This is a genomic window from Gordonia sp. 11cp (assembly GCF_057767225.1).
This window is the reverse complement of the sequence record NZ_CM173437.1, coordinates 1,146,276-1,203,946: the sequence shown is the minus strand read 5'-3', so window position 1 is coordinate 1,203,946 and position 57,671 is coordinate 1,146,276. Positions and strand designations below refer to the sequence as shown.

The 57,671-nt window shown below is 67.4% G+C and carries 47 protein-coding genes and 2 pseudogenes (2 of these 49 cut by a window edge); 25 read left to right on the top strand and 24 right to left on the bottom strand.

Going from position 1 to position 57,671, the window contains the following annotated elements; translation table 11 throughout:
- From AC3B6C_RS05180 to AC3B6C_RS05165, 4 genes are all read left to right on the top strand, one after another.
- On the top strand, positions 1–466 hold the final stretch of the coding sequence (locus AC3B6C_RS05180) for a phosphoenolpyruvate carboxykinase (GTP) (RefSeq protein WP_488375243.1). Its footprint begins 1,361 nt before the window's first position; 466 of the gene's 1,827 nt are visible here — the last part of the coding sequence; its start codon lies beyond the left edge, outside the window; it ends in the stop codon at positions 464–466.
- A gap of 74 nt (positions 467–540) precedes the next feature.
- The gene (locus AC3B6C_RS05175; RefSeq protein WP_010843328.1) at positions 541–1,548 is read left to right on the top strand and encodes an esterase-like activity of phytase family protein; all 1,008 of its coding nucleotides are present in this window, start codon (positions 541–543) and stop codon (positions 1,546–1,548) included.
- A gap of 83 nt (positions 1,549–1,631) precedes the next feature.
- On the top strand, positions 1,632–2,447 hold the full coding sequence (locus AC3B6C_RS05170) for an ABC transporter ATP-binding protein (protein ID WP_035717671.1): 816 nt from the start codon (positions 1,632–1,634) through the stop codon (positions 2,445–2,447).
- A gap of 21 nt (positions 2,448–2,468) precedes the next feature.
- On the top strand, positions 2,469–5,015 hold the full coding sequence (locus AC3B6C_RS05165; protein ID WP_044508215.1) for an ABC transporter permease: 2,547 nt from the start codon (positions 2,469–2,471) through the stop codon (positions 5,013–5,015).
- A gap of 47 nt (positions 5,016–5,062) precedes the next feature.
- Here AC3B6C_RS05165 and AC3B6C_RS05160 read toward each other — a convergent pair whose 3' ends face one another.
- Together AC3B6C_RS05160 and AC3B6C_RS05155 are read right to left on the bottom strand one after the other, a co-directional pair.
- On the bottom strand, positions 5,063–6,241 hold the full coding sequence (locus AC3B6C_RS05160; protein ID WP_488375242.1) for an epoxide hydrolase family protein: 1,179 nt from the start codon (positions 6,239–6,241) through the stop codon (positions 5,063–5,065).
- An 83-nt stretch (positions 6,242–6,324) separates the two neighbouring features.
- Positions 6,325–7,020 (bottom strand): helix-turn-helix domain-containing protein, encoded by a 696-nt coding sequence (locus tag AC3B6C_RS05155; RefSeq protein WP_488375241.1) that lies wholly within the window; start codon positions 7,018–7,020, stop codon positions 6,325–6,327.
- A 196-nt stretch (positions 7,021–7,216) separates the two neighbouring features.
- On the opposite strand from AC3B6C_RS05155, the gene AC3B6C_RS05150 reads away from it, so the two are divergent.
- Positions 7,217–8,038 (top strand): hypothetical protein, encoded by an 822-nt coding sequence (locus AC3B6C_RS05150; RefSeq protein WP_488375240.1) that lies wholly within the window; start codon positions 7,217–7,219, stop codon positions 8,036–8,038.
- A 64-nt stretch (positions 8,039–8,102) separates the two neighbouring features.
- Here AC3B6C_RS05150 and AC3B6C_RS05145 read toward each other — a convergent pair.
- Both AC3B6C_RS05145 and AC3B6C_RS05140 read right to left on the bottom strand, forming a co-directional pair.
- A pseudogene (locus AC3B6C_RS05145) lies at positions 8,103–8,941 on the bottom strand (endonuclease domain-containing protein).
- Between the two features lie 15 nt (positions 8,942–8,956).
- A complete protein-coding gene (locus tag AC3B6C_RS05140) occupies positions 8,957–9,739 on the bottom strand; it encodes a class I SAM-dependent methyltransferase (RefSeq protein WP_488375239.1) in 783 nt (260 codons plus the stop codon).
- Positions 9,740–9,813: 74 nt separating this feature from the next.
- On the opposite strand from AC3B6C_RS05140, the gene AC3B6C_RS05135 reads away from it, so the two are divergent.
- On the top strand, positions 9,814–10,983 hold the full coding sequence (locus AC3B6C_RS05135; protein ID WP_488375238.1) for a glycosyltransferase family 4 protein: 1,170 nt from the start codon (positions 9,814–9,816) through the stop codon (positions 10,981–10,983).
- Here AC3B6C_RS05135 and AC3B6C_RS05130 read toward each other — a convergent pair.
- Both AC3B6C_RS05130 and AC3B6C_RS05125 read right to left on the bottom strand, forming a co-directional pair.
- Complete coding sequence (locus tag AC3B6C_RS05130; protein WP_488375237.1) at positions 10,940–12,670, bottom strand: MmpA family trehalose lipid delivery protein; 1,731 nt, start codon at positions 12,668–12,670, stop codon at positions 10,940–10,942. The genes AC3B6C_RS05135 and AC3B6C_RS05130 overlap by 44 nt on opposite strands.
- Positions 12,671–12,684: 14 nt before the next feature.
- Positions 12,685–13,623, bottom strand: coding sequence for an HpcH/HpaI aldolase/citrate lyase family protein (locus AC3B6C_RS05125; protein ID WP_488375236.1), 939 nt, complete (start codon positions 13,621–13,623; stop codon positions 12,685–12,687).
- Positions 13,624–13,735: 112 nt separating this feature from the next.
- On the opposite strand from AC3B6C_RS05125, the gene AC3B6C_RS05120 reads away from it, so the two are divergent.
- On the top strand, positions 13,736–14,920 hold the full coding sequence (locus tag AC3B6C_RS05120; RefSeq protein ID WP_488375235.1) for an MATE family efflux transporter: 1,185 nt from the start codon (positions 13,736–13,738) through the stop codon (positions 14,918–14,920).
- Positions 14,921–15,175: 255 nt separating this feature from the next.
- Entirely contained in the window at positions 15,176–15,646 is a 471-nt protein-coding gene (locus AC3B6C_RS05115; RefSeq protein ID WP_488375233.1) for an SRPBCC family protein, read from the top strand.
- A gap of 12 nt (positions 15,647–15,658) precedes the next feature.
- On the opposite strand, the gene pgfA is transcribed toward AC3B6C_RS05115, so the two are convergent.
- The 3 genes from pgfA to AC3B6C_RS05100 form a co-directional block, all read right to left on the bottom strand.
- Complete coding sequence (gene pgfA / locus AC3B6C_RS05110; RefSeq protein WP_488375232.1) at positions 15,659–16,867, bottom strand: cell envelope lipid trafficking protein PgfA; 1,209 nt, start codon at positions 16,865–16,867, stop codon at positions 15,659–15,661.
- A gap of 361 nt (positions 16,868–17,228) precedes the next feature.
- Complete coding sequence (locus tag AC3B6C_RS05105; protein ID WP_488375231.1) at positions 17,229–18,683, bottom strand: PE-PPE domain-containing protein; 1,455 nt, start codon at positions 18,681–18,683, stop codon at positions 17,229–17,231.
- A gap of 364 nt (positions 18,684–19,047) precedes the next feature.
- Positions 19,048–19,587: a nuclear transport factor 2 family protein gene (locus AC3B6C_RS05100; RefSeq protein ID WP_488375230.1), complete on the bottom strand. Its 540-nt coding sequence runs from the start codon at positions 19,585–19,587 to the stop codon at positions 19,048–19,050.
- A 505-nt stretch (positions 19,588–20,092) separates the two neighbouring features.
- Here AC3B6C_RS05100 and AC3B6C_RS05095 point away from each other — a divergent pair.
- The 6 genes from AC3B6C_RS05095 (at position 20,093) to AC3B6C_RS05070 (ending at position 26,350) form a co-directional block, all read left to right on the top strand.
- On the top strand, positions 20,093–20,842 hold the full coding sequence (locus AC3B6C_RS05095; protein WP_488375229.1) for an SDR family NAD(P)-dependent oxidoreductase: 750 nt from the start codon (positions 20,093–20,095) through the stop codon (positions 20,840–20,842).
- 101 nt (positions 20,843–20,943) lie between these two features.
- Complete coding sequence (locus AC3B6C_RS05090; RefSeq protein ID WP_488375227.1) at positions 20,944–23,358, top strand: CaiB/BaiF CoA transferase family protein; 2,415 nt, start codon at positions 20,944–20,946, stop codon at positions 23,356–23,358.
- A 15-nt stretch (positions 23,359–23,373) separates the two neighbouring features.
- The gene (locus tag AC3B6C_RS05085) at positions 23,374–24,189 is read left to right on the top strand and encodes a crotonase/enoyl-CoA hydratase family protein (protein WP_488375226.1); all 816 of its coding nucleotides are present in this window, start codon (positions 23,374–23,376) and stop codon (positions 24,187–24,189) included.
- Entirely contained in the window at positions 24,186–25,355 is a 1,170-nt protein-coding gene (locus AC3B6C_RS05080) for a thiolase family protein (protein WP_488375225.1), read from the top strand. Before AC3B6C_RS05085 ends, AC3B6C_RS05080 begins: the two co-directional genes overlap by 4 nt.
- 37 nt (positions 25,356–25,392) lie before the next feature.
- Positions 25,393–25,824 (top strand): Zn-ribbon domain-containing OB-fold protein, encoded by a 432-nt coding sequence (locus AC3B6C_RS05075; RefSeq protein ID WP_488375224.1) that lies wholly within the window; start codon positions 25,393–25,395, stop codon positions 25,822–25,824.
- Positions 25,825–25,981: 157 nt separating this feature from the next.
- Positions 25,982–26,350 carry an EthD domain-containing protein gene (locus AC3B6C_RS05070; RefSeq protein WP_488375223.1) on the top strand — a complete coding sequence of 123 codons (369 nt, stop codon included), beginning with the start codon at positions 25,982–25,984 and terminating at the stop codon, positions 26,348–26,350.
- Between the two features lie 121 nt (positions 26,351–26,471).
- Here AC3B6C_RS05070 and AC3B6C_RS05065 read toward each other — a convergent pair whose 3' ends face one another.
- From AC3B6C_RS05065 to AC3B6C_RS05035, 7 genes are all read right to left on the bottom strand, one after another.
- Positions 26,472–27,464, bottom strand: a complete 993-nt coding sequence (locus tag AC3B6C_RS05065; protein WP_488376224.1) for a phosphotransferase family protein — start codon at positions 27,462–27,464, stop codon at positions 26,472–26,474.
- A gap of 53 nt (positions 27,465–27,517) precedes the next feature.
- Positions 27,518–28,204, bottom strand: a complete 687-nt coding sequence (locus AC3B6C_RS05060; protein ID WP_488375221.1) for a TetR/AcrR family transcriptional regulator — start codon at positions 28,202–28,204, stop codon at positions 27,518–27,520.
- Positions 28,176–28,934, bottom strand: coding sequence for an SDR family NAD(P)-dependent oxidoreductase (locus AC3B6C_RS05055; RefSeq protein WP_488375220.1), 759 nt, complete (start codon positions 28,932–28,934; stop codon positions 28,176–28,178). Before AC3B6C_RS05055 ends, AC3B6C_RS05060 begins: the two co-directional genes overlap by 29 nt.
- A gap of 144 nt (positions 28,935–29,078) precedes the next feature.
- Complete coding sequence (locus AC3B6C_RS05050; protein WP_488375219.1) at positions 29,079–30,638, bottom strand: acyl-CoA synthetase; 1,560 nt, start codon at positions 30,636–30,638, stop codon at positions 29,079–29,081.
- Positions 30,639–30,681: 43 nt separating this feature from the next.
- The gene (locus AC3B6C_RS05045) at positions 30,682–31,215 is read right to left on the bottom strand and encodes an enoyl-CoA hydratase/isomerase family protein (protein WP_488375218.1); all 534 of its coding nucleotides are present in this window, start codon (positions 31,213–31,215) and stop codon (positions 30,682–30,684) included.
- Between the two features lie 78 nt (positions 31,216–31,293).
- Entirely contained in the window at positions 31,294–32,745 is a 1,452-nt protein-coding gene (locus AC3B6C_RS05040) for an aldehyde dehydrogenase (protein WP_488375217.1), read from the bottom strand.
- Positions 32,746–32,843: 98 nt separating this feature from the next.
- Positions 32,844–34,142, bottom strand: a complete 1,299-nt coding sequence (locus tag AC3B6C_RS05035; RefSeq protein ID WP_488375216.1) for an acyl-CoA dehydrogenase family protein — start codon at positions 34,140–34,142, stop codon at positions 32,844–32,846.
- Between the two features lie 221 nt (positions 34,143–34,363).
- Between AC3B6C_RS05035 and AC3B6C_RS05030 the strand changes: the two genes are divergently transcribed.
- The 5 genes from AC3B6C_RS05030 to AC3B6C_RS05010 all read left to right on the top strand — a co-directional run bounded on the left by AC3B6C_RS05030 (position 34,364) and on the right by AC3B6C_RS05010 (position 41,582).
- The gene (locus AC3B6C_RS05030) at positions 34,364–36,505 is read left to right on the top strand and encodes a hydantoinase/oxoprolinase family protein (RefSeq protein WP_488375215.1); all 2,142 of its coding nucleotides are present in this window, start codon (positions 34,364–34,366) and stop codon (positions 36,503–36,505) included.
- Complete coding sequence (locus AC3B6C_RS05025) at positions 36,505–38,841, top strand: hydantoinase B/oxoprolinase family protein (protein WP_488375214.1); 2,337 nt, start codon at positions 36,505–36,507, stop codon at positions 38,839–38,841. Before AC3B6C_RS05030 ends, AC3B6C_RS05025 begins: the two co-directional genes overlap by 1 nt.
- 118 nt (positions 38,842–38,959) lie before the next feature.
- Positions 38,960–39,769: an SDR family NAD(P)-dependent oxidoreductase gene (locus AC3B6C_RS05020; protein WP_488375213.1), complete on the top strand. Its 810-nt coding sequence runs from the start codon at positions 38,960–38,962 to the stop codon at positions 39,767–39,769.
- 41 nt (positions 39,770–39,810) lie between these two features.
- Positions 39,811–40,560, top strand: a complete 750-nt coding sequence (locus tag AC3B6C_RS05015) for an SDR family NAD(P)-dependent oxidoreductase (protein ID WP_488375212.1) — start codon at positions 39,811–39,813, stop codon at positions 40,558–40,560.
- Between the two features lie 35 nt (positions 40,561–40,595).
- Positions 40,596–41,582: an LLM class flavin-dependent oxidoreductase gene (locus tag AC3B6C_RS05010; RefSeq protein ID WP_488375210.1), complete on the top strand. Its 987-nt coding sequence runs from the start codon at positions 40,596–40,598 to the stop codon at positions 41,580–41,582.
- A 118-nt stretch (positions 41,583–41,700) separates the two neighbouring features.
- Here the strand turns inward: AC3B6C_RS05010 and AC3B6C_RS05005 are convergent, their stop codons facing one another.
- Entirely contained in the window at positions 41,701–42,084 is a 384-nt protein-coding gene (locus AC3B6C_RS05005; protein WP_488375209.1) for a MerR family transcriptional regulator, read from the bottom strand.
- 70 nt (positions 42,085–42,154) lie between these two features.
- Between AC3B6C_RS05005 and AC3B6C_RS05000 the strand changes: the two genes are divergently transcribed.
- The 3 genes from AC3B6C_RS05000 (at position 42,155) to AC3B6C_RS04990 (ending at position 45,488) form a co-directional block, all read left to right on the top strand.
- A complete protein-coding gene (locus AC3B6C_RS05000) occupies positions 42,155–42,646 on the top strand; it encodes a flavin reductase family protein (RefSeq protein ID WP_488375208.1) in 492 nt (163 codons plus the stop codon).
- Between the two features lie 11 nt (positions 42,647–42,657).
- A complete protein-coding gene (locus AC3B6C_RS04995) occupies positions 42,658–43,992 on the top strand; it encodes an NtaA/DmoA family FMN-dependent monooxygenase (protein ID WP_488375207.1) in 1,335 nt (444 codons plus the stop codon).
- A gap of 188 nt (positions 43,993–44,180) precedes the next feature.
- Positions 44,181–45,488, top strand: a complete 1,308-nt coding sequence (locus tag AC3B6C_RS04990) for an acyltransferase family protein (protein WP_488376223.1) — start codon at positions 44,181–44,183, stop codon at positions 45,486–45,488.
- Between the two features lie 893 nt (positions 45,489–46,381).
- Here the strand turns inward: AC3B6C_RS04990 and AC3B6C_RS04985 are convergent.
- From AC3B6C_RS04985 to AC3B6C_RS04965, 5 genes and pseudogenes are all read right to left on the bottom strand, one after another.
- Positions 46,382–49,609 (bottom strand): annotated as a pseudogene (locus tag AC3B6C_RS04985) (alpha-(1->3)-arabinofuranosyltransferase domain-containing protein); the annotation flags it as partial.
- Between the two features lie 151 nt (positions 49,610–49,760).
- Positions 49,761–49,961, bottom strand: a complete 201-nt coding sequence (locus AC3B6C_RS04980; RefSeq protein WP_488375205.1) for a DUF2613 domain-containing protein — start codon at positions 49,959–49,961, stop codon at positions 49,761–49,763.
- A gap of 75 nt (positions 49,962–50,036) precedes the next feature.
- On the bottom strand, positions 50,037–50,759 hold the full coding sequence (locus AC3B6C_RS04975; RefSeq protein WP_488375204.1) for a DJ-1/PfpI family protein: 723 nt from the start codon (positions 50,757–50,759) through the stop codon (positions 50,037–50,039).
- Between the two features lie 53 nt (positions 50,760–50,812).
- Positions 50,813–51,778 (bottom strand): GlxA family transcriptional regulator, encoded by a 966-nt coding sequence (locus tag AC3B6C_RS04970; RefSeq protein ID WP_488375202.1) that lies wholly within the window; start codon positions 51,776–51,778, stop codon positions 50,813–50,815.
- Between the two features lie 62 nt (positions 51,779–51,840).
- Entirely contained in the window at positions 51,841–52,398 is a 558-nt protein-coding gene (locus tag AC3B6C_RS04965; RefSeq protein WP_488375201.1) for a universal stress protein, read from the bottom strand.
- Positions 52,399–52,427: 29 nt separating this feature from the next.
- Between AC3B6C_RS04965 and AC3B6C_RS04960 the strand changes: the two genes are divergently transcribed.
- A complete protein-coding gene (locus AC3B6C_RS04960) occupies positions 52,428–53,663 on the top strand; it encodes a glycoside hydrolase family 3 N-terminal domain-containing protein (RefSeq protein WP_488375200.1) in 1,236 nt (411 codons plus the stop codon).
- Between the two features lie 100 nt (positions 53,664–53,763).
- Positions 53,764–54,366 (top strand): TetR/AcrR family transcriptional regulator, encoded by a 603-nt coding sequence (locus AC3B6C_RS04955; RefSeq protein WP_014928333.1) that lies wholly within the window; start codon positions 53,764–53,766, stop codon positions 54,364–54,366.
- A gap of 160 nt (positions 54,367–54,526) precedes the next feature.
- On the opposite strand, the gene AC3B6C_RS04950 is transcribed toward AC3B6C_RS04955, so the two are convergent.
- Positions 54,527–55,414 carry a MaoC/PaaZ C-terminal domain-containing protein gene (locus tag AC3B6C_RS04950; RefSeq protein WP_014928332.1) on the bottom strand — a complete coding sequence of 296 codons (888 nt, stop codon included), beginning with the start codon at positions 55,412–55,414 and terminating at the stop codon, positions 54,527–54,529.
- On the bottom strand, positions 55,414–56,778 hold the full coding sequence (locus AC3B6C_RS04945) for a 3-oxoacyl-ACP reductase (RefSeq protein WP_014928331.1): 1,365 nt from the start codon (positions 56,776–56,778) through the stop codon (positions 55,414–55,416). The genes AC3B6C_RS04950 and AC3B6C_RS04945 overlap by 1 nt, the downstream gene beginning before the upstream one ends.
- Positions 56,779–56,867: 89 nt before the next feature.
- On the opposite strand from AC3B6C_RS04945, the gene AC3B6C_RS04940 reads away from it, so the two are divergent.
- Positions 56,868–57,671, top strand: the 5' portion of a protein-coding gene (locus tag AC3B6C_RS04940) for an acetyl-CoA C-acetyltransferase (RefSeq protein ID WP_014928330.1). The gene runs 510 nt beyond the window's last position; only the first 804 of its 1,314 coding nucleotides appear in the window; its start codon is at positions 56,868–56,870; the stop codon falls past the right edge of the window.

The following is a 57,671-nucleotide window of genomic DNA, read 5'->3' as shown; positions in this document are numbered from 1 at the left end:
CGAGGGCAAGGTCGGCACCGTGCGTCGCGACCCGATGGCGATGCTGCCGTTCATGGGCTACCACGTCGGTGACTACCTGCAGCACTGGGTGAACATCGGCAAGAACGCCGACGAGTCGAAGCTGCCGAAGGTCTTCTACGTCAACTGGTTCCGTCGTGGCGACGACAAGCGCTTCCTGTGGCCCGGATTCGGCGAGAACAGCCGCGTGCTGAAGTGGATCATCGAGCGCATCGAGGGTGAGGCCGAGGGCATCGAGACGCCCATCGGAATCGTCGCCAAGCCGGAGTCGATCGATGTCAGCGGGCTCGACGTACCCGCCGAGGACGTCGCGGAGGCGCTTGCCTTCAAGCCCGAGGAATGGCGCGAGGAGATCCCGTCGATCGAGGAGCTCTTCGACTTCGTGGGCGAGAAGCTGCCGAGTTCGCTGCGTGACGAGCTGGACGGCCTGAAGCAGCGCCTGGCCTGACGCGGGGTGCTGCGGGGCGTCGGGGCTGAATGTACGGATGGGTCAGAAGTGACGGTTGAGGTATCGTGCCCCTCATGAAACTACGTGTGTGGGGCGCCTCGATCGTCGGTGCCTGCGTACTCGGTCTGGCCTCTCCGATCGCGGGTCAACCGGCCTCCGCGACACCGCCTTCCGGGGCAGGCGTGTCGGCGTTCTTCACCGATTCGACGACGATCGGGGACGGACTCCCGACGGTCAACCGGATCTCCGGAATCGACCGGACCGGCAACGGCAGCTACGTGCTGATCGCCGAAGACGTGCTGCCGGCACGCTTCTTCACCGCCTCGATCGGATACACCTCGGTGACCGCGGCATTCGCCGGGCAGCCGCGGATCAATGGGGGCGGCACGGTCCTCGGTCCGTGGTTCCTCCCGTTGCTGCCCGGCCAGGCGCAGTTCGAGGGCATCCGCAGGTCCGCGGGCGGCTACACCGTCGTCAGCGGTGGCAACAACCAGTTCGTCCGTCAGATCGGGCCCATCGGACAGGTCATCCGCGACCTGCCGATCCCCTCGGCGTGGCGGCCGTCGCCGAAGTCGGGTCTGGCGGGTCAGCGCGGACTCACGGGTGCGGCGGTCGGACCGCAGGGTCAGGTCAGCGTTTTGACGGCCGGTGGACTCCGGCAGGACGCCGCGCGTTCGGCCCGCCTGCTGACCTTCGGCAAGAGCAATCGCGAGTTCGTCTACCGCACCGACGCGAACAAGGTGGCCGCCGACGTACTCGCCGTCAACTCGACCGACTTCTTGGTCCTCGAGCGTGGACCGGGCCGGCTCGCGAACATCTTCTGGACGACCACCCGCGGTGCCACCTCGGTGACGAACAAGAAGAAGCTGAGCGGACGCGAGAAGGCGATGACCAAGCGGCGGATCTTCTCCACCACCGCGACGCCGCACCTCCTCACCGGCAACATGTCGGGTCTCGCCTGGGGCAACTGGCACCCGGACAACCCGTTCGCCAAGACCCGCACCCGCACCCTCCTCGTGGTCTCCGACAACGTCGGATCGCCCAACCGGTTGCACTCGTTCGAGGTCCAGATCCCGAAGTAGAGTGCCGAACGTCACCCCTGTCAGGGTGGGGTCAGGGTGATACCTGATGGCCAACCGGCGCAGGATTTGGCACGGTTGAGGGCATGACGACGACTGATGTGGCCGCTCGAGACGACGGTGGCGATGATTTCGGGGCGCCCAAGCATGCGGTGGCTGCCGGAGCCGACAACCTTTCCAAGCGGTACGGCGTCGGCGACACCGCCGTCGAAGCCCTGAAGAGCGTCTCGATCTCGTTCCGGGAGGGCGAGTTCACCGCCATCATGGGTCCGTCCGGGTCGGGCAAATCGACCCTGATGCACTGTCTGGCCGGCCTCGACGTCGCGAGCGACGGCAAGGTCTTCATCGGCGACACCGATCTGACGGCGTTGTCGGACAAGGCGATGACGATGCTGCGCCGCGACCGTATCGGCTTCGTCTTCCAGGCGTTCAACCTCGTGCCGACGCTGACGGCCAAGGAGAACATCACCTTGCCGGTCGACATCGCCGGCCGCACCGTGGACACCGAATGGTTCGACGCCGTGGTGGCCCGGCTGGGTATCACCGACCGGCTCGGACATCTCCCGAGTGAGTTGTCGGGTGGTCAGCAGCAGCGCGTCGCGTGTGCCCGCGCGCTGATCGGCAAGCCGTCGATCATCTTCGGCGACGAGCCGACGGGCAACCTGGATTCCCGTTCCTCCGGCGAGGTGCTGTCGATCCTGCGGGCCGCGACCGACGAGTTCAAACAGACCGTCGTCATCGTGACGCACGATCCGCGGGCCGCGTCGTATGCCGATCGCGTGGTGTTCCTCGCCGACGGCCAGATCGTGCAGGAGCTCTCCCGGCCCTCCGCCGACGATGTCTTCGAGGTCATGAAGAACCTGGACAACGTCCCTGCGCCCGACGCCGCCAAAGCGCACTGAGCCGTGGCCTCCTCCTCGGTGATGCGCAGGGTTTCGCTGCGAAACCTCCGCGCGCACAAGCTCCGTCTCTTCCTGACCCTCTTCTCGATCGTCCTGGGCACCTCGTTCGTGGCCGGGTCGATGGTGTTCACCGGATCCATCTCGAAGGCGTTCAACGACATCTTCGACAGCGCCGCACCGGGCGTCGCGGTCGAGGTGACCCCGGCCGACCGGCAGTCGCCGGGGGTGCCGAACTCGATCGTCGACCAGCTCCGGGATCAGCGCGCGCAGTTCGGCATCGACAAGCTCGTCGTCAACAACAACGGACTGGTCACGGTCGCCGACTCCGACGGCAAGGCCATCCAGACCGGTGGTGCCCCGAGCGTGGGCAGCACCTACATCCCGCCCGACGAGGCGCTCTCGCCGGAGGAGTCGACGATCCTGCCGGGCGGCCGCGGGCCCGAGAACGCCGGTGAGATCGCGCTGAACACCTCGGCCGCCGAGGCCGCCGGCCTGAAGGTGGGGTCGAAGACCAAGGTCGTCGTGGGCCAGGGCAATGCCACGCCGCTCGAGGTGACCGTCGTGGGTCTCGTCGACGCGCCGAGCTCGACGGGTGGGTATGTGAACGTCCAGTTCGACGCCGCGACGTCGTCCCGGTTGTTCACCGACGGCGAGCATGTCGGCGTCGTCGACATGTCGGCCGCCGCCGGGGTCACCCCCGAGCAGCTGCAGGACCGGATCATCGCCGGGCTCGGCGCCGACGCCGACCTCTACGACGTCCGCACCGGCGATCAGGTCCGCGAGGACCAGAAGGCGCAGGTCAACGAGTTCCTGCAGATCTTCCAGTACATCCTGCTGGCGTTCGCCGCGATCGGTCTCGTCGTCGGCACGTTCATCATCTACAACACGTTCTCGATGATCGTCGCGCAACGGAACCGCGAATTCGCGCTCCTCCGGGCGGTCGGCGCGAGCCAACGCCAGGTGTCGCGGTCGGTGCTGTTCGAGGCCTTCGTGGTCGGCGTCCTCGGTGGCGCCCTCGGCCTGGCCATCGGCATCGCGCTGGCCGCCGGCCTGAAGGCGATCACCAGCGCGACGTCGGGCCTGCCGGACGGTGAGCTGGCCGTCGGCCCGGACGCGATCCTGGCCGGCGTCCTGGTCGGCGTCGTGGTGACGATGATCAGTGCGTGGGTGCCCGCGGCAAGAGCAGCACGTGTGCCGCCGGTCGAGGCGATGCGCGCATCGGCCGCCGAGGGGTCGGCCTCGTTGCGCAACCGCACCATCCTCGGCGCGATCATCGGCGTCGCCTCGATCGCCGCGATCGTCATCGGTGCGATGGGTGAAGGGACCGGCCCCGCGGTCACGGTGGGTGCCGGCGCTGCGGGTGCGGTCTTGTCGGCCGTCCTCGTCGGCCCGGCGCTCGCCCGCCCGTTCGTCAGCGTGCTCGGCCGGGTCATCGGGGCACCGTTCGGCATGATCGGACGCCTGGCGCGGACCAACGCGGTCCGCAACCCGCGGCGTTCTGCCGCGACGGCGTTCGCGCTCACCCTCGGACTGATGCTGGTCGCGATCATCGGCACCCTCGGACAGTCGTTCAAGGGCACGGTCGACGACGCGGTCGACGCGGGTATCACCGCCGACTACATCGTGGCGGGCACCAATCAGTCGCCGCTGCCTCCGGCGGTGACCGACGCGATCGACGGTGTGCCCGGCGTCGGCGACGTGGTGTCGTTCGGCATCGTCCAGGCCAAGGTCGACGACAAGTCGGAGACCGGGTTCTCCGCGCTCGGCGGACCGCTCAACAGCGTGACCGTGATGGACATGCAGGACGGCGCGTCGTCGGATCTGCCCGCCGACGGGATGCTGATCAGCGAGCGCACCGGCAAGTCCAACGGCTGGAAGCGCGGCGACGTGGTCACGTTCACCTCCGCGACGGGCGCGCAGGTCCAGGTCCCGATTGCCGGCGTGTATGCCGACAACGAGGCGCTGCAACCGTGGGTGGTCGGTCCGGACGTCTACGAGAAACTCGTCCCGCCTTTCGCACGGGTCAACGTCACGCTCTTCGTGAACGCTGCCCCGGGTACCGACCTCGAGACCCTGCGCACCGATCTCGAGGACGCGACGGCCGCGTATCTCACGGTCCAGATCCAGGATCGGGATCAGTTCAAGGGGCAGATCTCGTCGCAGATCGACCAGATGCTCGGCACGCTGTACGCGATGCTCGGGCTGGCGCTGCTGATCGCGGTACTCGGCATCATCAACACGCTCGCGCTGTCGGTGGTCGAACGTAAACGTGAGATCGGGATGCTGCGCGCGATCGGCATGGTCCGGGCCCAGGTCCGGCGTTCGATCTACCTCGAGTCGGTGCTGATCTCGATCTTCGGTGCCGTGCTGGGTGTGCTCCTCGGAACCGTCATCGGCGTCGCGCTGGTACGGACGCTCGCCGAATGGGGCCTGGGCGCCCCGGTGGTCCCGTGGTCGCTGATCGTGATCACTCTCGTCGCGTCGGCGGTTGTCGGAGTGCTGGCCGCGTTGTGGCCCGCGGTCCGCGCGGCGCGAACCGGGCCGCTGGAAGCGATCGCCGACATCTGACGGTGATCGCGGCGTCCGCGGCGGAGGGCCGCGGACACCGCGACGCCTCACGAGCGCCCGGCGAGGAACTCCAGCAAGTCGGTGGCCAGGGCACGCGGCTGTTCGAGCGCGGCGAAGTGACCGCCGCGGGGCATGACCGTGAATCGTTCGACCGCGAAGTGGCGGTCCGCGAGGTCTCGGGGCGCGACGGCGATGTCGCTCGGGAACATCGCGAAGGCGGTCGGCACCCCGACGAAGGCGGTCTTCCATCCGTCGGCCCCGGTTTCGCCCGACCAGTCGCCGGTGTCGGATTCGGCGGGTTCCTCCGGGCCGGCATCGCCTTCCGAGGCCGGCGGGTCGTCCCAGGCCTGCGCCGGCTCGGTGTAGAGCCGCATCGACGACCGAACGGTCCCGGTCAGATAGAGCATCGCAGCGTTGATGACGACGTGGGCGTCGTCGATCGGGTCGTCGCGCCACGACTCGTAGAGGGCGCCGATCCACGATGCGAGGCCGATCGGGCTGTCCTGCAACGCCGTTGCCACCAGCGTGGGTGCGGCGGTGTTCGCCTTCAGATACAACGCCTCGGCGCCGAACTCCTCGATCCTGTCGAGATAGGCGATCTCGGCGGGGCCGGCTGCGTCGCGGTCGATGGTGAACGCTAGGTCGAACGGAACGTCGGTGAGGTGCAGCGCCACCACGGCTTCGGGCTGTTCCTGCGCGATGGTCTGCGCCACCGCCGACCCCAGGTCCCCGCCGTGGACGGCGTACCGCTGGTGGCCGAGCTCGGTCATCAGCGCCGAGAAGTCCGCGGCGACGAGCTCACGGGACATCTCGCCATCGGGCTCGTCGCTGCACCAGAACCCCGGGATCGCCGGCGCGACCACGTCGTGACCCGCCGCGGTCAGCAACGGGATGAGGTCGAGGAATCGGAGCGGCGAGTCCGGCCATCCGTGGATCAGCAGGATCGGGACGCCGGTCGCCTCCTCGGCACGAGCATGGATCGCGGCCAACCGCCGGCCGTCGGAGGTCCTCGTCTCCACGTAACCGAGTTCGTCCACTCGCGCCTCGACCGCGCGCCAGTCGAAATCGCGCCAGTGCGCGAGGAGTCGTTCACCCAGTCCGGCTCCCGGTCCCGGCGCGGCCGCCGCGCCGGTGGTCAGGTGGATGAGCCGGGTGTCGGCCAGGCGCCGGGTGAGCAGTCGGAGTTCGTCGTCGGAGACCGGGGGCAGAGTGTTGGTCCGAGTCATGGTCGTGTCCTCTCGGTGGCGAAATGCATGACACCACCTTTCCGGTCGCGCCCACCCGAGGATTGAAGGAAACGGCCGACTCGTCACCCGTCCCGGAGCGGGCGGGAGTCGAACGGGGTGACACCCTCGCGCAGGATCCGACCGGGTGACCGGCCGGCAAACGCACGGAACGCCCGCGTCATGTGGGCCTGGTCGGCATAGCCGGCAGCAAGCGCCGCGTCGGCGAGGGGCAGACCCGACTGCAGGAGCCGATATGCCTCGCGTGCCCGTCGCATCTGGTGGATGTCCTTGCGTCCCAGGCCCGTGGTCGTGCCCACCTTGCGTCGAAGGCTTCGGTCGGAGTACGCGACGTCGCCGCCGTCGAGCGCGGCCCGGACGGTGGGTTCCTCGACGAGAAAGCCCTGTGTGACAAGGGAATCGGTCAGGCGCTCGAGATCATGGACCGCCGGGAACCCGAAGCGGACGCCTCCCAGCGTGAACCAGCGGCCATCGGTGGGCAGTTCCCGCAGCTCGTCGATAGGCTTCTGTGCCGGCCCGCGCAGGGACACGTGCGCCTCGAACTCGATTCCCCAGTGGCGTTCTCCGGGGACCATGCGCAGTTCGCGCGGGGCGGTGGAGGGACCGATGAGCGTCGCTGACGGCGAGCCATCGACGAGCCTCCCGAACGAGATCCCCCAGTACTCGGTGGCGGCCTCGGTGTAGCTGCACTCCTCATCGACATCGGCCCACCAGATCAGGGACGCGAACGGCGAGGTGGACCGACGGTAGTCGTACGCCACGTGATCGCCTCCCTGTCGGCTGATGGTCCGGTCCCGGCGGCGAAGTGCCGCGATTCGCGTGTATTGAACCATCGGCCACCTACAGGGACGCTGCTGCGACCCGGAGGTGCTCGATCCGATCCTCGGTCCGTTCTTCGACGGATGACCGTCGCCGTCCCCGGGTCGGGTTCCGATCCGGGATGACAGAATCGAGCGCATGACCCGACCACCAGAGGGCGATCCCAACGATCCGCGGAACGATCCGCCGGAGACCCGGCAGTTCGATCCCGACTTCGACCCGTCGGCGCCGCCGTCGCAGGCATATACCGAACAGCAGCCCGGACAGCCGTACCCGGGTCCGTACACCGAGCCGCACCAGGGCGGGCAGCCGTATCCGGGTCCGTACACCGAGCCGCACCAGGGCGGGCAGCCGTATCCGGGTCCGTACACCGAGCCCCAGTACGCCGATCCCCACTACACAGGCGGCTCGCCGTACGCGTCCTCGCCCTACGATGCACCGGCCGGTGGTGAGCCGCCTCGCGGTTCCGGATCGAAGGGGCGGACGATCGGGCTGGCGCTGGCTGCGCTGATCGCGCTCGTGGTGCTCGGCCTGGTCGTCGTCCTGGTCACCCGGTCGGGCGACGGCGACTCCACCAGTGCGGCCTCCTCGTCGACCACTGAGTCGACCGGCCCGGCGACGACCAGCGAGACGACATCGTCGAGCACCACGACCACCGAGGAGACGACGTCGACCACCACGACGACGCAGCGCTCCGGAACCGTCACCTACCAGCTGACGGGCAACGGCGACGTCGTCGCGCTCACGTTCCGTCGTGGCCCGGGGTCGCCGACCGTGATCCCGGCGACGGGGTCGCCGTGGTCCCAGCGGGTGCAACTCGAGGGGACCCGGGCGAGCCTGTCGGCCATCGTGGTCCGCGGCCCGGTGTCGTGCGCGATCCTCGCCGACGGCGAGCAGCTGGCTGCCGCGACCAGCCAGGGCGGCACGCTCAACTGCACCGCGGACCTCGCTGCGGAGTAGTCCGGGCCAACCCCGGCCTTCCCGTTGCGTTTCGTCCCGGGAACCGGGACAAAACGCAACGGGATCAGGCGAGCGAACGGCTCAGAGCGTTGTGCACCGCAGTGACCACGTGATGGCCACGTTCGACGACATCGGCCCAGGTGAAGTTGAGGACGGTCCAGCCGGCGGCGGTCAGGGCGTTGCGTTTGGTCCGGTCCCTCTGAAACGTCGGGACATCGCGGTGATGCGCGAAGCCGTCGATTTCGACGGCCAGCTTCCCGTGGGTGAAGGCCACGTCGATGAAATACCCTTCGGCGGGCAGTTCGGTGTCCAGCCCTTCAGGCCCGAGCGGTGGAACAGGGTGGCGACGATTCGCTCGGCCTCCGATCGGGCGCCGTCGTCGAGGAGTCGCAGGTACTGGGCAATGGCCGGGGAGCCGTGCCGTCTGGGGTACCGCGAGTGTGCGGCCTGTAGGTCGGTGAGTTTCACCGTGCCGGCCAGGAGAGTCGAATCGAGGACGGCGATCCCGAGCTCGGTGGCAGCGTCGAGGACGGTGAGTGCCGTTGCGGTGACCCGGAGGTCTGCGTGCGTGGTGACGTCGACGTCCGCGAGGCGTCGGTGCCGGACCACGGCAGTCGCCGACGACCGCGCATGCGCTCCGCGAGCGCCGGTGAGCACGAGATGTTTTCGAGGTTCTGCGGGATGCAGACCCAGCCACCACGCGGCGGCGACTCCGCCGAGTGCAGTGTCGGAGGCGACGGAGAGCACCGCGATGCGGGCTTGTGCGCGCGCCTACCGATGGTGGCCGGCCACGAGGTAAACAGCTCGGGCGACTGCCACCCATTCACCGGAGGCACGTCGCTCGAAGGAGAAAGCAAGACGCCCCGAAGTTCCGGTTGCGGTTTGTCCCGGGAACCGGGACAAACCGCAACCGGATACTCACAGTCGACGCAGGACGAGCACGAGATTGGTGCCGAGAACGTCGCGGAGCACCGGTAGGCGCATCACCCACCACATCCAGCGCGGGATGTAGCGGGGAAACGCCGCGACGAGTTCGGCATGCCCGCTGCCGGTCGCCGACCGGGCCCAGCGCAGCCCGTCGGCGGCGGAGACCGCGAACAGCGACGTCCCGTAGAGGTTCTTGGGCGGATGACCGTTGCGTCTGGTGTACATCCGGGCCGCGCGGTGGCCGCCGAGGTAATGGGTCAGGCCCATCTCGTGGCCGCCGAACGGTCCCCACCAGAGTGTGTAGCTGATGATGACGATGCCGCCGGGACGCGTCACCCGCAGCATCTCGTCGGCCATCTGCCACGGCGTCGGGGTGTGCTCGACGACGTTCGACGACAGACAGACGTCGACGCAACCGTCGGCGAAGGGGAGGGCCTGGCCGGAGCCGCGGACCGAGCCACGATGCTCGAGCCCGCCGGCGTGCATCTCGTCGGGATCGGGTTCGACGGACACGTAGTGTGCGCCCCGGGCCCGGAAGGCGTCGGCGAAGTACCCGGGGCCGCCGCCCACGTCGAGGATCACCGCCCCGTCGGGACCGGTCCCGGCGAGGTCCGGTACGAACGCCTCGACCATGTTCGCGGTGTCGGCGGCGAGCGCGCCGTAGAAGCGTGCGGGGTCGGACTGCTCGTAGCGGAAGTCGTTCAGCAGTCCGGCGGCACGGCGCAGGGTGGCGAGCCGGGCCATCCGCGCACCGCCGGGGAATGGAGTCGTCATCGTCGGGTCACTCTAGTGGCGCGCCCGCGCGGTGGGTACCGGCGCTCCGGCCGCGGTGGGTAGGCTGACGGACGATGCGCGCACCGTCTGACGTCCTGCTCCTGTGCTGGCGGGACACCCGCCACCCCCAGGGCGGCGGCAGTGAGACCTACCTGGAACGCGTCGGGGCCGAACTGGCCCGCCGCGGCGCGCGGGTCACCTTCCTCACCTCCGCCTACCCCGGGTCCGTCCGCGAGGAGACACGGGACGGCATGCGGTTCATCCGCGCCGGCGGACGCATCAGTGTGTATCCGCGCATGCTCGCGACGATCCTCGGCGGCCGGCTCGGTCTCGGGCCGCTGGCCGGGTGCCGGCCCGATGTCGTCGTCGACACCCAGAACGGTGTCCCGTTCTTCTCGGCGCTGGTCTCGCCGGCCCCGACGGTGGTCCTCGTCCACCACTGTCACCGCGAACAGTGGCCGGTCGCCGGTCGTCTCCTCGGTCACGTGGGATGGTTTCTCGAGTCGCGGGTCTCGCCACGGGTCCATCGTCGCAACCGATACGTGACGGTCTCGGCGCCGTCGAAATCCGAACTCGTCGCACTCGGGGTGGACGCCGAGCGGATCGCGGTCGTGCGCAACGGGATCGATCCGCTGCCCGAGGGCATCGGGGCGACCGGTCCCGATCGGGACGCGGTTCCCGGTGGGCCGGACGGCCCGGTGCGGCTCTGCGTGTTGTCGCGGCTGGTGCCGCACAAGCAGGTCGAGGATGCGCTGACGGTGCTCGCGCGGCTGCGCCACGACGGCGTCGACGCCCACCTCGACGTCATCGGCGGCGGCTGGTGGGCGGACGAACTGCACCGCGCCGCAAACGATCTCGCGGTGACCGACGCGGTCACCTTCCACGGCCACGTCGACGAACACCGCAAACACGAACTCCTCGCCCGGGCCCGGGTCCACCTCATGCCGTCGCGGAAGGAAGGGTGGGGACTCGCCGTCGTCGAAGCCGCCCAGCACGGTGTCCCGACGATCGGCTACCGCGGTGCCGCCGGACTCGCCGACTCCATCGACGACGGGAACACCGGATTGCTCGTCGACGGGGTCGACGAACTGGCCAGCGCGACAGGAAAACTCATCGACAATCCGGATGAGGCACGCCGTCTCGGACGGAACGCACAGGTCAAGGCGAGCCGCTATTCTTGGTCAGCGACCTGCGACGGATTCATGGCGACGTTCGACGCCGTACTGTCCGCGCCCGGCCGCTGACCACACCGATGCCGACGCCGATCAGCCCGGCGACCAGGAGCGCGGCCCACACCAGGTGTGCGGCGGTGGCGATCGCCCGGTCGGTGACGCCCGCGGAGCGATCCGCCGGGTCGCCCACCTGATAGAGCTGCAGCGACGGACCGTCGAAGGCGAGGTGCCCGGAATCGGCGAGTTGTGCTGGCGGGGAACCGTTCTCGACCAGAACCCACCCGACGCCGAGTTCGGCGAGAGCGGTCGGTGACCCACCGGACTCCAGTACCCGCGTCACCGCTGCGGCGTGCGCGCCGGGCGGGTCGATCACCTCTCCGTCGACGCGGAGCTCGCCGGACTCGACGACCGGCGCCCGCATCATCCGTGCGGCGGGGTCGAGCGACGGGTCATGGGCGAACGGGTACTCGCGGACCGTTCCGGGAGGCCACAGGGCGACCGAACCCCGATCCGGCGGCACGATCTCCGCGACCTGTCGCCACTCGTCGGGATAGTCGATCGCGCGCACCGCGCCACCGACGCCCCACGCGAGGTCGGGGAGCGGCGCCACCACCAGCAGTACGACCGCGGTGAGCGCGAAACCCGCGGGTACTCGACGCCGCGCGGCCGCCACGGCCGCCGCCACGCAGACCGCGACCGCCGGGACGAGGAGCGCCGAGAACTTCTGGGTGTCGCGCAGGAGTCCGCCGCCGCCGAGGTGCTCGACGACGAAGCCCAGGACGGTACGGGCCGGTCCGAAAGTGCTCAGCAGCAACACGATCGCGGTGACCGACGCCAGGACCGCGATGGCTGGCACCGACGGATCCAGCTCGCCGCGACGACGCCACAGATACCGCGCGCCGACGGCGACGACGAGGAGCAGGCAGAGGGTGGCCACCGCGGCCCACCCGATGGTCCGGCTGGCGGGCACGGCGTCGGCGTTCCAGATCCCGCCCAGTGAACCGACCGTGCCCACGGGCCCGAGCCAGGGCTCGGAGCGCAGACCGAAAGCCTCCACCCCGGCCGCCGCGGAGGTGGTCGGGGCGTCGGTGATCAGTGACGTCAGCAACCACGGCAGCGTGCTGAGACCCCAGAGGGCGAGGGCGGCCACCGTGGGTCGCGACCCGATCGGGCGCGCCAGAAGCGCCACCACCAGCACGATTCCGGCAAGGACGGACCCGGTGGGCGTCAGTCCGGCGACGGCGAGCAGCGCACCCAGTTGCAGCAGCCGGACGGCGTCCGCTTGTACTCGCAGGTCCATGACCGCGACGAGAATCCACCCCAGTGCCGCATACCCGGCCAGCAGGCTCCAGTGGCCTTGCAGGAGCCGTTCGGCGACATAGGGATTCCACACCGCGACGAGAGCGGCCGCCGAGGCACCGGCCCGCCCGGCGCCCGGGACCAGTCGGGCCGCCAGGCGTCCGTAGCCGACTCCCGCGCACACCAGCGCCGCGGCGAGGACTGCCAGCACGACGATCCCGCCGTCGAGGACGGTGCTCACCATCGCGAGGAACCAGTCCTGCGGCACGGCGCGCGGCGGCAGGTCGCCGATCCCGAGCGTGGTGTCCGTGACGTGGGTACGCGGTGTGGACACCGCATCTCGGTACAGCAGGTACCGGTCGCCGACCCCGATCAGGCCCGGCAGCAGCGGCGCCAGGATCACCGCGGTCGCGCCGATACCGGTGCCGTACAGGGCCGGCAGCAGTCGTCGGGGGGTCACCGCGGTGATGCCGATCAGAAGTGGTGGGTGTCCGAGGGCGCGGGAGCGTGCACCGGATCGTCGTCGTAGTCCGATTCGGTGATGCCGTATGACCGGGCCAGGTCGAGGATCTTGGTCGCCCGCGCGATCCGTGGCAGGTCGGAGCCGTTGCGGATCTCACCGCCGTCGCGCTCGAATTCGGCGAAGAACTCACGCGCCCAGGTGATCTCGTCCTGGGAGGGGGAGAGGCCCTCGTTGACCTGCGCGCACTGGCCGGGGGTGAGGCAGATCTTGCCGGTCATGCCGAACTCGGCGCTGACCGCGGTCGCCTCACTGAGTCTGAGTGCGCTCGAACCGACCGTCGGGCCGTCGATGGCGCTGGGCAGATGGGCGGCCTTGGCGGCGATGGTGAAACGCGAACGGGCGTAGGCGAGGGTCTGCGGGTTGTCGCCGAAACCGGTGTCGCGGCGGAAGTCCCCGATGCCGAACGCGAGGCGGAAGGTGCCTTTAGCGGCCGCGATCTCACTGATGCGCTCGAGCCCCCGCGCGGTCTCGACGAGTGCCACGATGGGCAGACCGGGCAGGCGCTTGGCGGTCTCGGTGACGTGGTCGACCGACTCGACCATCGCCAGCATCACCCCGCCGACCGCGGTCTGCGACAGGGCCTCGAGGTCGTCGGCCCACCACGGGGTGCCGAATCCGTTGACGCGGACCCAGTCTCCGGCGCCGGGGCCGGCGGTCCCGTCCTTCGGCCCGAGCCAGCGGACGACGTTGTCGCGCGCTTCGACCTTGTCCTTGGGAGCCACGGCGTCCTCGATGTCCAACACGACGATGTCGGCGCGCGAACGGGACGCCGGCTCGAACTTCGCGTAGTGGGAGCCGTTGACCAGCAGCCAGCTCCGGGCCAGCACCGGGTCGATGCGCGAACCGATGTCTGTCGACTCGGCGTCGTAGGTGGGGTTGTCGTCGTACATCAGGGTCTCTCGGTCTGTGGAGCTCGGGCTGGGTGGACAGCAGCCTTCCCATCGTTGCCTACGGACGACAGCCGGTGCAAAGCGCCTCGCGGCCGATCGGCACACTTGGTCCATGCAGCAGACGCGCCGGACGACGGGCACCGTCGGCGCCGTCGGGTCGGTGGCGGTCGGTTCGATGGTGGCCAACGTCTGCATGTACGTGGTGCACCTCGCCGCGAGTGCCCGCTTCCTCGATGTCAGCGAATACGGCGAGTTCGCGGTGCTGCTGTCGGCCATGCTCGTGCTCGGCGTGCCGGCCATGGCCCTGCAGAACGTCATCGCCCGGGAGGTCGTGCTCGGCGGCGACGAGGGACGCCTCCGCGCGCTCGGGGTGGTGACGACGTCCTGGGTTGTCGTGCTCACCGTGGTCGCCACCCCGCTGGTCGCGCTGCTGTTGCGCACCGATGTCGCGACGACCGCGGCAGCACTCGCCTCCGCGCCGCTACTCGCCCTCATCGCCGCAGGTCAGGGGATTCTGCAGGGGCGCGGCGAGTTCCGGGTGCTGTCCTGGGTGCTGGCCGTGGTCGGTGTCGCCCGGTCGATGCCGATCATCGGGGCGTTCGCCGCCGGCGCCGGGCCGGCGGGTGGGCTCCTGGCCGGGACGCTGGGGGGCGCGGCCTCGGCGGTCGTCGTCTGGCTCGTGGTGTGGTCGGTGGCGCGGGCCGACCGGCCTCGAGGTGGGGCGTCGGGTTCCGCCGGGGTCCTCAGCGTGGTGCGCGCGTCCCAGGTCCAGCTGGTGCTGATCGTCGCCTCGTCGATCGACCTGTTGCTCTCACCCCGGGTCCTCGACGCGGAGGAGGTCGGGGTGTACGCACTCGGCGCGATCGCGACCAAGGTGGCCTTCTGGCTCCCGCAGGCGATCGGCGTGGTCTTCTATCCCCGCCTCGCCGATCCCGCGCGGTCGCGGGCCTCGCTGCGTCAGGCGGTGACGGTTGTCGCCGTGATCGGGGTCGTACTCACCGTGCTGGCCGGTGCGGCCGGGCCGGTCGTCCCGCTCGTCTTCGGGGACGGCTACGACACGCTCGTGCCGATCCTGTGGTTGTTCGCCTACATCGGCGCCGCGCTCGCCGTCCTGCAGGTCGTCCTGCTGTCGGCGATCGCGCGCGACCGGACGCGCGTCGCGCTCGGCACCTGGCTGGTGGTGGCCGCCGAGGTGCTGATCATCCTCACGGTCGCCGGGTCGGTGATCGGAGTCGCCGGAACCGCCGCGGTGGCTGCCACGATCGCCGCGCTGGGGACGTGGGCGGTCGCGCGCTGATCGGCGCGCCATCGTGGTCATCGAATCCGCTCCCTGAGGAGCGAGCTTGCGCCCTCCACGCCCGCTCCCTGAGGAGCGAGCTTGCGCCCTCCACGCCCGCTCCCTGAGGAGCGAGCTTGCGAGCGTCACGAAGGGTCTCGCAACCTCGGTCACCGGACCCTTCGTGACGCGCCCTCCGCAGGCTCCGGGCGCTCCTCAGGGAGCACAGGGCCCTTGAACGTTGCCGAGTACCCGAAGTTTCGGCAGTGTTGTGTCATGAGCGACAACGAGAGCACACAGGTCACTGTCCAACGCACGATCGAGGCGCCCGTCGACGCGGTGTTCGACGTTCTCTCCAATCCCGAACGGCATCAGGCGCTCGACGGTTCGGGGTTCATCCGCGGTGTGGACCACGCCGACCGCATCCAGCAGGTGGGTGACGTGTTCACCATGAACATGGCGGGCGACCACATGGGCGGCGAGTACAAGACGGACAACCATGTCACGGGCTACGCCAAGGACAAGCTCCTGGCATGGCAGACCGCGCCCGCCGGCACCCAGCCGCCCGGATGGGAGTGGCTGTGGGAGCTGGAATCCCAGGGTCCCAACGAGACGTTGGTACGCCACACCTACGACTGGTCGAAGGTCACCGACAAGAAGCTGCTCGAGAAGGTCAAGTTCCCGCTCACGACCGAGGATCAGCTCAACGACACTCTCGGCCGGCTCGCCGCCGAGTCGGCGTCCTGACGCCGATCCTGATCACTCCGGCTGCCCGCCAACGGTTTTCGCGTCACGCCGACGCCGAAGCCGGGCGGGCAGCCAGGCGGGATTGATCAGCATCAGCCCGGCCAGCAGGGCCGCGACGCCGAGGATTCCGGTGCCGATCGGCACCAGGCGGCCCCAGATCAGGATCGGGGACGCGAGGTCGGCGGCCAGGTCGGTCATCCGCGCCTGGGTGTTGTCGTCGTAGGTGAATGTCGCTCGTAGGTGCGGCAATTCGAAGTCGGCCGGGACGCCGGGGGTGCCGTCGGGGAAGCGGTACACCTCGTCGACGGTGATCGTGGCGTCGACTATCGTGCCGGTCCGGGGGTCGACGGCGAGATCCCATGAACTCCGGTGGTGCAGGTCCGCGGTCAACGGTCGGCGCGTGTCGCCGACCCCGAACCACGACGCCGGCCGCGTGATCGAGACGTTGGTGCCCACGGGCCGGCCCAGTGCCTCGCGAGCGAGGTCGGTGTCGGGGACCTCGGCGCGGAACCGGGCGACGTCGCGGCCGCGGACCTCGGTGTCGCCGTCGTACACCAGCGGGACGGCGGTACGGGTGACGGCGTCGAAGAACTCCCGGTCGGCCGTTTCGGTGTCGAAGGGCAACAGATAGGTGACGCCGCGGCGGTCCGGGACGAGGACGGCCGCCTGTCCGCTGTCGTATTGGATCTCCGACGCCCCGCGCGCGGCGAGTCGTGGTAGCGCGTTCTTCCGGTCGAGTGTCACCCGATCCTTGACGGCGTTGACGGTCGCGTCGTTGCACGGTAGCGACCCGTCGTCGGACTGGTTTCCGGGGTCGGCGCCGGGGCGCGGATCGCCGGGGTCGACCTCACGGTCGTCGATGCGCAGCGTCTCGGCCTGGATGGACGTGCCGGCCTGCAGGGTCACCCGGTGTTCGTCGGACGGTTGCACCGCCACGACGCGTTGCTGGCGGACGAGGTCGGCGCCGACGGTGCTGGCCGAACGGGTCCCGAGCGAGCACCGGTCGAAGATCGTCGCGTCGTCGGCGGTGGCGACGGTGGTGAAGTCGGTGCTGAGCGGGATCGTCCGGAAACCTCCGACCAGCAACGTCGGAAGGGCGATGGTCACCGCGAGCAGGAAGCCGCCGACGAAGATCAGGGTCGGACCGACGAGGTCCGCGGTCGACCAGCGATGGGGCTGCAACTCGGACTCCGGCTCGGGACCGATCGACGACGAAGACATGGTGGCGAGGGTACGCAACGGGCGACGGCCGGCCGGTGGGCAGGATGTCGGCCCATGAGCGGTGGCGACGTGTGGTCGGTGAGGAGGTCGGCCTCAGTAGAAGTTCGGCTCCACGGGCCCGCATGCCTGGCGGCGCGGGACGCGTGTCGGCAGGGTGCGTCGGATGCGTCCGACAGCGGGTGCTCTCCCTGACGTGCGCTGACGAAGCGAGTTCGCGGCGACGGAGCGCAACCAGCGGCAGGTGCCACTGGCTGCGCTCGTCGCCGGCGCGACCAGCGGGGTGTTTGCGGGTCGCGCTCAACGCCGGCGCAGCCAGCGAGGGGCGCTGGCCGGGAGTGTCGTCGGCGCGGCGTCTGGCGTGTCAGGCGGCGTCGGGCTCGCTCTCCGTCGAGTCAGAGGATGTGTCTGTCTCGGTGGCCGTCTCGGAGTCGGGAGTGTCGTGTCCGGTGTCCGCGTCCGGTGTGCCCACGTCCGGTGTGTCCGAGACGTCGGCGGTTGGCGCTTCGGTGCTGTCGGAGGAGGGCTCGGCATCTGTGGAATGGCGCCCGACTCCGGTCAGGCGGTGGCGTCCGCCTTCTGTTGGGGAAGCGACTTCGGGCGTGCTCCCGGAATCGCTGGTTTCGGGAGCACGATGGCGCCCGCCGGTCTCGGTGATCGGTGGTTCGGAAGTGGTTTCGACACGGCTCCTCGCTGCGCTCGTCGCCTGCTCAGTCAGCGGGGACGTCGTGTCCTCCACTGGTACTGCGGCATTCGATGCCGTCGGCGTCACCAGCGGATAGAAGGCGTTGTTCACAGCATCCCACCGAGCGATGTCGGATTCGCTCGGATCGATACCCACGGCGTCGTTCAGGATCATCGCGGCCAACGTGAGCGGGTGGTGCTTCGGTTGGTAGACGACGTAGGTGGTGTTGCCGTCCCGGCTCCGCATGGTCGTCGGCGGCTCGGTGTAGTCGATCAGGTTGCCGTAGTTCTCTTCGCCGAGGCCGCTGTGGATCGCGATGAAACCGGCACCGTTGACGAGTAGCGAACTCAACGGCCGCAACGTTTTCCACTGGAAGTTGGCAACCGGATCGCCGACCACGACGACGGACACCACGTCCAGGTCCTCGCCCGTTGCCCCTGGATCGCGAGCGCCGTTGCTCTCGGCGCCGAACAGTTCGAACACCGCGCCGACCACCGGATGGTCGTCGGCCCACGCCTTGAGACCCCACGGGCTGCGCGGGTCGGAGATGAGGAGGATCATCGACCGGTCGACGTCGAGGGTGCCACCGGCTACGGCTGTCTCGGCGGCATCACCGAGTGCGTCAGCTCCCTGGGAGTACCCGGTGTACACGACGAAGGGCTGTCCGTCGGTCTGCTGCGCGAACGCCCGCATCACGGCCAGGTTGTTGTCGACGGCGACATCGCGCGAGCCGTCGTAACCCGGTGCGAAGATCGGCAGCACCGCACCCGAACGACCGGAGACCAACGGCCCCAGCGCCTCTGGGTAGTCGATGATCAAGGTCTGGCGGCCCGCGCGCAGACCTTGAATACGCGGGAACAGGGTGCCGTCGTCGGTTCCGGGTGTCACCACCACGATCGTGTTGCCGTCCGCCCGTGGGAACGTCGTCGAGAGCCAATCCGGCCCGAGCCCGTCGTCGGGTTCGGCGGGGCGGAGGACGCCCGCATCGTCGAGCTCGGCAATGGTCTGCTGCGTCTGCGGCGACAGCATCGGTGCCGCGACCGCGGTCGACGACAGTGCCGTCGGAACGATCAGGCCCAGGCACAGTGCGCACCCCACCGAAGATGCGCGCAGCGCCTGCCGAATGCCCGTCATTTGTTTCCCATCCCCGGTGAATGTCACGTCGACGTGACACCCCGTGTTGACATACTCAATCGACGCTCCGCGATCTCGAAACTCCGCCAATTGTCTGCTCTCGATGACGGGCGCGACAAGTTACCGGCGGGTTTTCACCCGATCGGGGGAACGGGGTTCGGTTGCCTGCGAGGGCGTTTGACTCGGCTGGTCGGTCGCACTCGTGCTTCACGTGCACTCAGGGGCCGGACATGAGCCCGGCCCTTGTGATCGAACGCAAGGTTCTCGGAAGAGTGGTCATCGGTTTCGCTGAGCCCGCCGACGTCGCGACGCGGCCACCGTCTACGAGACGGTGGCCGCGTTGCGTTTGCGGACTACCGAGGTCTTACCGCCGATAGGGTGTGGGCTCGGCCTTCGACCAATCCTTGTAGATCGGGTCCTCGGGGTGGAAGTTTCCCCAGTTCGACTCGCGCGGGACGTTGACGATGTCCCAATCAGGTTTGGCCGGTCGGACTTCGCACCAGTCCCACACACATGTCCGTGTGAGGATCTTCCAGACCCCGTCCCGCTTTTCGCAGAGATCCCGGTACCTGCCGGCCTGGAACATCGTTACGTCCGGCTCCTTGAACACGGCCACACAGATGAACATGCTCTCCCGCTTCGCACGGTCGCCGTCGATCTCACTGAGCACATTGCTGACATGGTGGTTGACGCTGTGCGCCTGGTCTTTCCACCCGAAAGCGGCGTCGGCCCATCCCTGACCGTTGCCGATGTAACCGCCGTGGTCGTCAGTGGAGTCCGGCCAGTAGGTCGACCTCATCAGCTCTCGATCCATTCGGTCGACGCCGCGGCAGTAGGTCATGAGGTTGTCATGGAGCGCTTGCTTGTCGTACAGGTTCTGGAGTTGTTCGTCGGTCAATGCCATTGGGTTTCGACTCCCTTGCAATAGTTCTCAGTGTCCTGGCTTTCGAGAATCGTCTTGTCGGCGCTGATCGCGACTTCCCCCACGTGCTGTCCGCTCTCGAGGTGCTGGAAGGCGCCCGGTAAACCGCGAACGAGTACGGACAGCTCGGATCTGGTCTCGCTTTCGCTATGGGTGCAGTGCATCGAGGCCGCCGGAAGAGCGTTGAACCGGGCGCCCGGCGTGGAGAGTCGCGACTCCCACCTGAATCCAACTGATGTGAGGAGCGCCACAGGCGACAGAGGAATAGTGCACTTTGACCGTGCACGGTGTCAAGCGCACTATCCCACTTATCTAGTGCGGTTGACAGAGTTGATCGTACAGACGCACTATGTGAGCAGTTGTTGCATGTTGCTCCGGTCACAGTCGCGGCGTGGTGGGTCGTGCCGTACAGCGACCCGCCGCTCGAAACGACGACCGTGGGGGCGCGACGACAGACCGAAAGCCGACGGATTTGAGGAGTGAGAACGTGGACAGGTTGCTCGAAGGCAAGACCGCCATTTTGACAGGCGCTGGTTCTGGGATGGGACTCGCAACAGCCAGGCTGTTCCACAAGCACGGCGCGAATCTCGTCCTCGCCGACATCTCCGGCGCACAAGACACGACGGCCAAGGAACTCGGTGACCGTTCAGTCGCAATCCAGACCGACGTGTCGAAGGCGGCTGACTCCAAGGCCATGATCGATCTGGCGCTCAGCGAATTCGGCGGGCTGGACATCCTGTGCAACATCGCGGGCGCCATCGCGCCGATGGTGTCGTTTCACGAATCGTCCGAAGAGGATTTCGACAAGATGGTCGACGTCAACCTCCGAGGGGTGTTCCTCTCGATGAAGTACGCGATCCCGGAACTGCTGAAGCGCGGGGGCGGATCGATCGTCAACGTGGCGTCGACGGCGGCCCTCATCGGGACCCCGAACCTCGCCAGCTACAGTGCGGCGAAGAGCGGAGTGTTGGGGTTGACCAAGACGGTTGCACTCGAATACGCAGAGCAGCAGATCAGGGCCAATACTCTGTGCCCGGGCACGATCAAGACGCCGATGATGGATCAGGGCATTGCTGACAATCCCGGCGCGTACGAGTATTTGCGGGACCTCGTCCCCGTGCGCCGGGTCGGCACCGCCGATGAAATCGCCAACGGAATGCTGTTCCTGGCCAGCGACCAGTCGTCCTACATCACCGGTATCGCCCTACCGGTCGAGGGTGGTCAGACGGCGGGCTAGTTCCGATCGTGTTCGCACCGGTCATGTGCGCAGTCACCGACGGATGATGACCAGACGGCGTTCGGCGCTGCATCCGTTACATGTAGCAATGTGGAGGTTCCATGCTCACCGGCGACCCGACGTCGATCTTGCCGATCAGCGGCGTCCGAGTCCTCGATCTCTCAGACGGATTCTGTGAGGGTGCGGGACGAATTCTGGCGGATCTGGGTGCCGAGGTCGTCAAGATCGAGGAACCGACCGGAGCTCAGTCACGTGCGCGCGGTGTGCAGGTCGACGGCGTCAGTCTTTCCTTCGCCGCCAACAACGTGAACAAGCAGAGTGCGGCTCTCGACCTCACCGAGCCCGGGGGACGTGACCAGTTCCTCGGGCTGGTGCGGACAGCCGATCTGCTTATCACCGGGGGCCCCGCAGGACAACCGCTCTCCGGGGTGCTCAGCCCGGAGAAATTGTCGGAGGCGAATTCGGCACTGATCGTGATGGAACTGAGCTGGTTCGGCACAACGGGGCCGTACCGCAATTGGGTCGGATCCAGTGACGTCCTGGCCGCCCTGACTGGCCTCCTTGCGAAATCGGGTCTGCCGGGCCGTGATCCACTGTTACCACCGGAGCATCTGATCGATGCGGCGGCGTCGTCACAAGCGGCGTGGACGGCGATGCTCGCGCTGTGGAAGCAGCAGCAAAGCGGTGAAGGCGAGCGGATCGACTTCTCGGTGTTCGAGGCCGTCGCGGTCAGTTTGGACCCGGCTTACGGGATCAGCGGTTCTGCGCGCGGGGCGGCCCTGGACTTGCCGCGAGACCGGCCCGACGCACGGCACCTCTACCCGATCTTCGCGTGTGCCGACGGGTGGGTGCGCATCTGTCTCCTGAGTGCCCGCCAGTGGAACGGCATGTTCGAGTGGGTGGGACGGCCAGAGCCGCTCAGTGATCCCAAGTTCGCGGTGCTCAAAGAACGTCACAACGCAACAGAACTCATCACGCCGATCCTCGCCGAGTTCTTTGCTCAGCGGACGCGACAGCAGGTCGTCGAGGAAGGCGTGAAGTTCGGTGTGCCGGCAGCCGGGTTGTTGGTCCCGTCCGAGGTGTTCACCGAGTCGCACTACCTCGAGCGGGGCACGTTCGTCGATGTCGCGGTAGGGGAGACGACTGCGAAGCTGGCACGCGGCTACTTCGAGATCGATGGTCTGCACATGGGGTTCCGCACAGCGGCGCCAACGGTGGGTGAGCACACCGACGCGGTGCTGAGGACACATGCCAGGAGCTACGCAATCCCGAAGAGAACTGATCACCGTAGGCCGTTCGACGGCCTTCGCGTTCTGGACCTCGGGGTCATCGTCGCCGGAGCCGAGGCCGGTCGGTTGTTCGCCGACTGGGGTGCCGACGTGATCAAGGTCGAGAACCGGCAGTTTCCGGACGGGAACCGGCAGAGCGTCGGACCCAACACCGTCACCGCGAGTTTCGCGCGCGGGCATCGCAACAAACGCAGCCTGGGGGTGAACCTGCGCTCAGAGCGCGGACGGCGACTGTTTCTCGATCTGGTCGCAGAATCCGACGTGGTGCTCTCGAACTTCAAACCCGGAACTCTGGAGTCCCTCGGTCTCGGTTACGACGTTCTGGCACAGGCGAACCCGCGACTGATAGTGGCCGACAGCAGTGCTTTCGGCGCCACCGGGCCGTGGAGCCGACGGATGGGTTACGGCCCTCTGGTGCGGGCGAGCACAGGGATGAGCTGGCTCTGGAGCTACCCCGGGGACGACGACGGATTCAGCGACGCGATCACGATCTATCCCGATCACGTGGCAGCGCGATTCGTCGGCGTCGCAGTGGTCGCGCTGTTGATGCGCCGAGAGCAGACCGGTTGCGGTGGTACCGCCAGTGTCGCCCAGATAGATGTCCTGATCGGTCAGATGGCCGACCAGTTCATGGCGGAATCACTGCGTCCGGGCACCTTGACCGTCGCCGGGAACGTACGAGGAGGCGACGCGCCCCGCGGACTGTTCCCGGCCGCCGGGGATGACGAGTGGTTGGTCGTCGACGTGCACACCGATGACCAGTTCCGCGCGCTCGCCGGGGTGCTGGACAGACCGGAGTGGCTCGACCGAGCCGATTTCGCGTCGGCGGAAGGACGGGTCGCGAACCGGGGTGAGATCGAGGACAGCGTGCGTCGCTGGACCGCCGCGCACGAACCGCGCGAGGCGATGATGATCCTCCAGAAGAACGGCGTCCCCTGTGGTTTCATGCAGCGCGCGAGTGAATTCGACGAGGATCCCCAGTTCGCTGCCAGGGAGTTCCTGCGGTTGCAGGACCAGCGACAGTTCGACGGTGCGCTGGTCACACAGAACGGCGAGGCCGTCTTCAGCACGATCGGGGAGCCGGCGTTCGGCGCGGCCCCGATCCACGGCGAGCACACCGAAGAGATCTGTGCGCAAGTGCTCGGGATGTCCGACGACGAGATCGCCGAATTGATCGGCGACGAGATTCTCGAGATCCCGGATCTGTCTGCGGCAGCGCCGAACTGAACGAGAGGAAGAGCAGTGCCTGTGAAACCAGGGGACGGTACGGAAGCCGAGCTCGTCACGACGGAGCGTCGTGGCCATGTGCAGGTGATCACGATCAACCGTCCGGAGGCACGGAACAGCATCAACAAGGCGGTGGCCGAGGCTCTGGGCGACGCCCTCGAAGCAGCCGACTCCGATCCTGAAGTCCGGGCGATAGTGCTCACCGGCGCGGGGGACAAGGCCTTCTGCGCCGGCGCGGATCTGAAGGCGCTCTCGCGCGGCGAGTCGATCATGCCCGACGGCGACCGCGCCGAGTGGGGTTTCGCCGGGTACGTGAGCCATCCGGTGAGCACGCCGACCATCGCCGCGGTCAACGGGTTCGCCCTCGGTGGCGGAACGGAGATCGCACTGGCCAGCGATTTGGTTGTCGCGGCCGAGACCGCCACATTCGGGCTACCCGAGGTCCGACGCGGCATTGTTGCAGCTGCCGGTGGCGTTTTTCTTCTGCCGCAACAGGTTCCGCGAAAGATCGCCCTCGAGTTGATGTTCACTGGTGAGCCGGTCCCGGCGGGACGGGCATACGACCTGGGTCTCGTGAACCGCGTCGTCCCTGAGGGGAAGGCGCTGACAGCGGCGATCGAGCTCGCCGACACCATCTCGGCGAATGCCCCGCTGGCGGTCCAGGCGAGCAAGCGCATCGCCGGCGGGATTTCCAACGGCCGGGTGGCGCGCGACGACGCCGACTGGGCCAGAAATCGTCAAGAGGCGAGGGCGGTGATGGGCTCGAACGACGCGCGTGAAGGCACAAGGGCTTTCGCCGAGAAGCGTGCCCCACAGTGGACCGCGTCATGACTCGGCAGCGAAGCGGACGTTCCCCGGTGATCGTCGGCCTCGGCATGACCGAGATCGGTAAGGTCTATGGGCGCAGCGGTCAGCAGTTCGCGGCGGAGGCGTCTCGTCGCGCCGTGGCCGACGCCGGCATGGCTCTTGCCGACGTCGACGGGTTGCTGGTCTCCGGCGGCGCCTCGAACGACGTCGCTCTGGGGTTGCAGGTCGACCTCAACCTCCGCGACCTCAAGGTCCTGAGCATGATGCAGTCGTTCGGTTCGACAGCCGGTGCGATGGTTCAGTTCGCGTCCATGGCCGTGCAATCCGGTACGGCCGAGGTCGTCGTCTGCGCGTTCGGCGACTCCCCCCTCACGGAGGGCAAGGGCGCCGGAGATGTGTACTCCGCGAAAAACCGCACTCCGAGTGGGTGGACCGGTCTCCAGCGCTCGACCGGTGCCGCCACACCGAACATGCTGTACTCGCTGGCAGCGAGGCGTCACATGCTCACGTATGGAACGACATCGGAGCAGTTTGCCGCCGTGGCAGTCGCGCAGCGTCAGTGGGCGGTGTTGAATCCCTTTGCGCAGATGCGCAAGCCGATCACCGTCGAAGACCATCAGAACTCCCGGATCATCAGCGATCCGTTCCACCTCTTCGACTGTTGCCTGGTCTCCAACGGCGGCGTGGCCGTCGTGGTGACCACCGCGGAGCGCGCGGCCGATCTGCGGCAACCTCCGGTCGACGTGCTCGGCTGGGCACAGTGCCACCCGGGGACGATCCTGCGCCGCGACGAGAACTTCGGTCTGGTGACGGGCGCGGCCCGATCGGGTCCGGCGGCGATGGAGATGGCAGGTGTGACCGTCGACGACATCGACATCGCCGAACTCTACGACTGCTACACCTACACCGTGCTGGTGAGCCTCGAGGACTACGGATTCTGCGCGAAAGGCGAAGGCGGAGAGTTCGTCTCCACGCCGGGCAACATCGGCCCGGACGGCAAACTCAAGCTGAACACCGGTGGCGGGCAGCTGTCGTCCTACTACATGTGGGGGATGACCCCACTGTCGGAAGCGATCATGCAGGCGCGCGGTCAGGCCGGTGAGCGTCAACAGGAGCAGCACGACCTCGTGCTGGTCTCCGGCAACGGCGGCATCCTGGACCATCATTCGACACTGATCCTGGGCTCATGACACGGCATCCGGCATACCGGCGAGAGATGGAGACGATGTGTTCATCGCACCTGTAGTACGAGATCCGGCGACCGCAGCGTTCTTCGACGGAGCTGCCCGCGGAATCTTCCTGTTGCGCAGATCGGTTGTCACCGGCGAGATCCTGAGCCCGCAGGTCCAGCAGGACAGCGTCGGTAACACCGACCTGGAGTGGGTGCCCGCATCGGGCCTGGGAAAAGTGGTGTCCTGGGCGTTCGTCCCCAAACGCGTTGCCGGTTCCGACGAGCTCGCCTCGATCACCATCATCATCGTCGAACTCGATGAAGGTCCGTGGTGGTGGACGCAGCTCGTCGATGCCTCGCCGGCCCAGATGGTGGAGGGACTGCGGGTGAGGGCGCTGTTTCCCAGGTCGGGTCCCGACGAATCCGACGAGTTCGTCCCGGTTTTCGCGCCGGTGCGCGACGCGGACGCGCGAATCGACTGTAGATGAGCGCCCGCGACCAAGAATCTGTCGCCGGTCGAGATCGGTGGACTGGACAACGCGACCGATGCGCTCGCGCGACCGTTCAGCGGCGCATACGACGGCAAACTGACTGTGCGCGTGGTCCAATGACCGACGAGAGTGGTCTCGAGTAGAGGAACGTCCGATGATCAAGATCGTGTTCTGCCTGCGCGGAAAGCCTGAACTGACTCCGGAAGAATTCTCCCGATACTGGCTGGAGGAGCACGCGCCCTTGGTACGTACCCACGCCGAGGCCCTGGGGATTCGCCGTTACGTCCAGAGTCACACGTTCGACGACCCACGTCTCGCATCCACGCTCACCGCGCGTGGATGCGAGGGCGAACCCTACGATGGTGTGGCCGAGATCTGGTGGGACAGCGCTGATGAGTTCGCGGCGGTCCGCAACAGCGACGCCGGGCGAGCCGCCGGTCTGGCGCTTCTCCGGGACGAGCGAGAGTTCATCGATCTGGCGCGCTCACGCATCTTCTTCGCCCGGGAGCACACGATCATCTGATCAGTACGGCCCTGTCGTCTCCTTCGATGTGTGATGGGGGTTGCAGCCGTCGCCATTGCCGGTGTCGCCACGCGGGGGCAGGCGGGCGGACCGATTTCGCCGTGGGACTTCGCTCTGACCGTCAGCGAAAGTCTGAGGAGTCGAGAAGCGTATTCGCCTGCTCGAACAGCTCTTTCGCGCGCTTACCGAGCGAGTCGCCGATCTCTTTCGTCGTGCTGCCGGCGTATGCCCGTGCGTTGGAGCCCTCGAGAAGAATGGCGAGCCGGTAGCAGGCCAGCACGGCGAACCATTTGTAGTCGCTCACGTCGCGGCCGCTGGCGTGGGCGTAGCGCTCCACGGCGTGAGCCGTGGTGGGCATCCCGGTGGCGACGGGTACTCCCAATCGATCGGGGAGGGCGGGGTCCGGCCAGTTCGCGAGGAGGTGTCCGAGGTCGAGCAGAGGATCACCGATCGTGCACAATTCCCAGTCGACGATCGCAGTCACCCTCGGCTCACTGTGATCGATCATGACGTTTCCGAAGTGGAAATCGCCGTGAATCAGTCCTGGATTCCAGCTGCCCGGGATGTTGGCGTCGAGCCACGCCGACACCCGCTCGAGGTGCGGGAGTCGCGGGCCCGGATACTGCCGGATCTCGCTGTAGGAATCGAGCTGAGAACGCCACCGCGGCACCTGGCGGGTCAGCCAGCCCTCGGCCTTGCCGAAGTCGGCGAGTCCGTGCTCGATGTGGTCCACTCGGCCGAGTGCGGCCAGCGCGTCGATCATCGACTCGCCGAGTTCGCGTTGCTGCCCGGGATTCTCGGCGATGTGGTCGGGTAGTGGGAGAGCGCCGACACCGTCCACGGGTTCCATCAGATAGAAGGCCGCCCCGAGCACGTCGGTATCTGTGCAGGCGGCGATGAGTCCGGGATGTGGGACCTCACTACCATGCAGCGCTGCGAGCACCCGTGCCTCGCGTCGCATTGTCTCGTCACTGTTCTTGCGCTTGCTCAACGGCGGTCGGCGCAGGACATACGAGCGACCGTCGCGCGCGAAACTGATGAGGATGTTCTGCGTCCCGCCGGCAAGTGGCCGAACATCGGTGATGGGTCCCTCGCCGAGGTTCTGCTGGGTCATCCACCCGGCGAGAACGTCCAAGTCGACGCCGTCGACGGCGTCGAGAGTCTTCTTCACGCGGTTGTGTCCTTCGTGTCGGATAGCTGCTGGCGATGTCGTTCGGCGTAGAGGCGCTCGGTCTCGGGCGACAGAGGCGCCCGGATGATCGCAGCGACCACGTCGATGATGCGGCTGACGAACAGTTGGTCGTCCGCGTGCGGCCGCTCGGATGCTCGTCGGGCGAGCTCGACTGTCGAGAAGATGATGGCCGAGTAACGGGTGTGGAGTTCCGCGGCGCCGGGCGGGAGGATGCCCTGGGCATGCTGGCGCCAGCGCCAGATGCTGGTACCGGTGTCGACGAACATCCCGTTGGGGTGCTGGTTCACCTGGGCGTAGATGCGCAGGAAGTAGCGGCCGTCCTCGTCATCGAGTTCGCGCGCCAGGGGTCGGACCAACATCGCCGCGATATCTCTGGCGTCGAGGGTGGGGTTGGCCTCGTAGTTGTCCAGCATGGCCTCGCGGCGAGTGTCGACACGAGCTTCGTGCGTGGAGAGGATGGCAGCAACCAGACCATCGCGGTCGCCGAAGTGATACTGGACGGCCGTCGCATGCTTGATACCGGCCTCCCGAATGATCTCGCGGAGGCTCACGCCGTCCAGCCCACGCTCCGCGAAGAGCCTCTTGGCGGTGACCAGCAGGCGTGATCGTGCGCCTTCAGTTTGGGCCGACATGTCAGCCCGCCGCCCATGCGACGCCACCATCGACCTTGATGACCGAGCCGGTGGTGTAACTGGATTCGTCGCCTGCCAGGTACAGGGCGGCCCCGGTGATCTCGTCGGCATTCCCCGCTCGCTGGAGGGGGATCGTGTTGCGCGTCATGTCCGCCAATGTATCCGGGTCCCAGGCCTTCGAGATGTCGGTCAAGAAGAGGCCGGGCATGATCGTGTTCACCCGGACGGTAGGGCTGAAGACGTGTGCAAGTGCCGAACTGAGGTTGTTCACACCGGCTTTGGCGATGGCATAAGGCACTTCGGCACCGCCTGGTTGCACCGCTGCGATACTGCTGATGTTGATGATCGACCCGCCGCCGTCGTTCACCATGCGAGTCCCGATCAGAGTCGCCAGGCGGAACGGTCCCTTGATGTTGACTCCCATCACCTTGTCGAACAGTTCTTCGCTGACGTCGGTCAACGAGGGATAGGTCGGCGACATCCCCGCGTTGTTGACCAGGATGTCGAGGCGGCCGAAGCGTTCGTAGACCTCGTCGACCAGGCGGTCGCAGTCTTCCCAACGTCCGACATGGCAACCGAGCCCCACGACCTCGCGCCCGGTCTGGTCGGCGAGTTCGGCTGCGACAGAGGCGCATACGTCAGCTTTTCGGCTGGCGATGACCACGTTCGCGCCGGCCAGTGCATACGCCCGGGCGATCTCCAGGCCCAACCCGCGGCTCCCGCCCGTGATAAGTGCGGTCTTGGCGGTCAGTGCGGTCATCGGTGTGCCCCCGGTGCGGGTTCGAACCGGCTCTCGGCGCGCTGATCATGATTCACACCCACATAGTGCGTACGTACGATATCTGGTGTCAAGCGCACTACCGTGCGGTGCCGCGAAAATGTGCATGTCATGACGGTCCATCCCCTACGAGGGCTGTCCCGCAGCGGCCGTGTCGGCGAGCAGTTGATCCTTGAGTTTACGCTTGACCAGCTTGCCGGTGGGGGTGCGAGGGAGGTCGGCGACGAACACGATGGTCCGGGGGATCTTGTAGCGGGCGATGCGCTCGCGTAGGTAGTCCAGCAGCTCTGACCGGAGTACGTCGTCCCCGGCCACGCCTGGTGCGGGGGTGATGACAGCGGTGACGATCTCGCCGAGTTCTTCGTCCGGCATCCCGATCACGCCTGCGTCGAGGACCCGGGGATGTTCGACGAGCGCGTTCTCGATCTCCTGCGGGTAGATGTTGACGCCACCGGAGATGATGAGGAAAGAATCGCGGTCGGTCAGGAAGAGGTAGCCGTCTTCGTCCAGGTAGCCGAGATCACCGGTGGTGGTCCAGGTCGGGTGGAGAGGGTGCTGGGCGTCTCGGGTTTTCTCGGGCGCGTTGTGGTACTCGAACGGCAGCGCGTCGCGCTCGAAGTAGATCGTTCCGATCTGTCCGGTGTCCACGTCGTTTCCGTCCGCGTCACAGATGTGCGGAACGCCGAGCGCCGCGCGGCCGACGGTTCCCGGCTTACGAAGCCATTGCTCGCTGTCGACGATCGTCATGCCGTTGTATTCGGTGGCCGAGTAGAACTCCCACAGGATGGGACCCCACCATTCGATGATGCGTCGCTTGGTCTCGACGGGACACGGAGCCGCCGCGTGGATCGCAACGCGCAGACTGGAGATGTCGTATCCGAGTCTGGTGGAGTCGGGCAGTTTGAGCATGCGGATGAGCATGGTCGGGACCCACTGGCTGTGGGTGACCTGGTAGCGCTCGATGAACTCGAGTACTGCCTCGGCGTCGAAGCGATCGACGAGAATGACGGTCCCGCCGAGAGATTGGACCACGCCGAACCAGCGCAACGGTGCTGAGTGGTAGAGCGGGGCGGGGGACAGCGCAACGGTGTCGGAGCCGACGCCCCAGACCGTCCGATTGGTCTCGATGAGGTTGTCGCCCGGGTCTCCCACCTGGCGTCCTGGCAGAGGCGGCTTGATGCCCTTCGGTTTGCCGGTGGTTCCCGACGAATAAAGCATGTCGGTGCCGCGGGGTTGGTCCTCCATCGGCACATCGCTCTCGGCTTCGGCGGCGGAATCGAGATCGGTGTATCCGTCGACGTCGCCACAGAAGACGAGGCGGTGTTCGAGGTCGGGTGTCAAAGGCAGGAGGGCGCTGACGAGTTCCGGTAGCGCGGCGTCGACGATGAGGGCCTTGGCGCCGCAGTCGTTGACGATGTACGCGGCTTCGCCGGGTGTGAGGTGCCAGTTGACCATCGTCAGGTACAGCCCTGATCGCATTGCCGCCCAGTAGATGTCGAAGACCCGCGCGGTGTTGGTGGCAACGACGGCGAGATGGTCGCCCGGGCGTAGGCCCAGCGCGTACAGGTGACGCGCGATCCGAATGGAGTTGGACTCCAATTCGGCATAAGTGACCACAGCGCCGGTCTCGGCAGTGATCACCGCAGGCTTGTCGGGAAAGGTGTCCAGATGGGCGCCGGGATACATCGATTCTCCAAGGATGAGGACGGGGTCAGTGGTGGGGAACCACTCACACGGGCGGGTTGTCGGGGATGCCGAAAGGGAGACTGCGCTCGAAATCCAGGCGGGACCGGCGGTCGTGGTTGCCGGTTCGGTTGTAGAGTTCGGGGAGGCGTACCGACATACCCCACACCGGGGCCAGGCCCCATCGACCGTGTGTATCGCCGATCTTCGTCGACTCCGCAGCGACGATGAGATCGCAGCCGAGTGCGAGTTCGAGTCCACCGGTCAGGCAGTACCCGTGGATCTTCGCGACAGTGGGCATCGGTAGTGACTCGAGTGAATCGATGGTGGCCGCCTCGAATGTGATCGTGGCGGGGTCGGAGTCGCCGTCGAGTGCCTTGAGGTCGTGGCCGGCGCAGAACGCCCGGCCAGCTCCTTGTAGGACCACACATGTGACGTCACTGCCGGCCCGTGCTCTCGCCAGGTGCCCGTCCAGTTCTTCGAACACCTCGAGGGTCAGGGCATTGAGTTTATGCGGGGAGTTGAGGGTGAGAGTCAGAACCGAATCGCGTTCGTGCGCCAGAACCAGACTTTCAGACATTCTCGGCATCTCCTCGGTGGCAATCTCGACGGCGTCGTCGGGAAACAGAGTCATCACGCTGTCCCGCATCAGCATGCGTCAACGCGTTCCGAAGTAGATCGACTTTCGCTTGTAGTAGGGATCGATGCCCTCGGGACCGAGCTCCGTACCGAGGCCGGAGGATTTCACGCCGCCGAACGGCGCGGCGAGATCGAGGGCGTAGTGGTTGACCCCGACGGTGCCGCTGTCGATCCGGGCGGCGATCTCCAGCCCGCGGTCCTCGTCGGCGGTCCACACGGTGCCGGCGAGTCCGTACTGCGAGTCATTGGCGATGCTTATCGCCTCGTCGATGTCGGAGTATGCGGTGACGGTGAGCACCGGACCGAAGATCTCTTCCTGGGCGATCACCGCGGAGTTGTCGACGTCGGCGAAGACGGTGGGTTCGACATACCATCCGGCGTCCAGCTCCTTGGGCTTTCCGCCACCTGCAGTGATCCGGTAACCGGCAGAACGGCCCTGCTCGACGTAACCGAGGACGCGGGTTCGCTGTGCGGCACTGACGAGTGGGCCGATCTGGGTCGAGTGCGCAAGCGGGTCACCGACCGACAGCGCCCGAACCGTCTCGGTGACCGTCTCCACCACGTCGGCGTAACGAGACCGCGGTGCGAGGATCCGGGTACTTGCATGGCACGTCTGGCCGTTGTTGATGAGAGACACGTCGAGCAGGTTGTCTGCGAAGACGGCGAGGTCGGCATCCTCGATGACGACAGCAGCCGACTTTCCGCCGAGCTCCAGCGTGACCGGCCGCAGGAGTCGGCCACAGACCTCGCCGATCGCTCGCCCGGCCGGCGTCGACCCGGTGAACGCCACTTTGTCGACACCGGGGTGCTCGACGAGGTAGGCCGACTCCTCCCGACCTGCCGGGATGACGTTCAGGACGCCGCTCGGCAGACCGGCTTCGCGCGCGGCGTCGGCGAAAATGAATGCGTCGAGCGAAGTTTCGGGCGCGGGCTTGAGGATCACAGTGCATCCGGCCGCGAGTGCGGGAGCGATTTTCATGGCGGCCAACGGATGAGGGTAGTTCCACGGGGTGATCGCGGCGACCACGCCTACCGGCTCACGCCGCACCACCGTGCGTCCGCCCCGAGCGCTCGGGCGGACGTCGTCCCCCGATTCCTTCCGGATCAGGTCGGCGTAGTAGCCGAGCATCCGGGCGGGCCCGTGACCGTTGACTCTCTCCGAAAGGGTGATGGGCATGCCGTTTTCCCGGCTCACGAGTTCGGCGGTCTGGCTCGCACGAGCCGTCAGCGCGGCGGCGAACCGATCGATCAGGTCGGCACGCTCGTCAGTGGTCAGGGAGCCCCACGGTCCCCGGAGCGCCGCACCCGCGGCGCCGACCGCGGCGTCGATGTCGGCGCGCGATGCCATCACCGACTGTCCGAGGACTTCTTCGGTCGACGCCTCGATGACGTCGATGATCGAGCCGCCCTGCGACTCGACCCATTCTCCGTCGATGAACACGCGTGTGCGGTGCATGAGCGCCTCGGTCATGGAACTCCCCTTCGAGTTGATGTTCAGCAGTCGTCGTGACTGGTCCGAGGTGGCGAACACGCCGGACCAGGCACGTCGGAACGGCCGTGCAGATAGTGTCAGTACAAGGCCACTGCCAGATCGAGGTGCTCGGCCAATTTCTTCTCAGCCGCCAGGCGGCGGGTGGGGATGTGTTCGGTCGGGAAGAGCCCCTCGATGGGTGTGACGTGCTTGAGCAGTTCCTTGGCGACGGTCATCTGATGGACTTCGGTCGGTCCGTCGGCAAGCGCCATGACCTCGGCTTCGACAAGGAGGGCGGAGAACGGCATCTCATTTGAGATGCCCAGCGAACCGTGCATGTGCATCGAGCGGGTCACCACGTTGTAGAACACCTTCGGCATCGCGGCCTTCACCGCCGAGATGTCCTTCTTCACCACGTTGTAGTCCTGGTGCTTGTCGATCAGCCACGCGGTCCGGAGGACCAGCAACCGGAACTGTTCCACCTCGATCCAGCTGTCGGCGATGTTGGCCTGGATCAGCTGCTTCGAACCGAGGGGGCCCGACCGAGTGTGGCGGGAGGCGGCGCGCTCGAGCATCATGTCGAACGCACGTCGAACCTGTGCAATCGTCCGCATGGCGTGATGGATGCGGCCGCCCCCCAGGCGTGCCTGCGCGATCCCGAATGCGTCACCCTCTTCGCCCAGCAGATGATCGGCCGGGACCCGCACATCGCGATAGCGCATGTAGGCGTGGGTGGCGACTTCCTCGGATTCGGTGCCGACGCCGACGTTGCGGATGATCTCGACGCCCGGAGTCTCGGCAGGAACGATGAACATCGACATCCCGCCGCGGGTTCCCCGCTCCGGATCCGTGAGTGCCATGACGATGAAGAACTTGGCGAAGCGAGCGTTGGAGGAGAACCACTTCTCGCCGTTGATGACCCACTCATCGCCGTCGCGTACGGCGAGGGTGGTGAACAGGCCGGGGTCGGCTCCGGCGTGCGGCTCGGTCATCGAGTAGCAGGACGAGATCTCGCCGTCGAGAAGACGACGAAGGTAGCGCTCCTTCTGTTCCGCGGTGCCATAACGTGCGAGGATCTCCGCGTTGCCGGAGTCCGGTGCCTGACAGCCGAAGACGGACGGCGCCCACCGTGACCGGCCGAGGATCTCGTTGAGCAGTGCCAGCTTGACCTGACCGTAGCCCTCGCCGCCGAGTTCCGGGTCGAGATGACAGGCCCAGAGCTTCTGTGCCTTCACCTGATCGTGGAGAGGCCGGATGATGGCCATCGACCGCTCGTCGTCCTTGTCGTACTGGTCTCCCAGTACGAGGTCCAAAGGCTCGATCTCGTTTCGCACGAAATCGTCGGCCCAATTCAGTTTCTCCTGGAACTCTGGTTCCGTTTCAAATGCCCATACCATGGCAACATAGTGCACATGCACCAAAGGATGTGTCAAGCGCACGCTCGACCTGACATTTCTATCGGCTAGTGCGGTTGACACCTCCGGTCGTACAAGTGCACTATAGCTCCCGTGGGTCCAGATGTATCCCTCGTCACACTCGTAGGCCGTACCGGAGTGCCGGCCCTGCAGCGACGACCAGCGCAACCTGGTCGGTCAGCGTTGATCTACCTGGAGGACAGATGAAATACGTGGTGGGAATCGACATCGGTGGCACCTTCACCGACTGTGTCGCGATCGATTCGGATGGTCATATAACGATCGGGAAGTCCTCGTCGACACCGCCGAACTTCGATCAAGGTTTCATGAACGCGATCGGTGTCGTCGCCGAATCGCTCGGTCGCACAACCGAGGATTTCCTACCGGACGTGGAGGCGCTCTTACATGGGTGCACTGTCGGAACCAACGCGCTGGTCGAGGGTCGCACGGCGAAGGTCGGACTGATCGCGACGGCCGGACACTCGGAGGCCCTGTTCGTGATGCGCGGTGGGGGCCGACTGACCAACCAGTCGCCGGACTACATCGCGCACGTTGCGGCTCACCGCAAGCCTGCTCCCCTCGTTCCGCGATCGCTGGTGCGAGTGGTCAACGAGCGAATCGTCCACGACGGGACGGTCCTGGCGAAGCTCGACGACAACGAGGTGCGTTCGGTCATACAGAGCCTGCTCGACGACGGGGTGACCGCGTTCGCGGTGTCGTTGCTGTGGTCGGTGTCGAATGCCGCACACGAGCAGCGGATCAAGGAGATCATCGCGGAGATGGCCCCGGGTGCCTTCGTCTCCTTGTCCTCGGAGATGGTCAGCCGCATCGGGGAGTACGAGCGCACCGTCGCTGCTGTGGTGAACTCACTCATCGGCCCGGAAATGACCTCCTACCTGACCACAACGCGAAAGTCGCTGGCGCAGGCGGGATTCCACCGTGAACTCGGGATCATGACATGTTCGGGCGGACTGGTCGATGCGTCCCTCGCCCAGGAGCGTCCACTCCTGACGATCGGTTCCGGCCCGGTGGCCGGCATCATCGGATCGCAGACCTTGGCACGACGCGGCGACCTGGCCCGTCCCGGGGCCGACCCGAGCGTGCCCCTCAACGTGATCACGGCCGACATGGGCGGAACCACACTCGATGTCGGCATGCTGGCCCGCGCTGTGCCGATGACCCGCGCCACGAGCTGGCACGATCAGTTCGAGTACTTCGTACCGACGATCGATGTGCGTTCGGTGGGCGCCGGCGGCGGCTCCATCATCCACCGCCATGAGAGCACCGGCACCATCCGTGTCGGGCCGGAGAGCGCGGGCGCCAACCCGGGACCCGCCGCGTTCGGCCGCGGCGGGACACGGCCGACGATCACCGACGCCGATCTCGTTCTCGGCTACCTCAATCCCGACTACTTCCTCAAAGGTGGCATCCAGCTCGACCTCGATGCCTCTCGACGGGCACTCGAGTCCGTGGGGGAACCCCTCGGGATGTCGGCGGAGCAGGTCGCGGCGGCAGCGGTGCGGATCGTCGACAATCACATGGCCGACGAGATCCGCCTGCTCAGCATCCACGAAGGTCACGATCCGCGTGACTTCTCGGTTTTCGCTTTCGGTGGCAACGGTGCCGTCCACGCGTCGGCATTCGCCCGTGAGCTGGGCGTGAGTCAAGTGGTTGTTCCCCTCGGAGACCTTGCCTCCGGCTTCTCGGCTCTCGGTGTGGCCGCGTCGGAGTTCCTGGTCGTGGAGGAGACAGCCGCGATGACCGGTTATCCCTTCGACCTTCCCAAGGTCAACCGCCTGTGGGCCGAATTGGAAGAAGCAGCCTACGCGCAGATGGCGGCACAGGGCGTCAAGCGTGAAGACGTGCGATTCGAGCGCGGCGCCGAGATGCGGTACACCCAGCAGGTCCACGAAGTCCTGGTGCCTGCACCGGAGGGGTACTACACGCAGGAGACCGCGGACGCGCTGGTCGCCGAATTCGAGAAGGAATATGCGCGCGTCTACGGAGAGACGAGTCTGATGCCAGGTGCGGGTCACCTGATCCGCACGCTGGTCGTCAAAGCCCGGGCCGAGGTTCGCTCCGTCGACATCTCCCGCGCCGGTGCCACCGGTGCGGGATCTCCGCCGAGCAAGGGGGAACGTGGAGTCATCTGGTACGAGGACGGCCTCGAGCGGGTCGCCACCCCGACCTATGACGGCACCGGGTTCGTCACCGGTATGTCCGTGACGGGGCCGGCGATCGTGGAGTACCCCGACACCACGTTGGTCGTCCGCGGCAAGCAGATCGCACGGGTCTCGGAGACCGGATCGGTCGTCATCGAGATCAACACCGAGGAGAAGAACTGATGACCATCACCAATGACGCGCCCGACACCGCGGCCGGGGCTGTCGCTGCCCCAGCCGTCAACTGGGACGGACAGTTTCACAGCTACCGACCGGCCGCCGATTGGGCGGACAAGTTGTCCCCGCGGGTCAAGTTCCTCGACCCGGGGCCGATCGAGGTCGATCCGATCGTGTACGAGGTGCTCCGCTACCGGATGTGGACCATCAACACCGCACACGGCGCGACGCTGGTGCGCATCTCCGGTTCACCCATCCTCCAGGGCCTCGACTTCAACATGTGCATCCTGACCGCCGAGGGGGAGGTGGTGATGAACGCGCCGTACTACCAACACCTCAACTCCGGCGCACCGTTCACCATCCAGTACATCCTCGAGCACTTCGGCGGGGAGCCCGGTATCAACGACGGAGACATCTTCCTGTGCAACGACCCGTGGATCGGTGTGGTCCACCAGATGGACGTGTTCATCGGCATGCCGGTGTTCGTCGACGGCGAGTTGGTCGCCTGGGTGACGAATGCGGCGCATCAGGCCGACCTGGGTGGCACCGCACCCGGCGGCTTCCCACAAAACGCACCCGACGTCTTCTCCGATCCGACCATGCTCCCGCCGGTGAAGATCGTCGAAGGCGGCAAGATCCGCAAGGACATCGAGAACATGTACCTGCGTCAGTCGCGGGCGCCGGGCATGGTGGCCATGGACCTGAGGGGCCAGATCGCCGGCGTGCAATTCGCTCGCGGAGAACTACTTCGCGCTTGCGAGCAGTTCGGAGCCGCGACCGTGCGCGCCACCATGGCCCGGGTGCTCGACGGCGCGCAGCGCGAGTTCGCCGAGACTCTCCGACAGATTCCTGACGGAACATGGTCGCAGGTCCGGTACCTGGACGAGAAGATGCCGGGTGACCGCCAGACCCACAAGATGCAGGTCAACATCCACAAGGTGGGCGACCGGCTGCGAATCGACAATCACGGCACCGAAGTGCAATCGGAGGGTCCCAACGGCTTCACTTTCGCCTGCCTCAAGGGTGCGGTCCTCGGTGGCATCACCCTGAGCATGCTCTACGAGCAGCTCTTTGCAGCCGGCGGCGCCGATCGTCAGATCGACTGGGACGTGGAGCCGGGTCTTCTCAACTGCGTCGACTGGCCCGCGGCGGTGAGTGCCGGATCGCCCCAGCAGTTGATCACCGTCGACCTGGCCTTCGAAGCCATGTCGAAAATGCTCGCGTGTGTGCCCGGGAAAGAGTCCGACGTCCAGGCACAGAACGGCGCACCGAACGTGCTCGTGTTCTTCGGTGCCGAAGGAAGCGAGTCCCCGGCCCTGCCCTCGACCGACGCCATGTCGACCGGCGCGGGCGCGCATCTGGACGCCGACGGCGTCGACACCACCGGATACGTGTACTCACCGTTGTCGCGCTATCCGAACGTCGAAGACATCGAGATGCAGTATCCGATGTTGTACGTGTACCGCGAGCAGCAGGTCGACAGCGGCGGTGCCGGCGAGTTCCGAGGAGGAGTCGGAACCAGCTTCGCGATGGTTCCGTACCACAGCAGCACCCTGGGTCTCATGACCGCGGGTGCCGCGCAGTCGGCCACGACCCATGCCGCGCCTGGCTTGTTCGGTGGTTACCCCGCGCCGACGAGCGCGGTGGAAGTCCTTGCCGACACCGACCTGGACAAGCTGTATGCCGCTGGTCGCATCCCGGTCGAACCGCAACATTTCGCGAGGCAGTCCGAACTCGCACTGCGCAGCAAGACCGAGATGATGGCGTTGGGCGAGAGTGACGTCGTGGCCGTTCGTATCCCCGGAGGGGGAGGCGTGGGCGATCCGCTCTTCCGCGAGCCGGGGAGCGTCGCGCGCGATGTAGCGAACGGAGCCGTGTCCACCGATGCCGCCCGTGATGTCTACGGCGTGGAACTCGACCCCGAGGGCGGAGTCGACGAGGACGGAACTCGCTCTCTGCGTTCGCAACTGACGAACGATCGCAAGTCGTGGACGCCCGCAGCGACCCGATGGGCGGACGCCCGCAGAGTCGAGCACGTCGCAGCCACGGGTGCAGATCCCGTCCGCATCCATCCCCGTATCGAGTCGGTGGACGATGGCGAGAACAGAGTTCTCAAGTGCACCTGTGGGCAGGTGCTCGTGCCGAGCTCGGAGAACTACAAATTGGGGTTGCTCGTCGACGAGTCACCGGTGACGGCTCTACCCCTGGTGCAGGATCCGTCGGCGATGCTCGATGAGGACATGGTGTTCCGTCGCTATTGCTGCCCGGGTTGCTTGGCGCTGATGACCACTGAAGTGGCCAAGGCAACGGATGTGCCGGTCGCCGAGGTCATTCTGGCCTGAGTCTGTGGGCGAAGCCGGCCGGGTGACCGGCCGGCTTCGCCCACAGCCCCTGTTCGTGCTCGGAATCCCGGCCACGCTGTGAGTCGGATCAATACCCTGATGAAGAAGAGGCTCAAAAATGGGAACACGTTTTGACGGAAGGGTCGCCATCGTCACCGGCGCGGCCAGTGGCATCGGAACGGTCGTCGCGGAACAGTTCGCCGACGAGGGTGCGTCGGTTGTCCTGGCGGACATCGATGCCGAAAAGGGCGAAGCGGCAGCCGAATCCATTCGGTCCGCCGGCGGAGCAGCTGTTTTCATGCGGCACGATGTAATGAGCGAGGAATCATGGGTGGAAGTGGTCGCGGCCGCCAGGTCCGAGTTCGGTGGCATCCACATCTTGGTCAACAACGCCGGAGGGAATCGACCGAATCGTCTGCTGGACATGAGCCTGGAGGACTGGAGGTTTCAGGTCGCGCTGAACCTGGATGGTGCATTCCTGGGTATCAAGTATGCGACTCCGGTGATCTCGGAGAGCGGTGGCGGCAGCATCGTCAACGTGTCGTCGGAAGCCGGCCTGAATCCTTGGGTGAACAGCGGTGCGTACTGCGCGAGCAAGGCGGGCCTGAAGATGCTGACCAAGGTTGCGGCGCTCGAAAACGGTTATGACAGAAACAATGTGCGGGTGAACTCCATCCACCCCGGCATCGTCGAGACGCCCGCGTGGGGGCCGCTTACCATGCTGACCGGAGACGACCCGACGGAAGAGACCGGCATCGCGAAGTTCGCCAATCTCACCACGCCACTCAAGTTCGTCGGAGCACCGTCCGACATCGCGAACGCGGTGCTCTTCCTGGCCCATGATGACAGTCGCTTCATCACGGGATCAGAACTGGCGGTCGACGGCGGACAGGCAATCTCGCCGCCGGATGCCGTCAATCACATTTAGTAGTCGCCCGGGCCTCTGGGGTCGGAGTAGGAGAAGTCGAAGTGCCCGCACAGTTTGAAGACAAAGTAGTCCTCGTTTCCGGTGCCGGCGGCACCAAAGGCCTGGCTCTGACGCAACGTCTGGTGGCCGAGGGCGCCAAGGTCTACATCACCGAGCTCGACGTGGCGAAGCTCGACGGGGTTGCCGAACAGACCGATCACCCCGAGAACGTCACCCGTCTCAAGCTGGACGTCGGGGAGGAGAAGGACTGGATCGATGTGGTCGGCCAGATCAAAGAGACCGACGGACGAATCGATGTCCTGATCAACAGCGCGCGCCGGATCGGCGTCGGCAAGATCGACGAATTGTCGATCGACGAGTGGCGACGGTGCACCGCGGCCAACTTCGATGGCACCTTCCTGGGCGCCAAGACGGTTCTACCGGTGATGATCGAAGGTGGAAGAGGGGGCTCCATCGTCAACCTGGTCTCGATCTCGTCAGTGCATCCGACCCACAACACACCCAACTACAGCGCCACCAACGCCGCCACCATGAATCTCCTCAAGACGATCGCGATCCAGTACGCCGAGCACGGAATCCGAGCGAATGCCGTGGTGGCCGGGTTTTCCGCGAACTCGCCTCTCGACGAGGATTCCCACGAACTGGCCAAGCGCGTGGTGCCGATCGGAAGACCGGGCAACGGCACCGACATGGCGAACGCCATCGTCTGGTTGGCCTCCGATGAAGCCTCGTACGTGACAGGGTCAGGGATCACCGTTGACGGTGGGTGGACACTTGGACTCAACATGTGAGCCGAACCGACGTCTGTGTGAGTGAGAGGAGTCCGATGTCTGCAGTGCGATCGGCATTCAGTCTGCCCCTTGTGGGTTCGGTGGCGGAGAACGTCGAGCTCGCGCAACTCGGCGAACGACTCGGTTACGACGATGTCTGGCTTGCCGACACTGCCTCGATCGACGTGTTCGTACTGGCGGCGATGCTGGGCTCGGCCACCGATCTCGTGCGAATCGGGACCGCGGTGGTTCCGGTCTTCACCCGCCCTCCCGCCCTTCTCGCCGCGGCGGCCGCGTCGGTCAGTCAGGTCGCCGGTCCCGACAGGTTCATTCTGGGTCTCGGATCGTCGTCACCGGCAATCGTCGACGACTGGTGCGGTGTTCCCTTCGACCGCCCGGTCGTCCGCGTCCGCGAAACGGTCGAAGCCCTCCGGCAGATCTTCGCCGGTCCGAAGACCACGTTCGACGGGGAGACCGTCCGCGTCAAGAACTTTCGGCTGGGGGTGTCCCCGTCCGGCGAGGTCCCCCTGTGGGTCGCCGCACAGCGCCCCACCATGGCGGGCATCGCCGGTGAGTATGCAGACGGCGTCGCCTGCAACTTCATTCCCGCTTCGGCGGTGCCGGCCTTCACACAGTCGGTTGCGGTCGGAGCGGCACGCGCGGGAAGGACGGAACCACTCCCGTTGGTCGTGCGGTTGCAGACCATCGTGACCGACGACCGCGCGGCGGCCTTCGACAAGCTGCGGGGGACGATGGGACCGTACCTGGCGACCCCGACCTACAACTCGTTCCTCGCGTCGTGCGGCTTCGAAGCCGAAGCCGCGAAGATCAAGGCAGGGTGGGAGAATCGCGATCGGGCAGACCTGGCCGCCGGCGTCACCGACGACCTGATCGACGAGCTGGCCGTCGTCGGTGACGAGGCCGAATGTCGAGATCGGTTGCAGCAGTTCGTGGATTCGGGTGTCAACATTCCGATGATTCATCCGGTGGTCGAGACGAGGGACGAGGCTGCCAGGGTTCTGGAAGCGCTGGCACCGAGATGATCGAGGCCGAACTACACGTGATCGCCGCGCTTGGCGGCGGTCCTTTCATGAGATCAACTACGAGCCGACCCACCGACCCAGGCCCCGGCAACTCGCCCGATCGTAGCCCTCAGACGGGTCATCCCGTGGGTCGAAGTTGCTCTGCCGTCGTATCCATGGCCTCGATGTAGGCGGTCAGTGCGTCGCGATTCTGCTCCAGACACGCGATGCGCTCGCTCATCTTGTCTCGCTGAGCGATCAACAGTTCCTTCAGTTCCGGGTCGGGGTCGGCCACCACGATGCGCGAGCCCTGGTTCAGGCATGGGAGCATGTCGCCGATGATGCGTGTCGGGATACCCGCTTCGAGGAGTCCACGGATCTTGCGCACCCGGTCGACGAGGTAGTCGTCGTAGTCTCGGTACCCGTTGGCGAGGCGGCGGGGTGTGATGAGCCCTTGCTCTTCGTAATACCGCAGCATCCTCGTGGGGACGCCCGTCTTGTCCGACAGTTGCCCGATCCGCATCGTTCTCCTCGTCACATGGTCGACGACCAGCTTGACCTTACCATGGGTGTGAAGGTTGGACACTCATCCCATGACGCATACGCCAACCCATCCGGTGACGCCGACGGCGATGAGAAATGCACTCGCCGGCTTCGCGACAGGCCTGGCGGTCGTCGCTGCCGAGATCGACGGTCGAATCGTGGGTATGTCCGCCAATTCCTTCGCATCGGTGTCGCTGGATCCGCCGCTGGTCTCGATCGCGTTCGCGCACACGTCGACGACCTGGCCCGTGCTTCGTGGCGCACCGCGCTGGGGCATCAGTTTCCTGGGCGACGACCAACTGTCGGTACTCGAGAACCTTCGGCGGCCGGCATCCGAACGGTTCCGCGACGTGGAGATGAGCATCGATGACGGTGCCGCGTATGTCAGGGGAGCGCTCGCCACGTTGTCGGTCACTCCGCAGACCGCCGTAGAGGCCGGGGATCACACTCTCATGCTGCTCCAGGTGACGGACCTCAGCCGGGATGAGTCGCGACGTCCACTCGTCTTCTTCGGCAGCGCGACACACACGCTCTCGCACTGAAGGGACACCCCATGACGGACAAGAAGATGATCCTCGGCATGGCTCTGACCGCCGGCTACGGCAGCCTCACCGGCGCCTGGCGCGCGCCGAACGTCGACGCCGGCAACTACGCGAACGTCGAAGCCAACATCCGCTACGCACAGGCCGCGGAACGAGGAGGGTTCGCATTCCTGTTCACTCCGGACTTCCCTGCCATCCGAGGTGGCGACGAAGCGAACGGCTACCAGAACATCATGGACCCGATGATCAATCTGGCCGCGATCTCCCAGGCCACCAGTCGAATCGGCTTCGTCGCAACGGGATCCACCACGTTCCAGGAACCGTTCAACACCGCCCGACAGTTCAAGGCGCTCGATGTGATGAGTCATGGCCGCGTCGGGTGGAACGCGGTGACGACCGCCGACCCCACCGTGTCGGCCAACTATGGTGTGCCGCCGGTCGATCGCGCCGAACGGTACCAGCGTGCGCACGAGACAGTGCAGATCGTTCAAGCGTTGTGGGGCAGCTGGGAACAGGACGCCTGGATCAAGGACCAGGCCAACGGACAGTTCTTCGACCCGTCGAAGGTCCGTCCCGTCAACCTCCGGGGCGAACATGTCGCTTCCCGTGGGCCGCTGCCGATCCCACCGTCGGAGCAGGGGCAGCCGGTGATCTTCACCGCGGGCGGTCCGAGTCCGCACATCCTGGAGCTCGCCGGTCGCTACGCCAGCGCCTTCATCGGTGAAGTGTGGACGATCGAACAAGGTCGTGCCCAGCGAGAGCAGGTGCGGAGCGCCGCGAAGGAAGCCGGACGCGACCCCGACGAGATCAAGTACATCGCCGGCCTCATGACGACTGTGGCCCCGTCGGTGCGGGCGGGTCTCGACCGACGTCTCGCGCTGGCCGGTGACGTCATCGACGAACGCCTACCCGCGCTCGGCGCGCTGCTCGGCGTGCGGATCGACCCGAACCGGTACGACGCACCCCTCACCGAGCAACAGTTGGCGACCGCCCAGGCGTCGCCGATGGATCCGCGCTCCGAGGTCGTCCTGGCGGTGGCGAGACAGGGCTGGTCGCCGCGCGACATCCTCGCCCACGGTGTCATCGACTACCACCCGACAACCGTCGGGCCGGGGGAGGTGCACGCCGATCACCTGCAGGAGTGGTTCGAAGCGGGTGCGGCCGACGGGTTCTGGCTCTTGCCCGACGTCTACGAGGACGGTGTGGACGCCTTCGTCGACGAGGTCGTGCCAGAACTTCGCCGCCGCGGGATCTTCCCGGACGAATATGTGGGCGCGACCCTGCGAGAGAACCTCGGCGTGCCCGCGCAATACGGTCTCGACCCGCGCCTCGCGAGCGGAGCCTAGCCCGCCGGTAGCGTCGGGCAAAGGCATGGGGACCAGGCGCGAGGAGAGCCCGGCCCGGAACGGCTAAGGTTCGAGGTGAGCGCTGTCTGCGCCCGCGAAGACACTAGGATCGAATCGACGTGAGTCCCGCCTTAGCCCACACTGCCGCCGACGGCACGGCGAGACGGTTCTATCCGCAGCTCGAGGGCATGCGGGCGATCGCCGCGATCGGGGTCCTGGTCACCCACGTGGCGTTCCAGACGCGGGCGGTCGAGATCCCCGTGCTCGGACCGGTGCTCGGGCGTCTCGACCTCGCGGTCGCCCTGTTCTTCGCGCTTTCCGGTTTCCTGCTGTGGCGACCGTGGGTCGACGCCGCGCATCGCGGAACCGGTCATCCGTCGGTGCCGAGGTATTTCCGCCACCGGATCGTGCGGATCTGGCCCGCCTACCTGGTCGTGGTCACGCTGGTCATCCTGCTGCTCCCCGAGGCGCAGGGCGCCGACGCCCAGGTCTGGCTGGCGAATCTGACGCTCACCCAGGTCTTCGTGCCGCTCACACTCACCGCGGGTCTGACCCAGATGTGGAGCCTGTCGGTCGAGATCGCCTTCTACGCCCTGCTCCCGCTCATCGGCTTCGCGCTCCTGCGGCTGCGCGGGAGTCGCCTGCGTGCGCGCATCCCGGTGTTGTTGCTACTGGCCGCGGTGAGCCTGGGCTGGGCCTGGGTCGGCACCTCCCTGCCCGTGGCCGCCGGCGTGGAGACCAAGAACTGGGTGTTCGGTCACCTGCCGTGGTTCGTCGCGGGTCTGGTCCTGGCCGAGGTCGCCGGGGTCCTCGACTCCGGTTCGGGTGCCGGGGCGTCGGCGTCCGGGCAGACCCGTCCGGGACGCTGGCTGGGTGGTGCGATCCGCCTGAGCGCGAACCGTCCGCTGATGCTGGGCGTGCTCGTCGTCGCCTATGCGCTGGCGTGCACCCGGCTCGCCGGTCCGACGGGTCTCGGCGCGGTCACCGAGATCGAGTTCGCCACCAAGATGGTTCTCGGCGCCCTCTGTGGTTACGCACTGCTCGCACCGCTCGTCTGCAACGACGGACCGTTCCGCATCCTCACCTCGCGGGTGATGCTGGCGCTCGGGAGGTGGTCGTACGGGATCTTCATCTGGCACGTCGCGATCCTGGCGGTGGTCTTCCCGCTGTTCGGCATCGTGCCGTTCAGCGGTGACACCCTCCTGGTGCTGGTGATCACCCTCGGTCTGTCGATCGGTGTCGCCGCGGCCAGTTACGCCTTCATCGAGGAGCCGACGCGGAACTGGTTGCGCAACCGCGAAAATCGTCGTCGCAACCGCTCGCGCCATGTCTCGTCCGACGCCTCGACTGCGCCGGCCTCGGCTCTGCCGGCCTCCTCTGCGCCGGCCTCGTCCACGCCGCCGTCGATCGGCACCGCGCCCGACGACCGGCCGTCGATGGCCGACCAGAACACCAGCCACGCGGTTATCGACACCGCCACCAGCGCCGGCAGCTGAACCCACCACTGCGACCCGTGGTAGCCCCCGGAGGCGTGCCACGGCCCGGCCGCCAGCCCGATCGTCGCGGTCATCATCGCGACGAATGCCGTGGTGACGCCGGCCTTCGGCGGTACCGCAGCGGCGACGGCGCCGACCACGACCGCGGCCGCGAGTCCCCACCAGCCCGACACCAGCCACGCCGCGGCGAGCACTGCGCCCCCGGCGACGAGCACCGTCCCCCGCCCGGCCGGGGCCACGATCGGCACTCCGGCCGGTGGGCGACGCGTCGACGGCCACCACGCGGCGACGAGGAGCAGCACCATGAGCGCGAGGCCGATCACCAGGGCCCAGCGGTACAGCGAGTCGAATCGGTAGGTGAGTTCGATGGTGCCGGCCGTCCCGGCCGGCACCACCCAGCCCTGTTGCCAGCCGTCGACGACGACCGGCCGCAGTGGCGTCCCGCCGAGCCGCGCCTGCCACCCGGGGTTGGTGCTCTCGGGCACGACCAGCAGTCGCTGCGGGCCGCTCTCGACGGTCACCGCACGCCGTACCGCCGACCATTCGGTGACCACGGGGACAACCGACGCCGGTGCCGACACCGGGTCTCCGTTCACCAGAGAGAGGGCGTCGACGGTGAAGGCGTCGCCGGGATTGACCGACACCTCCTGCTGACCGGCGGGCAGGGCGAGCCGGCCGTCGCCGCACGGCCGCCCGATCACCGGCTGGCCGTTGCGGAGGTCGGCCGCGGTGGCGCGCACGGACATTCGGACGACCTGGCCCGCGGCGGTGAGGCCGATCCCGGCGTCGCAACCGATTTCGACGACCCGCCCTTCGTCCGCGCCGGCCGATGGCGACGGTGACACCCGGACCTCGGCGATCCCCGGTGGTGCGGGACTGGCGAATCCGAGGCTGTTGACGTCGATGAGGTCGGATTGGGCGCGGATGGTGATCTCCACGCGGTCGGTCACCGCGGGGTCGAGCCGCACGATGCCGCTCTCGTCGACCTCGCGGATCTGCTCCCCGGTACCGAGGTCCACGGCGACCTCGGTGGGCGCGGCGGGATAGCCCCTCGGGGCGTCGATGGTCAGCGAATCCACCCGCTGCGCACGCGGGAGATCCAGCACCAGGGTGGGACTGTTCTCGTCCGCTGCCGGGTCGGTCTCCGCGCCATCCGCTGCCGCCCCGCGTTCCTGGGACGCCCGCTCGTCAGGGATCTCCGGTGCGGTCCACGACGTTCCCGGATCGCCGTCGACGGCGGCCGCGGGCCCGCCGCGCGGATCGGTCACCGGACGGGGCCCGCGCGCCGTGACCCGATCATCCTCGGCGAGTAGCCGATCGAGAGCATCGCCGGGCCGGGGCCGCAGGATCGCGGTGGGAGATACGGTGACATCCGACGGAACCGAGAGTGCGCGTCCGAACACCGCGGACGTCTCCGGGGAGAGGCCGAGTCCCGGTGCACATCTGGTCATCTGCCGCTCCGGGTCGGCGACGCAGGACGCCCGGCCGGACAACTCCTGGTACAGCAGCCACTGGGCCACCTCGGTGCCGGCCTCGAGTTCGGGCAGGACCACGCGATGGCGGATTCGCAACGGCGTCGCGGTCCGCAGGTCGGACACCGTCACCTCGCCGAGCGCGAATTGGTTTCCGGCCGTGCCGTCGTCGGTGCGCAGTGCACGGATCTGCACCCAGCGGGTGGCCCCGCTGGGCGCGGTCACCGTCATCGGTTCGCCCGGTTCGAGCCCCGAGACCACCGTGCTACCCGCCTCGGTGGTGACCAACGCACTGGTGACATCGGGTCCGAGTGCCTTCGCGGTCGTCAGGGTCAGTGCGAGGTCGGACCGCGGGGTCGTGAAACCGATGCGCATCCATCGTCCGACCGCACTCTCCAGACCGCCACTCACCCAGGCGCTCTGCGGATTGCCGTCGAAGGCCGCGGCCGCCGAGTTGGCCGGCGAGGTCTGCCCGGGCTGAACCGCGTCCGCCGCCGATCCCGACGTGGACACGTCGACCTCGCCGCTGTCGTTGTCCAGCAACCACTCTCCGTGCACCAGTGGCTGGCCGTCGACGGGATAATCGGCGACGGCGTTCTGTGTTCGACGCGGATCCGAGGGGGATCTGATCGCCGAGCTGTGGTCGTCGACGCGGCCGAAGTCGGTCTCCCGGTCGCTGGGTGTGTCGGTCACGATCAACGGACCGTCGACGACGCCGGCGCGGCGTGCATCGGCATCGAGCACGACCGGTCCGAGCGGCGGAAGTCCCTGACGTGCACGAACTTCCGCCAGTTCGGCGACGGCTTCGGGACCACCGGCCACCCGCGGCAGTCCCGCGGTGTCGACAAGGCGGGGTCCGGTACCGGCGTCCGGCACGCCGGCAGCACCGACGGCGAAGATCTGCACCGCGGGCATCGTGGGCCGCAAGCCGTTGTCGCGCACCACCCCTCGAACGCTCGGCGGGCCGATCTGCGGACCGAACGTCGCGACGCGGCGTAGTCCGGGCGAGTCGTCGAGTGCCTGTTGCGCGAGCAGCGGACGGGCCGACCGTGAGGTCTCGGGGTCGAGATCGGCTCGCAGGACGACGAATCCGATACCCTGCCCGGCGAGGGTGGCGGCCAGGCCCGGTGATCCGCGGCCGGCGGCGATCTCGCGTTGCACGGAGTCGAGCGCTCGGATCGCGCCCGGCGGCGTGAGGGGTATCGCGTCGCGGACCGCCCACGGGGTGTCGGACAGCGGCTGCAGCGGTTCGTCGCGGGTGAGTCCCCACAGCTGATCGGCGAACGGGGCGCCGGGGACGACGAGTGCACGGGAGGGTGGGGCGCCGTCGCTGCGTTCGCCGTGCTCGGCCAGCCAGTTCGCGGTGTCCTGCCAGTGGCGCGGGATCGCCTGGTAGGTCCCGTTCGGTGCGAGCTGGCCGGTCCACATCAGCGATCCGGCGCCGATCACGGCGACGAGCAGGACGATCGCTGCGGCGACCGGACGCGACCGCTGGGGCTGGGCGAAGGCGGAGAGCGTCTCGCGGCGACTCGCGCTCCCCGGCAGCGGGACCCGCGCGAGCAGGTGGGCGACACCGAGGGCCAGCGGGATACGGAGGAGCGGCTCGAACTTGTGGATGTTGCGCAGGGGCGCGCCGGAACCGTCGAGGAAGACGCGTACCTGCTCGGCGATCGGCGACCCGAGCCCGCCCGCGTAGCCGGTGCACACCACGACGAGACCGACACCCAGGATCGCGACGAGCCGGCCGCGGAACGGCATGTGCCGCATGCACAATCCGGCGATCCCCGCGGCTGCGATGGTCCCGGTCGCCAGGACCGCGGCGGGTTGGGTCACGAGCACCGCCCCGGCGACGCGCTCCGGGGACACGAAGGGCGTCCACGAACTGGCCCCGCGCAACACCTCGGTCAGCGAGGTCCACTGCGTGGTGACCCGGGACGACTCGATGTAGTCGAGGAAGGGCGGACTCACGCGCGAGAGGATCAGCAACGGGACGACCCACCACGCGCAGGCCAGGGTCAGGCCGGCCGCGGTCCAGGCGCCGAATCGCCACCAGCGGCGGTCGCGCGGGCTGTGCAGCAGCCACCACAGGGCGGCGACGCCGAGAGCCGCGAGCGTGGCGACGGCGTTGACCGCACCCATCAGTGCGACCGCGGCCGCCGCACGTGCGGCCTCACGCCAGAGCGGCGGACCGTCGTCGGCACCGCGCGTGTCCAGCGCCCGCACCACCGGCAGGAGCACCCACGGCGCGAGCATCATCGGCAGGGTCTCCGACGAGATCGAGCCGAGCGTGGTGAGGACCCGAGGGCTCAGCACGAAGACGGTGGCGGCGATGACCCGCGAGGCCGGCGACCCCAGTCGGAGGGTCTCGGCGAGGCGGACGATGCCCACGAAGCCGACGGTGAGCAGCACCGCCCACCACAGGCGCTGCACGATCCACGGCGGGACGGCGAGGAGGTCGCCCACCGCGAAGAACGCGCCGTGCGGGAAGAAGTACCCGTAGGCCTGGTTCTGTACCTGCCCCATCGGGGCGTTCGGCGTCCACAGATGCGCGGCGCGCGCCAGGAAACCCAGCGGATTCGCGGTGAGGTCGAGTTTGGTGTCCGCGGCGATGCGACCCGGTGACTGCAGCAGGCAGATCAGCAGCGACATGGCGGCGACGACGGCGACGCCGCGCCGACTCAGCCCAGACCGATCGAGCCCAGACCGAGTCAGGACGGACTGATCCGGTGGTGGAGGCGGAGTACTCAGTTGCTGCTGCCGTCGATCAGGGGACGCCGGGACCGGCGGCGTCGTGGATGTGTCAGTTGGTCTCGCCGGCTCCGCCGCGCGAACCGTAGTCCACCGAGCCCTGGATGAATCCGTTGTTCGGGCTGATGTTGTTCAGGTCGGTGGACGGGCTGTTCTCGGAGGCCAGGAAACCGCCGAGGAACACCGCGCCGAGTCCCACCAGGATGCCGGCGACTCCGGCGACGGCTCCGGCGACAAGGCGGTTGTTGGTCATGGCGATGAAACTACCATCGCCGAAGTCCGATTCCGGGTGACACCCGCGGAGACCTGCGTATCCACTCCGCCGCGATCAGCGCCGGGAGCGCACTGTGGTGAGGGCGCGATCCCACAGCAGACGCGCGCTCGCCTTGAGCAGCTCGGGTTTGTCGACGTCGCGGGTGAGCAGCATCGTCGATGTGGCGATCGTGCCGGCCGACGCCTTGGAACGATGTCCGGAGTCCAGATGCGGTTGGGGGTCGTATTCGATGATCAGCTGGATCGCCTCGGCTCGTGCGCGCCCGGCGATCTGCTCGGCCAGCCACAGCGCGAGGTCGATCCCGGCGGACACGCCGGCGGCGGTGACGAGGTCGTCGTCGGGCAGGGCGCGGACGACGCGCTCGTCGGACACGGCCTTCGCCCCGTGCAGGGTCAGTCCGGCCATCGAGGACCAGTGCGTGGTGGCCGGCTTGCCGTCGAGCAGACCCGCGGCGGCCAGCACGATCGAGCCGGTGCACACCGATGTCGTCCACTGGGCGCCGGGTCGCACGGCCCGCAGCCAGTCGAGGACCTTCTCGTCCTGCGACGCCGACAGGAATCCCGGCCCGCCCGGCACGAGGACGACGTCCGGCGACGGCGTCTCGTCGAACGAATGCGTGGCACCGACGACGAGCACGCCCGAATCGGCGACGATCGGCCCCGGCTCGTGCCAGACGAACCTCACCTCGGCGTCGGGCAGGGTGCGCAGCACCTCGTAGGGGCCGATGAAGTCCAGCGCGGTGAACTGCGGGTAGAGGACGATCGCGATCTGGGTCATGGGGGGCCTTTCGGTAGGTGGGATGGGCGGAGAAGTGGCGAGGGGGAGCGGGATCAGCGGAAGGTGCGGCGGTAGGTCTCCGGCGGTACGCCGAGTCGCCGGACGAAAGTTCGGCGCATCGTCTCGGCGGACCCGAATCCGCACCGGGTGGCGATCACCGGCATCGTGTCGTCGCTCTCGGTGAGTGCGCGTCGGGCGGCGTCGGTCCGGATTCGTTCGACGTAGGCGCCGGGCGCTTCGCCGGTCTCGTCGGTGAAGATGCGGGAGAAATGACGAGGACTCATCGACGCGTCGCGGGCGAGGTCGTCGACGCGGTGTGGCCGGCTCGGTTCGCCCTCGATGCGCTCCTGGATCTCGCGGATCACCGTGCGCCGGGCCCGCGGCATCCACACCGGTGGCGCGAACTGGCTCTGACCGCCGGGGCGCCGCATGTAGAGGACGAGCCACCGTGCGACGAGCTGCGCGAGGTCGGTGCCGTGGTCCTCTTCGACGAGGGCGAGCGAGAGGTCGATGCCTGCGGTGACTCCGGCGGAACTCCACACACGGTCGCAGCCGCGGACGAACAGGGCTTCGGCGTCGACCTCGATCGAGGGGTACCGCTCGGCGAGCAGGCCGGCGGCCGCCCAGTGGGTCGCCGCGCGTTTGCCGTCGAGCAGGCCCGCCTCGGCTGCGAGGAACGCGCCGTTGCACACGCTGACGACCCGTCTCGCCCGTCCGGCGGCCTGCCGGATCCAGTCGACGAGATCGGGATCCCGAGAAGCGTCGTGGACGCCGGTGCCACCGGGAAGGATCAGGATGTCGATCGGATCGGCCGGATCGGGCAGCGGGTGCGCGACGAACTCCAGGCCGACGCCGGTGCCGACGGGTTGTCCCGAGTGCGAGACCAGACGCAGGTCGTAGGAGATGGGTGAGCCCCGGTCGGCGAGCGCGAGGGATGCGGTGGTGAACACGTCGGCGGGACCGGTCACGTCCAGGGCCTGCACCCCGGGATAGCCGAGAATCAGCACCGATCGAGTCATGAGGACATCGTTTCCGACCCACACCGTGGCGTCCAGGCCACGCATCCCACAGATCAGGACATCTACGGCGTGACCTGTGGCTCCTTGTCGCACTTGGCGGGAACGATGAACACCGGCCGATGGCAGTGTTTGAGAACCCGCTCGGCGACGCTGGAGCGCAACAATGCCTTGAGTCCCGACGCCCCGCGGGTGCCGGTGACCAGGAGGTCCACGTCGAGCGCCTCGGCCGCGGCGACGAGCGCGCCCCACACCGTCGACTCCACTTCGACGAGCGTTCCACGCGCGGACAGCCCGCACTCGGCGGCGAGCGTCACGCCACGCTCATTGATTGCGGCGGCCTCGTCTTCGAGGGCTTGGTCGACGCCGGCGTCGAGCTGGGTGTCGATGAACGGTTGCATCCCGCCCGCGAGGGTGGACATCCGCGCCGGGGTCATGCCGCCGGGCTGCCAGGCGGTGACGACCACCGCGGACTGCGCGCGTAGGAATTGTCCGGCGTAGCGAATGGCGCGATCGGCGTTCGGTGATCCGTCGTAGGCGATCATCAGTGTCTGCGCGCCGTTGTCACCGCCGCTGCCGCTTCCGGCGGCGGCGGACCCGGACGAAACGGACCCCGCGTCCATTGGCTCAGACTACATGCCAGACTCGAGCCATGGGCCCAACTCGCAGACCCCGGCGGATTCGTCCTGAGGGGGTTCGTCACGCGTGGATTCGCAATGCGGTGACGACGGGAACGGTCGCCGTGGTGTGTGCGGCGCTCGCGGCGTGCACGTCGTCGACGCCGGACTCGCCACCGCCGACGCCCTCGTACTCGGCGTCGGCCGATGCGGGGGCGACGTCTTCATCGGCGTCGACATCCGTCACCCCGGTCGCGAATGCTTGCGGTGCAACCGAACTCGCGAAATTGTCGGTCCGCCAGAAGCTCGCGCAGCTGATCGTCGTCGGTGTGACCGGGGCGGCCGATGCGCAGCAGATCGTCGAGAACGAGGAGATCGGCGGGATCTTCGTCGGGAGCTGGACCGACAAGGCGATCCTGACGAGCGGTGCGGCAGCACGGATCTCGCAGAATTCCTCGATTCCGTTGATGGTCACGGTCGATCAGGAAGGCGGCCGGGTGTCGCGGCTGTCGGCCCTCGGTATCGACCACGCCTCGCCGCGCGAGCTGGCGCAGACCAAGACGCCCGAGCAGGTGCGGGCGATCGCGGCCGGCGTGGGCCGCGAGCTGAAGAGCCTCGGGGTCACCGTCGACTTCGCTCCCGTCGCCGACGTCAGCGACGAATCTGATGACGAGGTGATCGGCGACCGCTCCTTCGGCAACGACCCCGCGGTCGTCACCCGATATGCGGGCGCCTACGCCGCCGGGCTGGCCGACGCGGGAATCACGCCGGTGTACAAGCACTTTCCGGGGCACGGACACGGCTCGGGCGACTCGCACCTGGGTGTCGTGACCGTCCCCTCGCTCGCCGAGTTGCAGGACAGCGACCTCGTGCCGTTCCGGACGCTGTTGCGTGACCCCGGGACCGCGGGAGCGATGGTCGGACACCTGATCGTCCCGGGCCTGACGAAGGGATTGCCCGCGAGCATCAGCCGGCCCGCGATCCAGATGCTGCGCACCGGTGTCGGCTACGACGGTCCGCGCTTCGACGGCGTGATCTACTCCGACGACCTGTCGGGCATGGCGGCGATCAGCGCGCAGTACCCCATCGAGCAGGCGGTGGAGAAGTTCATCCTCGCGGGCGGCGACGTCGCGCTGTGGCTGTCCACCGACCGCGTCGACTCGGTGCTCGACAATCTCGAGCGCGCGGTGTCGACCGGTCGTCTCGCACCCGCCCGCCTCGACGACAAGGTGGTGCGCATCCTGCGGTCCAAGGGTGTGGTGAAATGTTGAACTGCGCAGGCCCGGCCCATGCGAATGGGGTTTCACCTTACCGATTGGTAAGTTGTTGATATCGTCGGTCGAACGGATGTGGTGAACGGAGGTGGCGGTCATGTCGGGCGGAACCAAGCGACTGCCGCGCGCGGTGCGCGAGCAGCAGATGCTCGATGCGGCCGTCAAGGTGTTCGCGCAGAACGGCTTCCGTGAGACGTCGATGGATGCGATCGCCGCCGAGGCGCAGATCTCCAAGCCGATGCTGTATCTGTACTACGGCTCCAAGGACGAGCTCTTCAGTGCCTGCATCGCCCGCGAGTCGGGCCTGTTCATCGACGCGATGAGCGTCGGCTTCGATCCCTCGCTCTCGCAGCGCGAGCAGGCGGTCACGGTGATCCGCGAGTTTCTCCGCTTCGTGCACGAGCACCGTCAGTCCTGGCGAGTTCTGTACCGCGTGGCCATCGGCACGGCCGGTTTCGCCGGCATCGTCTCCGAGAGCCGCCAGCGCGTCACCGAGATGGTCACCGAGCTGATCAAGGCCGGCACCACGGTCGAGGGCGCCAGCGATCTCGACTTCGAACTCACCGCCGTCTCGATCGTCGGTGCCGCCGAGGCGGTCGCCGACCGCATCACCGAGGGCGACGTCGACCTCGAGAAGGCCACCAACCTCCTCGTCGGCATCACCTGGCGCGGCCTGAAGGGTGTCGGTACCGACTCCTGAGCGACTTGGCCCCGGACGAGCGCGGGAGCGCAGCCTCTGGGCCTTTTGAGAGCTGACAACCTCTGTGCCGCAGAAACTCCCGCGGCCCCGGTTCCCAGCCGCTGATCAGATCCGATCAGCGGGACGGAAACGGGACCGCGGGAGCGAAGAGCGGAAGCCCTCAGCCCTCCCGCGTGGTCGCGGTGAGGTGCGGGAATCCCTTGCGACGGTCGCGGATCGCGATGTCGAAGCTGCCCTTGCCGTCGATGCGGCGGGTGTACAGATTCACCTTGGCAGGCAACAGGATCGGCTTGCCGAACTTGACGTCGTAGGTGACCGCGTCGGGCAGTTGCGCCTCCACGTTCGCGATGGCCGCTGCCGCACTCCACATCCCGTGGGCGATCGCCTTGGGGAAACCGAAGGCCTTGGCCGGCAGGTTGCCCATGTGGATCGGGTTGCGGTCGCCCGAGGCGGCCGCGTACTCGCGGATCCGCTTGAGGTCGACGGCGAGGATCGCGTCCGGCGGCGGCGGGGTCTTCGACTTCGGTTCGGGACCACGCGGTTCGTCGGACAGGCTGGTGCGCTGTTGCTTCAGGAAGGTAGCCGTCTGCGTGGTGACCAGTTCCGATCCGACGCTGACCTCGCTGACGACATCGATCAGGATGCCCTTGCGGTGCTCCCGGAGATTCTGCGCGTGCGTGACGATGTCGAGCGGTTCGCCGGCCGCGATGGGCCGCTTGCGCTCGATCGTGTTCGTCATGTGCACGGAACCGACGGCGCCGAACGGGAATTCGTCGGACGTCATCAGTTTCATGGTCACCGGGAACTGGAGCACGAACGGGTACGTCAGTGGCAGGGTGTCGCCGAATCGTTGCCCCGTCGCGTGGCAATACGCCTGCAGCGCAGCCGAGTCCACCCGTATGCCCTCGAGCCGGTAGCGCGTCTCGGGTGCGGTCGCGTCGGCGGGGACACGCGGCGGCTTGCCGATGCCGGGCAGCAGCGCGGTGACCGCCTTGCCGTACAGCTCACCGGTGCCGGGTGCCGCCGGGAGTGTGATCGTCTTCGGCATCAGGCCCCCAGGAATCCCTGGCCGCAGACGCGGACCACGTTGCCGGTGATGGCATTGCTCGCCGGGTTGGCGAAGTAGGCCACGGTCTCGGCGACGTCGACGGTCTGGCCGCCCTGCTGCAGCGAGCTCATCAGGCGTCCGGCCTCGCGGGTCGCGAGCGGGATGGCCGCGGTCATCTTGGTCTCGATGAAGCCGGGGGCCACCGCGTTGATGGTGATGCCTTTCTCGGCCAGGATCGGCGCGTAGGCGTCGACGAGTCCGATGACACCCGCCTTGGAGGCGCCGTAGTTGGTCTGGCCGCGGTTGCCCGCGATGCCGGCGATCGACGACACGTCGACGACGGCGCCGCCCTCGCGCAGCGCACCCTTCTCGAGCAGCGTCTCCACCAGGGTCTGCGGTGCGATGAGGTTGACCGCGATGACCGCGTCCCAGCGGGCGTCGTCCATGTTGGCGAGCAGCTTGTCGCGGGTGATGCCGGCGTTGTTGACGATGATGTCGATGCCGCCGTGCCGCTCGAGGGCGTGCTCGGCGAGCTTGGCGCCGGCGTCGGCGGCGGTGACGTCGAGCGGGAAGGCCGTGCCGCCGACCTTGTTCGCGGTCTCCGACAGTGCGTCACCCGCCTGCGGGACGTCGGCGGCGATCACGTGCGCGCCGTCGCGCGAGAGCACCTCGGCGATCGTCGCGCCGATGCCGCGCGCGGCACCGGTCACGACGGCGACCTTGCCCTCGAGCGGCTTGTCCCAGTTCTTCGGGGCTGTCGCATCGGCGCCGCCGACCCGGATGACCTGGGCGTCGACGAAAGCCGACTTCGCCGACAGGACGAAGCGTACGGTCGACTCGAGTCCGGTCAGACCGGTCTTGGCGTCGGGGGAGACGTAGACGAGCTGGACGGTGGAGCCCTTCAGGAGTTCCTTGCCCAGCGAGCGCGTGAAGCCCTCGAGTGCGCGCTGTGCGACACGCTCGGACGGGTCGGTCACCAGTTCCGGGGTGGTGCCGATGACGAGGAACCGGGCGCACGGTGCGGTCGAACGCATCGCGGGCTGGAAGAACTCGAAGAGCTGACGCAGCTCGGCGGGGGAGGTGATGCCGGTCGCGTCGAAGACCAGGCCGCCGAACTTGTCGGCGCTGCGGCCGGTCGTGGCGTTCTGGATGAGGTCGTAGTCCTCGGTGGAGAGCATCTCGCGAAGTGGTTCGACGAGTCGGCCGGACCCGCCGAGCAGCACCGGACCGGGCAGCGGCGGCTCGGTGGGCTTGTAGCGCCGCAGCGGCGGCGGGACGGGCAATCCGGCCTGCTTGGCGATGAATGCGCCGGGCGCGGAATGGACGAAGCTCGAGTACAGGCCAGTGTTTCCGTTGGCGGCCACGGTGATCTCCTCTGACGGTCGTTCGACAACGAACTTACTGATGAGTAAGAATACGCTATAGATACCGCACACGACCCTGGGAGATCGACGTGGCCGAACAGTCCAACCCCGCCAGCAAGCCCAAGACCCGGACCGACCGCCCGGTCGCGATCCTCGGCGGCAACCGCATCCCGTTCGCGCGCCAGGACAAGGCGTACGCGAAGGTCGGCAATCAGGAGATGTTCACCGCGGCCCTCGACGGCCTGGTGAGCCGGTTCAGCCTGCAGGGTGAGCAACTCGGCATGGTCGCCGGCGGTGCCGTGCTGAAGCACGCTCGTGATTTCAATCTCATCCGCGAGTCCGTGCTCGGTTCAGCCCTCTCGCCGTACACCCCCGCCTTCGACATCCAGCAGGCGTGCGGAACGGGTCTGCAGGCCATCACGACGGTCGCCGACGGCATCGCCCGTGGCCGCTACGACGCCGCGATCGGCGGCGGCGTCGACACCACCTCCGACGCCCCGATCGCCGTGGGTGAGGGGCTGCGTCGTCAGCTGCTCGAGGTCAACCGGGCACGCAGCACCAAGGACCAGATCCTCGGCGCCGCGAAGTTGCTGACCAAGCTCGGCATCGAGATCCCGCGCAACGGCGAGCCCCGCACCGGCATGTCGATGGGTGAGCACGCCGCCGTCACCGCCAAGGAGTTCGGCATCAAGCGCGCCGACCAGGACGAGCTCGCCGCGCGCAGCCACCAGAACATGGCAGCGGCGTACGACGCGGGCTTCTTCGACGACCTGATCACCCCGTTCCTCGGCCTGACCCGCGACCAGAACCTGCGCGGTGACTCCACCGCGGAGAAGCTCGCCAAGCTCAAGCCGGTCTTCGGTGTCTCCCTAGGCGACGCGACCATGACGGCG

Coding starts and splice junctions, on each gene's coding strand:
- AC3B6C_RS05175 (WP_010843328.1), top strand. CDS start 541: ATGAAACTACGTGTGTGGGGCGCCTCGATCGTCGGTGCCTGCGTACTC.
- AC3B6C_RS05170 (WP_035717671.1), top strand. CDS start 1,632: ATGACGACGACTGATGTGGCCGCTCGAGACGACGGTGGCGATGATTTC.
- AC3B6C_RS05165 (WP_044508215.1), top strand. CDS start 2,469: ATGCGCAGGGTTTCGCTGCGAAACCTCCGCGCGCACAAGCTCCGTCTC.
- AC3B6C_RS05160 (WP_488375242.1), bottom strand. CDS start 6,241: ATGACTCGGACCAACACTCTGCCCCCGGTCTCCGACGACGAACTCCGA.
- AC3B6C_RS05150 (WP_488375240.1), top strand. CDS start 7,217: ATGACCCGACCACCAGAGGGCGATCCCAACGATCCGCGGAACGATCCG.
- AC3B6C_RS05140 (WP_488375239.1), bottom strand. CDS start 9,739: ATGACGACTCCATTCCCCGGCGGTGCGCGGATGGCCCGGCTCGCCACC.
- AC3B6C_RS05135 (WP_488375238.1), top strand. CDS start 9,814: ATGCGCGCACCGTCTGACGTCCTGCTCCTGTGCTGGCGGGACACCCGC.
- AC3B6C_RS05125 (WP_488375236.1), bottom strand. CDS start 13,623: ATGTACGACGACAACCCCACCTACGACGCCGAGTCGACAGACATCGGT.
- AC3B6C_RS05120 (WP_488375235.1), top strand. CDS start 13,736: ATGCAGCAGACGCGCCGGACGACGGGCACCGTCGGCGCCGTCGGGTCG.
- AC3B6C_RS05115 (WP_488375233.1), top strand. CDS start 15,176: ATGAGCGACAACGAGAGCACACAGGTCACTGTCCAACGCACGATCGAG.
- pgfA (WP_488375232.1), bottom strand. CDS start 16,867: ATGTCTTCGTCGTCGATCGGTCCCGAGCCGGAGTCCGAGTTGCAGCCC.
- AC3B6C_RS05105 (WP_488375231.1), bottom strand. CDS start 18,683: ATGACGGGCATTCGGCAGGCGCTGCGCGCATCTTCGGTGGGGTGCGCA.
- AC3B6C_RS05100 (WP_488375230.1), bottom strand. CDS start 19,587: ATGGCATTGACCGACGAACAACTCCAGAACCTGTACGACAAGCAAGCG.
- AC3B6C_RS05090 (WP_488375227.1), top strand. CDS start 20,944: ATGCTCACCGGCGACCCGACGTCGATCTTGCCGATCAGCGGCGTCCGA.
- AC3B6C_RS05080 (WP_488375225.1), top strand. CDS start 24,186: ATGACTCGGCAGCGAAGCGGACGTTCCCCGGTGATCGTCGGCCTCGGC.
- AC3B6C_RS05070 (WP_488375223.1), top strand. CDS start 25,982: ATGATCAAGATCGTGTTCTGCCTGCGCGGAAAGCCTGAACTGACTCCG.
- AC3B6C_RS05065 (WP_488376224.1), bottom strand. CDS start 27,464: ATGACCCAGCAGAACCTCGGCGAGGGACCCATCACCGATGTTCGGCCA.
- AC3B6C_RS05060 (WP_488375221.1), bottom strand. CDS start 28,204: ATGGTGGCGTCGCATGGGCGGCGGGCTGACATGTCGGCCCAAACTGAA.
- AC3B6C_RS05055 (WP_488375220.1), bottom strand. CDS start 28,934: ATGACCGCACTGACCGCCAAGACCGCACTTATCACGGGCGGGAGCCGC.
- AC3B6C_RS05050 (WP_488375219.1), bottom strand. CDS start 30,638: ATGTATCCCGGCGCCCATCTGGACACCTTTCCCGACAAGCCTGCGGTG.
- AC3B6C_RS05045 (WP_488375218.1), bottom strand. CDS start 31,215: ATGTCTGAAAGTCTGGTTCTGGCGCACGAACGCGATTCGGTTCTGACT.
- AC3B6C_RS05040 (WP_488375217.1), bottom strand. CDS start 32,745: ATGACCGAGGCGCTCATGCACCGCACACGCGTGTTCATCGACGGAGAA.
- AC3B6C_RS05035 (WP_488375216.1), bottom strand. CDS start 34,142: ATGGTATGGGCATTTGAAACGGAACCAGAGTTCCAGGAGAAACTGAAT.
- AC3B6C_RS05030 (WP_488375215.1), top strand. CDS start 34,364: ATGAAATACGTGGTGGGAATCGACATCGGTGGCACCTTCACCGACTGT.
- AC3B6C_RS05025 (WP_488375214.1), top strand. CDS start 36,505: ATGACCATCACCAATGACGCGCCCGACACCGCGGCCGGGGCTGTCGCT.
- AC3B6C_RS05020 (WP_488375213.1), top strand. CDS start 38,960: ATGGGAACACGTTTTGACGGAAGGGTCGCCATCGTCACCGGCGCGGCC.
- AC3B6C_RS05010 (WP_488375210.1), top strand. CDS start 40,596: ATGTCTGCAGTGCGATCGGCATTCAGTCTGCCCCTTGTGGGTTCGGTG.
- AC3B6C_RS05005 (WP_488375209.1), bottom strand. CDS start 42,084: ATGCGGATCGGGCAACTGTCGGACAAGACGGGCGTCCCCACGAGGATG.
- AC3B6C_RS05000 (WP_488375208.1), top strand. CDS start 42,155: ATGACGCATACGCCAACCCATCCGGTGACGCCGACGGCGATGAGAAAT.
- AC3B6C_RS04995 (WP_488375207.1), top strand. CDS start 42,658: ATGACGGACAAGAAGATGATCCTCGGCATGGCTCTGACCGCCGGCTAC.
- AC3B6C_RS04990 (WP_488376223.1), top strand. CDS start 44,181: ATGCGGGCGATCGCCGCGATCGGGGTCCTGGTCACCCACGTGGCGTTC.
- AC3B6C_RS04980 (WP_488375205.1), bottom strand. CDS start 49,961: ATGACCAACAACCGCCTTGTCGCCGGAGCCGTCGCCGGAGTCGCCGGC.
- AC3B6C_RS04975 (WP_488375204.1), bottom strand. CDS start 50,759: ATGACCCAGATCGCGATCGTCCTCTACCCGCAGTTCACCGCGCTGGAC.
- AC3B6C_RS04970 (WP_488375202.1), bottom strand. CDS start 51,778: ATGACTCGATCGGTGCTGATTCTCGGCTATCCCGGGGTGCAGGCCCTG.
- AC3B6C_RS04965 (WP_488375201.1), bottom strand. CDS start 52,398: ATGGACGCGGGGTCCGTTTCGTCCGGGTCCGCCGCCGCCGGAAGCGGC.
- AC3B6C_RS04960 (WP_488375200.1), top strand. CDS start 52,428: ATGGGCCCAACTCGCAGACCCCGGCGGATTCGTCCTGAGGGGGTTCGT.
- AC3B6C_RS04955 (WP_014928333.1), top strand. CDS start 53,764: ATGTCGGGCGGAACCAAGCGACTGCCGCGCGCGGTGCGCGAGCAGCAG.
- AC3B6C_RS04950 (WP_014928332.1), bottom strand. CDS start 55,414: ATGCCGAAGACGATCACACTCCCGGCGGCACCCGGCACCGGTGAGCTG.